53 protein-coding genes, 2 pseudogenes and 1 riboswitch (1 of these 56 cut by a window edge) are annotated in these 56,812 nt (G+C 70.4%); of the genes and pseudogenes, 14 read left to right on the top strand and 41 right to left on the bottom strand.

Annotated elements, in window-relative coordinates; genetic code table 11:
- Positions 1–451, top strand: the 3' portion of a protein-coding gene (locus CG719_RS18040; protein ID WP_100569692.1) for a VOC family protein. 29 nt of this gene lie to the left of the window's left edge; the window shows 451 of its 480 coding nt (coding positions 30–480); its start codon lies off the left edge, out of view; it ends in the stop codon at positions 449–451.
- A gap of 9 nt (positions 452–460) precedes the next feature.
- Here CG719_RS18040 and CG719_RS18035 read toward each other — a convergent pair whose 3' ends face one another.
- Positions 461–1,819, bottom strand: a complete 1,359-nt coding sequence (locus CG719_RS18035; RefSeq protein ID WP_100569691.1) for a hypothetical protein — start codon at positions 1,817–1,819, stop codon at positions 461–463.
- 178 nt (positions 1,820–1,997) lie between these two features.
- On the opposite strand from CG719_RS18035, the gene CG719_RS18030 reads away from it, so the two are divergent.
- Entirely contained in the window at positions 1,998–2,561 is a 564-nt protein-coding gene (locus tag CG719_RS18030; protein ID WP_100569690.1) for a DUF6668 family protein, read from the top strand.
- On the opposite strand, the gene CG719_RS18025 is transcribed toward CG719_RS18030, so the two are convergent.
- The 4 genes from CG719_RS18025 to CG719_RS18010 all read right to left on the bottom strand — a co-directional run bounded on the left by CG719_RS18025 (position 2,551) and on the right by CG719_RS18010 (position 6,930).
- A complete protein-coding gene (locus CG719_RS18025) occupies positions 2,551–3,453 on the bottom strand; it encodes an ABC transporter permease (protein WP_100569689.1) in 903 nt (300 codons plus the stop codon). The genes CG719_RS18030 and CG719_RS18025 overlap by 11 nt on opposite strands.
- Positions 3,440–4,384 (bottom strand): ABC transporter ATP-binding protein, encoded by a 945-nt coding sequence (locus tag CG719_RS18020; RefSeq protein WP_100569688.1) that lies wholly within the window; start codon positions 4,382–4,384, stop codon positions 3,440–3,442. Before CG719_RS18020 ends, CG719_RS18025 begins: the two co-directional genes overlap by 14 nt.
- A 34-nt stretch (positions 4,385–4,418) precedes the next feature.
- Positions 4,419–5,633 carry a LolA family protein gene (locus CG719_RS18015; RefSeq protein WP_100569687.1) on the bottom strand — a complete coding sequence of 405 codons (1,215 nt, stop codon included), beginning with the start codon at positions 5,631–5,633 and terminating at the stop codon, positions 4,419–4,421.
- Positions 5,634–5,919: 286 nt separating this feature from the next.
- The gene (locus CG719_RS18010; protein WP_100569686.1) at positions 5,920–6,930 is read right to left on the bottom strand and encodes a polyprenyl synthetase family protein; all 1,011 of its coding nucleotides are present in this window, start codon (positions 6,928–6,930) and stop codon (positions 5,920–5,922) included.
- Between the two features lie 481 nt (positions 6,931–7,411).
- Positions 7,412–7,599: riboswitch (cyclic di-AMP (ydaO/yuaA leader) on the top strand.
- 5 nt (positions 7,600–7,604) lie between these two features.
- Between CG719_RS18010 and CG719_RS18005 the strand changes: the two genes are divergently transcribed.
- Positions 7,605–8,090, top strand: a complete 486-nt coding sequence (locus CG719_RS18005) for a transglycosylase SLT domain-containing protein (RefSeq protein ID WP_100569685.1) — start codon at positions 7,605–7,607, stop codon at positions 8,088–8,090.
- A gap of 39 nt (positions 8,091–8,129) precedes the next feature.
- Here CG719_RS18005 and CG719_RS18000 read toward each other — a convergent pair whose 3' ends face one another.
- Both CG719_RS18000 and CG719_RS17995 read right to left on the bottom strand, forming a co-directional pair.
- On the bottom strand, positions 8,130–8,936 hold the full coding sequence (locus CG719_RS18000) for an HAD family hydrolase (RefSeq protein ID WP_401743695.1): 807 nt from the start codon (positions 8,934–8,936) through the stop codon (positions 8,130–8,132).
- A gap of 191 nt (positions 8,937–9,127) precedes the next feature.
- On the bottom strand, positions 9,128–10,366 hold the full coding sequence (locus CG719_RS17995) for a carboxylate--amine ligase (protein WP_100569683.1): 1,239 nt from the start codon (positions 10,364–10,366) through the stop codon (positions 9,128–9,130).
- 213 nt (positions 10,367–10,579) lie between these two features.
- Here CG719_RS17995 and fahA point away from each other — a divergent pair, with 213 nt between their 5' ends.
- The gene (gene fahA / locus CG719_RS17990; protein ID WP_100569682.1) at positions 10,580–11,791 is read left to right on the top strand and encodes a fumarylacetoacetase; all 1,212 of its coding nucleotides are present in this window, start codon (positions 10,580–10,582) and stop codon (positions 11,789–11,791) included.
- Positions 11,792–12,014: 223 nt separating this feature from the next.
- A complete protein-coding gene (locus CG719_RS17985; RefSeq protein WP_100569681.1) occupies positions 12,015–12,953 on the top strand; it encodes a M56 family metallopeptidase in 939 nt (312 codons plus the stop codon).
- A gap of 44 nt (positions 12,954–12,997) precedes the next feature.
- Here CG719_RS17985 and recQ read toward each other — a convergent pair whose 3' ends face one another.
- The 15 genes from recQ to CG719_RS17910 form a co-directional block, all read right to left on the bottom strand.
- Positions 12,998–15,001 (bottom strand): DNA helicase RecQ, encoded by a 2,004-nt coding sequence (gene recQ, locus CG719_RS17980; protein WP_100569680.1) that lies wholly within the window; start codon positions 14,999–15,001, stop codon positions 12,998–13,000.
- Positions 15,002–15,173: 172 nt separating this feature from the next.
- Positions 15,174–16,823 (bottom strand): NADH-quinone oxidoreductase subunit NuoN, encoded by a 1,650-nt coding sequence (gene nuoN, locus CG719_RS17975; RefSeq protein ID WP_100569679.1) that lies wholly within the window; start codon positions 16,821–16,823, stop codon positions 15,174–15,176.
- Complete coding sequence (locus CG719_RS17970) at positions 16,820–18,391, bottom strand: NADH-quinone oxidoreductase subunit M (protein ID WP_100569678.1); 1,572 nt, start codon at positions 18,389–18,391, stop codon at positions 16,820–16,822. Before CG719_RS17970 ends, nuoN begins: the two co-directional genes overlap by 4 nt.
- A gap of 5 nt (positions 18,392–18,396) precedes the next feature.
- Positions 18,397–20,310, bottom strand: a complete 1,914-nt coding sequence (gene nuoL, locus CG719_RS17965) for an NADH-quinone oxidoreductase subunit L (RefSeq protein ID WP_100569677.1) — start codon at positions 20,308–20,310, stop codon at positions 18,397–18,399.
- A gap of 15 nt (positions 20,311–20,325) precedes the next feature.
- Positions 20,326–20,625, bottom strand: a complete 300-nt coding sequence (gene nuoK, locus CG719_RS17960) for an NADH-quinone oxidoreductase subunit NuoK (RefSeq protein WP_100569676.1) — start codon at positions 20,623–20,625, stop codon at positions 20,326–20,328.
- Positions 20,622–21,464 (bottom strand): NADH-quinone oxidoreductase subunit J, encoded by an 843-nt coding sequence (locus CG719_RS17955; protein ID WP_100569675.1) that lies wholly within the window; start codon positions 21,462–21,464, stop codon positions 20,622–20,624. The genes nuoK and CG719_RS17955 overlap by 4 nt, the downstream gene beginning before the upstream one ends.
- Positions 21,461–22,063 carry an NADH-quinone oxidoreductase subunit NuoI gene (gene nuoI, locus CG719_RS17950; RefSeq protein WP_100569674.1) on the bottom strand — a complete coding sequence of 201 codons (603 nt, stop codon included), beginning with the start codon at positions 22,061–22,063 and terminating at the stop codon, positions 21,461–21,463. Before nuoI ends, CG719_RS17955 begins: the two co-directional genes overlap by 4 nt.
- Positions 22,056–23,420, bottom strand: coding sequence for an NADH-quinone oxidoreductase subunit NuoH (gene nuoH / locus CG719_RS17945; RefSeq protein ID WP_100569673.1), 1,365 nt, complete (start codon positions 23,418–23,420; stop codon positions 22,056–22,058). Before nuoH ends, nuoI begins: the two co-directional genes overlap by 8 nt.
- Positions 23,417–25,945, bottom strand: a complete 2,529-nt coding sequence (locus tag CG719_RS17940) for an NADH-quinone oxidoreductase subunit G (RefSeq protein WP_100569672.1) — start codon at positions 25,943–25,945, stop codon at positions 23,417–23,419. The genes nuoH and CG719_RS17940 overlap by 4 nt, the downstream gene beginning before the upstream one ends.
- A complete protein-coding gene (gene nuoF, locus CG719_RS17935) occupies positions 25,942–27,288 on the bottom strand; it encodes an NADH-quinone oxidoreductase subunit NuoF (RefSeq protein ID WP_100569671.1) in 1,347 nt (448 codons plus the stop codon). Before nuoF ends, CG719_RS17940 begins: the two co-directional genes overlap by 4 nt.
- Entirely contained in the window at positions 27,285–28,217 is a 933-nt protein-coding gene (nuoE, locus tag CG719_RS17930) for an NADH-quinone oxidoreductase subunit NuoE (protein WP_100569670.1), read from the bottom strand. The genes nuoF and nuoE overlap by 4 nt, the downstream gene beginning before the upstream one ends.
- A complete protein-coding gene (locus tag CG719_RS17925) occupies positions 28,214–29,545 on the bottom strand; it encodes an NADH-quinone oxidoreductase subunit D (RefSeq protein ID WP_100569669.1) in 1,332 nt (443 codons plus the stop codon). The genes nuoE and CG719_RS17925 overlap by 4 nt, the downstream gene beginning before the upstream one ends.
- Positions 29,542–30,321, bottom strand: coding sequence for an NADH-quinone oxidoreductase subunit C (locus CG719_RS17920; protein ID WP_100569668.1), 780 nt, complete (start codon positions 30,319–30,321; stop codon positions 29,542–29,544). The genes CG719_RS17925 and CG719_RS17920 overlap by 4 nt, the downstream gene beginning before the upstream one ends.
- Positions 30,318–30,872 carry a NuoB/complex I 20 kDa subunit family protein gene (locus CG719_RS17915; protein WP_006382209.1) on the bottom strand — a complete coding sequence of 185 codons (555 nt, stop codon included), beginning with the start codon at positions 30,870–30,872 and terminating at the stop codon, positions 30,318–30,320. Before CG719_RS17915 ends, CG719_RS17920 begins: the two co-directional genes overlap by 4 nt.
- Before the next feature lie 15 nt (positions 30,873–30,887).
- Entirely contained in the window at positions 30,888–31,247 is a 360-nt protein-coding gene (locus tag CG719_RS17910; RefSeq protein WP_100569667.1) for an NADH-quinone oxidoreductase subunit A, read from the bottom strand.
- An 803-nt stretch (positions 31,248–32,050) separates the two neighbouring features.
- Between CG719_RS17910 and CG719_RS17905 the strand changes: the two genes are divergently transcribed.
- Positions 32,051–32,884: a C40 family peptidase gene (locus CG719_RS17905; RefSeq protein ID WP_100569666.1), complete on the top strand. Its 834-nt coding sequence runs from the start codon at positions 32,051–32,053 to the stop codon at positions 32,882–32,884.
- A gap of 152 nt (positions 32,885–33,036) precedes the next feature.
- On the opposite strand, the gene CG719_RS17900 is transcribed toward CG719_RS17905, so the two are convergent.
- Positions 33,037–34,326, bottom strand: a complete 1,290-nt coding sequence (locus CG719_RS17900; RefSeq protein ID WP_100569665.1) for a geranylgeranyl reductase family protein — start codon at positions 34,324–34,326, stop codon at positions 33,037–33,039.
- A gap of 99 nt (positions 34,327–34,425) precedes the next feature.
- On the opposite strand from CG719_RS17900, the gene CG719_RS17895 reads away from it, so the two are divergent.
- Together CG719_RS17895 and CG719_RS17890 are read left to right on the top strand one after the other, a co-directional pair.
- On the top strand, positions 34,426–34,932 hold the full coding sequence (locus CG719_RS17895) for a GNAT family N-acetyltransferase (RefSeq protein ID WP_100569979.1): 507 nt from the start codon (positions 34,426–34,428) through the stop codon (positions 34,930–34,932).
- A 112-nt stretch (positions 34,933–35,044) separates the two neighbouring features.
- Positions 35,045–35,374 (top strand): PASTA domain-containing protein, encoded by a 330-nt coding sequence (locus CG719_RS17890; RefSeq protein WP_100569978.1) that lies wholly within the window; start codon positions 35,045–35,047, stop codon positions 35,372–35,374.
- Between the two features lie 68 nt (positions 35,375–35,442).
- Here CG719_RS17890 and CG719_RS17885 read toward each other — a convergent pair whose 3' ends face one another.
- The gene (locus CG719_RS17885; protein ID WP_100569664.1) at positions 35,443–36,135 is read right to left on the bottom strand and encodes a demethylmenaquinone methyltransferase; all 693 of its coding nucleotides are present in this window, start codon (positions 36,133–36,135) and stop codon (positions 35,443–35,445) included.
- A 173-nt stretch (positions 36,136–36,308) separates the two neighbouring features.
- Between CG719_RS17885 and CG719_RS17880 the strand changes: the two genes are divergently transcribed.
- Positions 36,309–37,304, top strand: coding sequence for a chitinase (locus tag CG719_RS17880; protein ID WP_100569663.1), 996 nt, complete (start codon positions 36,309–36,311; stop codon positions 37,302–37,304).
- 57 nt (positions 37,305–37,361) lie between these two features.
- Here the strand turns inward: CG719_RS17880 and CG719_RS17875 are convergent, their stop codons facing one another.
- The 4 genes from CG719_RS17875 to CG719_RS17860 all read right to left on the bottom strand — a co-directional run bounded on the left by CG719_RS17875 (position 37,362) and on the right by CG719_RS17860 (position 42,893).
- Positions 37,362–37,808 carry an imidazolonepropionase-like domain-containing protein gene (locus CG719_RS17875; protein WP_100569662.1) on the bottom strand — a complete coding sequence of 149 codons (447 nt, stop codon included), beginning with the start codon at positions 37,806–37,808 and terminating at the stop codon, positions 37,362–37,364.
- A gap of 14 nt (positions 37,809–37,822) precedes the next feature.
- Entirely contained in the window at positions 37,823–39,022 is a 1,200-nt protein-coding gene (gene mqnC, locus CG719_RS17870) for a cyclic dehypoxanthinyl futalosine synthase (RefSeq protein ID WP_100569661.1), read from the bottom strand.
- A gap of 80 nt (positions 39,023–39,102) precedes the next feature.
- On the bottom strand, positions 39,103–39,930 hold the full coding sequence (locus CG719_RS17865) for a prepilin peptidase (RefSeq protein ID WP_100569660.1): 828 nt from the start codon (positions 39,928–39,930) through the stop codon (positions 39,103–39,105).
- Positions 39,927–42,893 carry a bacterial transcriptional activator domain-containing protein gene (locus tag CG719_RS17860; protein ID WP_100569659.1) on the bottom strand — a complete coding sequence of 989 codons (2,967 nt, stop codon included), beginning with the start codon at positions 42,891–42,893 and terminating at the stop codon, positions 39,927–39,929. The genes CG719_RS17865 and CG719_RS17860 overlap by 4 nt, the downstream gene beginning before the upstream one ends.
- 167 nt (positions 42,894–43,060) lie before the next feature.
- Here CG719_RS17860 and CG719_RS17855 point away from each other — a divergent pair.
- Positions 43,061–43,678, top strand: a pseudogene (locus CG719_RS17855) (hypothetical protein); the annotation flags it as partial.
- Here CG719_RS17855 and CG719_RS17850 read toward each other — a convergent pair.
- Positions 43,668–44,567, bottom strand: coding sequence for a hypothetical protein (locus CG719_RS17850; RefSeq protein ID WP_100569658.1), 900 nt, complete (start codon positions 44,565–44,567; stop codon positions 43,668–43,670). The pseudogene CG719_RS17855 and the gene CG719_RS17850 overlap by 11 nt on opposite strands.
- Positions 44,568–44,600: 33 nt before the next feature.
- Positions 44,601–45,008 carry an ATP-binding protein gene (locus CG719_RS17845; RefSeq protein ID WP_100569657.1) on the bottom strand — a complete coding sequence of 136 codons (408 nt, stop codon included), beginning with the start codon at positions 45,006–45,008 and terminating at the stop codon, positions 44,601–44,603.
- Positions 45,009–45,241: 233 nt separating this feature from the next.
- Here CG719_RS17845 and CG719_RS17840 point away from each other — a divergent pair, with 233 nt between their 5' ends.
- A complete protein-coding gene (locus CG719_RS17840; protein WP_100569656.1) occupies positions 45,242–46,093 on the top strand; it encodes a helix-turn-helix domain-containing protein in 852 nt (283 codons plus the stop codon).
- A gap of 8 nt (positions 46,094–46,101) precedes the next feature.
- The gene (locus CG719_RS17835; RefSeq protein ID WP_100569977.1) at positions 46,102–46,299 is read left to right on the top strand and encodes a DUF397 domain-containing protein; all 198 of its coding nucleotides are present in this window, start codon (positions 46,102–46,104) and stop codon (positions 46,297–46,299) included.
- A gap of 17 nt (positions 46,300–46,316) precedes the next feature.
- Here CG719_RS17835 and CG719_RS17830 read toward each other — a convergent pair whose 3' ends face one another.
- From CG719_RS17830 to CG719_RS17780, 11 genes and pseudogenes are all read right to left on the bottom strand, one after another.
- Positions 46,317–46,790, bottom strand: a complete 474-nt coding sequence (locus CG719_RS17830) for a pilus assembly protein TadG-related protein (RefSeq protein ID WP_199836678.1) — start codon at positions 46,788–46,790, stop codon at positions 46,317–46,319.
- 2 nt (positions 46,791–46,792) lie between these two features.
- The gene (locus CG719_RS17825; RefSeq protein ID WP_100569655.1) at positions 46,793–47,221 is read right to left on the bottom strand and encodes a TadE/TadG family type IV pilus assembly protein; all 429 of its coding nucleotides are present in this window, start codon (positions 47,219–47,221) and stop codon (positions 46,793–46,795) included.
- Positions 47,222–47,695 (bottom strand): TadE family protein, encoded by a 474-nt coding sequence (locus CG719_RS17820; protein WP_234375634.1) that lies wholly within the window; start codon positions 47,693–47,695, stop codon positions 47,222–47,224.
- 50 nt (positions 47,696–47,745) lie between these two features.
- Positions 47,746–47,997 carry a hypothetical protein gene (locus CG719_RS17815; RefSeq protein WP_100569654.1) on the bottom strand — a complete coding sequence of 84 codons (252 nt, stop codon included), beginning with the start codon at positions 47,995–47,997 and terminating at the stop codon, positions 47,746–47,748.
- Positions 47,998–48,052: 55 nt separating this feature from the next.
- Positions 48,053–48,976, bottom strand: a complete 924-nt coding sequence (locus tag CG719_RS17810) for a type II secretion system F family protein (protein WP_199836677.1) — start codon at positions 48,974–48,976, stop codon at positions 48,053–48,055.
- Positions 48,973–49,902 carry a type II secretion system F family protein gene (locus CG719_RS17805; protein ID WP_199836690.1) on the bottom strand — a complete coding sequence of 310 codons (930 nt, stop codon included), beginning with the start codon at positions 49,900–49,902 and terminating at the stop codon, positions 48,973–48,975. Before CG719_RS17805 ends, CG719_RS17810 begins: the two co-directional genes overlap by 4 nt.
- Before the next feature lie 35 nt (positions 49,903–49,937).
- Entirely contained in the window at positions 49,938–51,245 is a 1,308-nt protein-coding gene (locus CG719_RS17800; RefSeq protein ID WP_100569652.1) for a CpaF family protein, read from the bottom strand.
- A gap of 128 nt (positions 51,246–51,373) precedes the next feature.
- A pseudogene (locus CG719_RS17795) lies at positions 51,374–52,243 on the bottom strand (hypothetical protein); the annotation flags it as partial.
- 16 nt (positions 52,244–52,259) lie between these two features.
- On the bottom strand, positions 52,260–52,979 hold the full coding sequence (locus CG719_RS17790; RefSeq protein ID WP_100569651.1) for a hypothetical protein: 720 nt from the start codon (positions 52,977–52,979) through the stop codon (positions 52,260–52,262).
- A gap of 425 nt (positions 52,980–53,404) precedes the next feature.
- A complete protein-coding gene (locus CG719_RS17785) occupies positions 53,405–54,094 on the bottom strand; it encodes a hypothetical protein (RefSeq protein WP_100569650.1) in 690 nt (229 codons plus the stop codon).
- A gap of 107 nt (positions 54,095–54,201) precedes the next feature.
- On the bottom strand, positions 54,202–54,900 hold the full coding sequence (locus tag CG719_RS17780) for a hypothetical protein (protein WP_159024890.1): 699 nt from the start codon (positions 54,898–54,900) through the stop codon (positions 54,202–54,204).
- Positions 54,901–55,240: 340 nt separating this feature from the next.
- Here CG719_RS17780 and CG719_RS17775 point away from each other — a divergent pair, with 340 nt between their 5' ends.
- Both CG719_RS17775 and CG719_RS17770 read left to right on the top strand, forming a co-directional pair.
- Positions 55,241–55,978 carry a hypothetical protein gene (locus CG719_RS17775; protein WP_324838209.1) on the top strand — a complete coding sequence of 246 codons (738 nt, stop codon included), beginning with the start codon at positions 55,241–55,243 and terminating at the stop codon, positions 55,976–55,978.
- A 52-nt stretch (positions 55,979–56,030) separates the two neighbouring features.
- Complete coding sequence (locus CG719_RS17770; protein ID WP_234375632.1) at positions 56,031–56,702, top strand: hypothetical protein; 672 nt, start codon at positions 56,031–56,033, stop codon at positions 56,700–56,702.
- Positions 56,703–56,812: the final 110 nt, after the last annotated feature.

Here is a 56,812-nt window from a genome sequence, read left to right as displayed (position 1 = left end):
CGCCCCGCTGCACTGGAAGCTCGTCATCGACGCCACCGACCCGCACGCGCAGGCCGACTTCTGGGCCGCCGCGCTGCACTACGAGGTGGAGGACAACAGCGCACTGGTCGAACGGCTGGTGGAGCTCGGGGCGCTGCCGGGCGGGGCCACCGTCGAGTTCCACGGCCGCCCGGCCTTCCGGGACCTGATCGGCGTACGGCACCCCGACGACCCGTACGACAAGGAACGCGGCACCGGTCTGGGGAGGCGGCTGCTGTTCCAGCGGGTGCCGGAGACCAAGGCCGGAAAGAACCGGCTCCACCTCGACCTGCACCCCGGCGAGGACCGGCGCACGGACGAGGTGGAACGGCTGACGGAGCTCGGCGCTCGCGTGCTGCGGCACGTCCGGGAGCCCGCCGGGGAGTGGGTGGTCATGGAGGATCCGGAGGGCAACGTCTTCTGCGTGGCGTAGGACGCCGGATCAGCCGGTGGACGGCCGGGGCGCGGTGCGGGCCCGTTCGGCCAGGCGGCCCATGCGGGCGCGGGCGGACTCCAGTTGTTCGATGTCGTCGGCGGCGGGGCCGTCCTCGGCGGTGAGTTCGGTCCACAGGCCGATCAGGTCGCGGCCGAGCCGCAGGCCCTGCTCGGGGTCGCGTACCGCGCGCCAGGCGGCGCTCGCGCTCTGCACGTCGCCGTAGGCCGCCTCCGTGTCCCCGGCGTGGTGGCGGATGCGGGCGAGGCCGAGGGAGATGCCGAAGGAGCGGAGCGGGTCGCCCGCCAGGTAGGCGATGTAGGCGGTGAGTTCGCGCAGCCGCAGCACCTCGGGGTGCTCCGGGCCGAGCGTGCCGGACGCCTCCGCGACGGTGCGTCCGGCCAGGGCCGCCGCCTCCTCGATCCGGCCCTCCTTCACGGCCTCGTTGACCCGCGCCAGGGGTTCGGCGAGCAGGACGACGCCCGCCTCACCGGCCGCGGTCCTGGGATCCTCCCCGAGCACCGCCTCGGCCACGGCGTCGAACCCGCGGGCGGGGGTGGGGGTGGGCCCAGGGTCGTCCGGACGAGACTCGGCCGGGTCGGGTTCAGCCGGGTCGGGTTCAGCCGGGTCGGGTTCAGCCGGGTCGGGTTCAGCCGGGTCGGGTTCGGCCGGGTCCGGGGCCGGGTGCTGGTGCTGGCGGCAAGGCGCGGGTGCCCCGGGGGCGGCGGGGGCAAGGGCTTGATCGACAGGCACCGAAGCCCCACCGACGGGCGCAGGCGCGCCGAGGGCGGCGGGGGCCGCCTCGGCGGGTGCCGGAGCCCCGTCGGCGGGCGTGGGCGGTTCCGGTTGTGCGTTCTCGTCGGCCGGGGGCGCGTCCATCACCGGGGGTGGGCCGAACACCCCCGTGGGGACGGCGGCCGTACCGAAGGGCGTGTCACCCGCCGGTTCGTGCAAGGCCCGCAGCACGAACGTGGGTGCCGCGGGTGACTCGGGCACCGCCCGCGGCGGGAGAGCGGGCGCACTCTCACCGGGCGCGTCGGCCGGCGGGTCCGGCGGTGCCGTGTGCTGGGGTTCCGCCGTGAACGTGCTGGAGCCGTCGGGGTGGACCTGGAGGTGAACGACGTAGCCGATGCGCTCGTCGGTGACCGTGGCGAGGACGGCGTGGCCGCGGGCGAGGGCGATGCGGTGGAGGTGGCTCAGGACGGCCCGCTGGATCTCCTCGCCGGGAGCCGGACGGACCGGTACACCGCCTACCGAGGCCCCGGGGCCGTCCGCCGGCACATGGACGGCGACCGGCGTCGCCACGGGAGCCGCCGGCCGCACGGCGCGCTCGTGTTCCCGCTTCTTCCCGCGGCTCAGTCGAGACATCGGTTCCCTCACTCGGATGAGTGCCATCCGGTCGTTCGCTTACGTTCGAGTCTCTCCGCCCGCCCGCCCTGCCCGCGTCACCGCGACGTCACAGACTCGCACCAGGAACCGCACTCCTGTGACGCGGGTAACGTTCCGCGGGCGACGATCGTCGGAACGACACGGAAGAGGGACGGGCATGCGGCCAGGCGTGCGACAGGGGCCGGAGATCTGGATTCGCGGACCGGTGACCGACGCCCCCGCCGAGCCCGGCGGGTGGGAGGGCGGGCCCGAGCGGCCCGTCGGCCGGCCCGTCACGCTCCGCCGCTTCTCCTGGCTGGCCACCCATGGCGGCGCGGGCACGACCACGCTCGCGGCGGTCTACGGCGGTCACGACTGCGGACGCGCCTGGCCGGGGCCGGGGGAACCGGAGTCGGTGCTGCTGGTCGCCAGGACCCACGCGGCCGGACTGGACGCCGTCGTCCGGGCCCTGGAGGTCTTCCGCAGGGGCGAGGCACCCGCCGGGCTCGACCTGGACGCCGTGGTGCTCGTCGCCGACGCGCCGGGACGGCTGCCGCGACGGCTCGCCCAGCGGGTGAAGCCGATCGAGTCCGTGATCGATGTCTACCGCGTCCCGTGGGTGGAGGCCTGGCGGCTGGGCGACCTGGGCGGAGCGCCGCCGCGCGAGAGCGAGCCGCTGGCCCGGCTCACCGGGGCGGGAACCGCGCGGGCGGGGACCGTGGGGGCGGCGGCTACGCCGTGATGTCCTTCGCCGTGAACCGCGCCCAGGCCGCCGAGCCGAACACCGCCGCGTACAGGGCCTGCAACTCCAGGTTCTTCACCAGGCCGTCCCAGTAGACCGGCTCGCGCATGAGGTCGGCGAAGGACAGCCAGTAGTGCGGGAAGAGGTACGGCTGGATCGCGTGCAGCTGGGGTATCTGGTCGAGGATCTGAACGGTGATCAGCAGGCCCACGGTCGTGGCCATCGCCGCGATCCCGCTGTTGGTCAGCGTCGACACGAAGAGCCCGAGGGCGGCCAGCCCGACCAGGGACGCGGCGACGACGAGGGCGATCAGCAGGGCCCGGGCCAGTCCGTCGGCGAAGCTGATCCGCGTGCCGGAGATGGTCGTCAGATCGCCGAGCGGGAACAGCAGCGCGCCCACGAGGAGCGCCGAGACGGCGACCACCAGGGTGGCGACCAGGCAGAAGGTCATCGTGGTGGCGTACTTGGCGAGGAGCAGGCGGGTGCGGCCGGCGGGGGCGACCAGCAGATAGCGCAGCGTGCCCGCGTTCGCCTCCCCGGCGACGGCGTCACCCGCGATCACGCCCACGGCCATCGGCAGGAAGAACGGCAGGGTGGCGGCCAGTGCGGTGAAGACCAGGAACAGTCCGTTGTTGGTGACCTGTGCGATGAACGCGGGCCCCTCGCCGCCCCCACCGCCACCGCCGACGGACCTGCCGTCCCTCGTCTCGATCCTGACGGCCACCCCGACCAGGACCGGCACCCCGGCCAGCACGCCCAGCAGCGCGAGGGTGCGCCAGCGCCGGAAGGTGGTCACCAGCTCGCTGCGCAGCAGCCCGAAGGTCCACAGCGGACCGGAGGTGCGGACGGCCGTGTCCGCGGCCCGTTCCGGTGAGACCTCAGCCCGCGACATCGAAGCCCTCCCCTGTGAGGGCGACGAACGCGTCCTCCAGCGAGGCCCGTTCGACGCCGAAGCCGCGTACGCGCACGCCCGCCGTCACCAGCGCGGCGTTCACGTCGGCGAGGTCCCGCTCCGGCGGGTCGCCGGTCACCCGGTCCTCGCCCACGGTGATGCCGGCGACGCCCTGTTCCTTCAGCACCCGGGCCGCCTCCCCCGTGTCGGGCGTGGTCACCGCCAGCCGGCCGCGTGCTCCGGCGGCCAGTTCCGCCACGGCGCCCTGGGTGATCAGCCGGCCCTGTGCCATGACCGCCGCGTGGGTGCACACCTGCTCGATCTCGTCCAGCAGATGGGAGGAGAGGAAGACGGTCGTGCCGTCGGAGGCCAACTCCCGGACCAGCGAGCGGATCTCGCGCATGCCCTGCGGGTCGAGGCCGTTGGTCGGCTCGTCCAGGACGAGCAGTCTGCGCGGCTGGAGCAGCGCGGCGGCCAGCCCCAGGCGCTGTTTCATGCCCAGGGAGTAGGCCTTGGCCTTCTTGCCCGCCGCGGCCGTCAGGCCCACCCGGTCCAGGGCGGCCGCGACCCGGGCGCGCCGGGTGCGGGGGTCGGCGGCCCGGTCGGCCGCGTCGTAGCGCAGCAGGTTGTCCCGGCCGGAGAGGAAGCCGTACAGGGCGGGGCCCTCGATGAGGGCGCCGACCTGCGGGAGCACGGTGCGCGAGGACCGGGGCATGGGGCGCCCCAGTACCCGCGCCGTGCCGGAGGTGGGCTCGATGAGCCCCATCAGCATGCGAATGGTAGTGGTCTTGCCGGAGCCGTTGGGGCCGAGGAAGCCGAAGACGCTGCCCGCCGGGACGGTCAGGTCGAGACCGTCGACGGCGAGCTGTCCGCCGCGGTAGCGCTTGGTGAGCCCGCGCGTGTGGATGACGCCGTCATCCGCTTCGTCCATCGGCTCCCTCGATCCCTCGTCCCCCGGCGCGTGCTCACTTCCCGGCGCCGGCCGCCTTCACCAGCGTGTCCTTGGTGACCGCGCCGACGTACACCTTGCCGTTGTCCGTGATCAGCGCGTTGACCAGGCGGGTGGAGAAGACCGTGCCCTTGCCGAACGTGCCGCTGACCTGGTCGCCGAGCGAGTCGAGGAAGCCGCCGAGCTCACCCTTGCCGGCGGACGACGGGATGCCGCCCTTGGTGCCGGTGTCGAACACGGCGATGGAGTTCCAGCCCTTGCCGATGATCTCCGGACCCTTCTCGGCCAGGCCCTTCTCCTGGGTGCCGGGCTCGTGGAACTGCCGGCCCGGGCCGGCCTTCCGCTCGGCGCCCTGCCCGGCGTGGGTCGCGGCGTCCTTCTCCTCGGTGACCTTCGCACCCTTGGGCGGGGTGAAGTCGAAGGTCGAGGCGGCGGGCCTGGCGAAGTCGATCCGGGTGAAGCCCGCGTCCACCACGGCGGCGCCGCCGCTCGCCGGGGTGAGCGTGAACTTCAGCGGCAGCCCGGTCTTGGCGTCCACCGCGATGCTGATCGCGCCGACCGTGGTGCCGGAGGCGTGCTTCGGCTCGATGACCAGCCTGTAGGCGTCGCGTCCGGCGACCTGCGCGGTGCCGTCGACCTTCACCGAGGTGGTGTCGTCGACCGACTTCAGGGCCTCGTCGGCGAAGTCCTTGGGCGTGGCGGGGACCTCGTCCCGGTGCTTCCTGCCGCTGTCGGCGGCCGTGCCGTGGAAGACCTCGTTCGACTTGCTGTCGTAGCCCCAGACGTCCTTGCCGTTGTGGATGAGGCTGTACTCGGCGGCGCTCTCGATCAGGGAGACCTTCTGCCGGTCCTCGCCGTCGGCGGCGACGCGCAGGGTGTGGGTGCCGGACGCCAGCTCGGGCAGCTTTGACGCCGGGTCGGCCGACGAACCGTCACCGCCCCCCATGGCGCCGGAGGCCAGGCCGCTCTCCAGGCCGCCGAGGTTCGGCAGACCGAGATCGGTGCTGATCTTGACCGTGCCGGACAGCTGCTCGACGTCCGACTTGGCGATTTTCTCTATGAGTTGCTGTGCGGTGATCTTCGGCAGGTCGGGGTCGCCGGACGCGGCGAGTGCCGGGACGAGCCCGATGGTCGCCGCGGCCACCCCCACCACCGTGACCGGGACGACGTAGCGCGCGGCCTTGCGGCGCCCCGCGCGCAGGTCGTCGGCTTCGGATCCGTTCGGTGCCATGTGTGCCCTACCTCCGTCATCGGCGGCGGCTGTCCTGCTGCGCTCGGGTATCACCCTCAGCCGCCATTCTCACCCAGATCGGTGAGGAGTGGTGTGGTCCGTAGTGTCCATCTGACCAAATCGGCCGGGCGGAAGCGTCAGACCCCGGAGCCAACTCCGTGTACGCCTGCGGTATGACACACAAAGGGCGACGCCTCCCCCACCCCGTAGGGGTAGGCCTGGAGAGCGCCGCTCGGAAGGGGCCGCCCGGCGGGTCGTCCGGGCAGGTCGCGGTACCGGACGGGCGTCAGCCGGCCCGGTGCACCACCGCGTCGCACATCTGCAGCAGCGCGGCCTTCGCCTCGCACTCCCGCAGCGGCGCCAGCGCGGCCCGCGCCTCCTTGGCGTAGCGCACGGTGTCCCGGCGGGCCTGCTCCAGCGCCGGGTGCGCGCGCAGCGCCGCCAGCGCCTCCGCGTGCCGCGCGTCGTCGGTCAGGTCGGAGTCCAGCAGCTCGCACAGCGCGATGTCCTCGGGCAGCCCCAGCCGGGCCGCGCGCTCGCGCAGCCTCAGCACCGGCAGCGTGGCGATGCCCTCGCGCAGATCGGTGCCGGGGGTCTTGCCCGACTCGTGCGAGTCGGAGGCGATGTCCAGGACGTCGTCCGCGAGCTGGAAGGCGACGCCCAGCCGCTCGCCGTACTGCGTCAGCACGTCCACGACGGTCTCGTCGGCGCCGGACATCATCGCGCCGAACCGGCACGACACCGCCACCAGCGACCCGGTCTTGCCGCCCAGCACGTCCAGGTAGTGGTCGACCGGGTCCCGGCCGTCCTGCGGCCCCGCCGTCTCCAGGATCTGACCGGTGACCAGCCGTTCGAACGCCAAGGCCTGCACCCGCACGGCCTCCGGGCCGAGGTCGGCGAGGATCTGCGAGGCCCGGGCGAACAGGAAGTCGCCGGTCAGGACCGCGACCGAGTTGCCCCAGCGGGTGTTGGCGCTGGCCACCCCGCGGCGCACGGCGGCCTCGTCCATCACGTCGTCGTGGTACAGCGTGGCCAGATGGGTCAGCTCCACCACCACGGCCGACGGCACGACCCCCGGCGCGTACGGGTCACCGAACTGGGACGCGAGCATCACGAGCAGCGGCCGGAACCGCTTCCCGCCCGCCCTGACGAGGTGCTGCGCGGCCCCCGTGATGAACGGGACCTCGCTCTTGGTGGCTTCGAGCAGCCCTTCCTCGACAGCCGCCAATCCGGCCTGGACATCGGCTTCGAGAGCCTGGTCCCGCACGCTCAGCCCGAATGGCCCGACGACGGTCACGAGGGGTCTCCTGTCTGCTGGTGTCTGCTGGGATTTACACGGTTTGTCGATAGGTCGCTGCCCTCACTCAAGTCAGCGTATCCGGTCACGTTTCGATCACCGATATCGCCCACCTATACGGGCCAGGCCACATCACCCGACGTGACCACCGTCACGCGTCGGCCACATGGCCCATCCACACTCACACCCGAAGTCCGATTCACCCCTATTGGGGTTTCAATTCTCTTTAGTGGTAATTGCCCTTCGGGCATCCAAACCGTGAGTTGGGTCACTCCGTCCCCCTTCGCGCCATCTCGCGCACTCCTTCACATTCCCTTTACGGCCAACGGAGTTGACCCGTGGCGGACGCAAAGGATCAAGCACCACATACGCCCCGACCAAGGTCAAATAGGACGATGTGTGATTCCGCCACTTGTTCGGGACATGTGCCCTCGCATACGTTCCCGGCCATCGGGCGGACGCCGAATCCTGCCACCGCCCGTAATCCCAACGACCGAATGAACCACGGCAGGAGCGGGGGACCCAGGTAAGCCGCCGGACCGGACTCGTACGTCCTACGTCGTACACAGCGCCGGAACGGCTCGGGGTGAAGCCGTGCCCTTCGGGGCGCGGCCGGGCACCTCCCCGCCCGAACCCGACAGCTCACCTCGCAGGCGACGGAGAGGAATTCCCCCATGCCTGCAAACGGTCAGCGCCGCTCTTCCCGCACCGCCCGCCTCGTCCGCACCCTCGCCGTCACCAGCACGGGCGCAGCCGTCCTCGCCGTGCCGCTGCTCGGCGCGACGACCGCGTCCGCGGCGACCCCGGCCAGGGTCCACACGGCCTCGAGCTTCGGCTACCCGAACAACCTCGACGGCTGGATCCGGGCCTCCCTGGCGGTCATGGCGCAGAAGGGCATCCCGGGCTCCTACAACGGGATCCACCGCAACATCATCCGCGAGTCCTCCGGCAACCCGCGCGCCATCAACCTCTGGGACTCCAACGCCAAGAAGGGCATACCCTCCAAGGGCCTGCTCCAGGTCATCGACCCGACCTTCCGGGCCTACCACGTGAACGGGACGTCCTGGGACATCTACGACCCGATCGCCAACATCACGGCCGCCTGCAACTACGCGGCCAAGCGGTACGGCACCATCGACAACGTTCACGGCGCCTACTGACCGGACCACGGCCGGCCCACACCGGCTGGTGCCCCGGCACTAGACAAACAGTCGTTCGAGGACGACGGCGATGCCGTCGTCCTCGTTCGACGTCGTGACCTCGTCGGCCACCGCCTTCAGCTCGGGGTGGGCGTTGGCCATGGCGACCCCCCGGGCGGCCCACTGGAACATAGGGATGTCGTTGGGCATGTCGCCGAAGGCGAGGGCGCGCTCGCGGCCGAGGCCCAGGTGTTCGGCGGCGAGTGCCAGTCCGGTCGCCTTGGTGATGCCGCACGGCTGGAGCTCCACGGTCCCGGGGCCCGACATGGTGACCGTGGCGAGGGACCCCACTACACCGCGGGCCGCCGCCGCCAGCTCGTCGTCGGACAGCACCGGGTGACGCAGCAGCACCTTGCTGATGGGCGCGTGCCACAGCTCGTCGCGCCGTTCGACCCGTACGGCGGGCAGCGCCGGGTGCGGCATGCGATACCCCGGCTCGATGAGCGTGAGCCCCTCGGTCCCGTCCTGGTCGACCGCGGCGTACACCTCCCCCACCTCGGCCTCGATCTTGCCGAGCGCGGTCTCGGCCAGCTCCCGGTCCAGGGTGACCGACCACAGCAGACGGTCGCCGCCGGCGTCGTAGAGCTGGGCGCCCTGACCGCACACCGCGAGCCCCTTGGTGCCGAGGACGCCGAGCAGTTCCCGCACCCTCGGCGCCGGCCGTCCGGTCACCACGAGGTGCCGGGCACCGGCGGCCGCCGCCCTCGCGAGCGCGGCGAGGGACCGTTCGGACACGGTGTCGTCGCCGCGCAGCAGCGTTCCGTCCAGGTCGGTGGCGATGAGGGTGTATGCGAGGGCGGCCATGATCAGAGAATACGGATGTCACGACCCGCCGACTCGACCGGAGCCGGACGACTGCGCTCCGAGCCGTCGTTCCCCCCAACTGCGCTGCGAGTGAAAGCCCTTGGGTGCCGCGCGAGAGGGTGCTCAACCGTGCGCCACCGCGAGGTGGCCGGCCGGCCGCGGAACGGGCCGCCCGCATACCGTCGTTGACTGCCTCAACCGGTCGTGCCACCCCGGCGGTTGGTCCGCCACAGCTGATAGAGGTGCCGGGCACCCGGCCGCACGAAGCGCGCGAGCATCGTCACGAACGGCAGCGGATCGTCACCCGCGAGCCAGGCCAGCTCCGTACCGCTCGCCCTCGCCGGCGCGTGCGGTGTGGTGTAGCCGCTGCGGCGGTAGGCGAGGAGGGCGGGCAGGTCGATGTTCTCCACGACGTAGCGGTGGCCGGTGCGCTGCTCGCCCTCCGGGACGGGGCGCCCGGTCAGGTCGAGGTGCATGGCACGGACGACGTCCACACCCGAATCGCTCTCGAAGAGCCGGAACTGCGCGCCCATGCGCGGATTGAAGTCGAGGAGCTTGTACTGCCCGTCGCGCCGGTCGAAACGCAGGTCGAGGTCGACGATGCCGGTGAAGCCGATCTGCTTGATGAACCGGGCGGCGAGGTCGGCGAGTTCCGGGTTGTCGACGACGTACGCGTTCGCCGTCATGCCCGCGTGCGGCGGCCAGGAGCGGACCTTGACGCCGGTGAACATCGCGAGCGGGGTCGAGCTCCGGTCGAAGTAGGCGTGCACGATCCAGTCCTCGGCCTCCTCCCGCGGCAGGTACTCCTGGAGGATCACGCCGGGCCGCTCGCCCCAGTCGCGGGCCAGGGCCAGCAGGCCCTCCCGGCTGTTGATCCTGGTGGTGCCGTTCACCGCGGGGCTGCTGCGCCGCACGAACGCCTCGCGGTTCTTGGCCACCACCGGGAAGCGGGTCTTCTCGGCGAACGCCACGATGTCCTCGTACGACTCCGGGAACGCGGCCCTGGGGCTCGGGATGCCGTGTTCCACGCACAGTTCGTGCAGGCCCTGCTTGCTGGCCAGGCGACGCGGCAGGCCGGCGGCGACGGGCGGGAAGAGGAAGGGGCCCTTGAGTTCCTCCTGGTGCTCGGCGATCAGGACCGCCGCCTCCTCGTCGGTGGGCACCAGGACGGCGGGCCGGCCGATGCGGCGGCCGATCCGCAGCAGACCCTCCACCAGACGGTCCGCGCCCTCCGTGCCCCTGGTCGGCCAGACGAACGCGCGTTTGAGATAACGGGAGGACGCCGCCGGCGTGTAGGCGTCCTCGGTGATCGCGTACATGGGCACACCCAGACGGCCCAGGCTGCGGATCGCGCCCACCCCGCCGTGGTGCAGCGGGTAGTCGCCGAACTTCACGATCAGGCCCGGCACCTCGCGGTCGGCCCGGAAAGGCACACTGACGGCATTCCTGGCCACGGGTCCCCCCACGTGTCCCCCATTGAGCGGACCCACCCCGTCCGCGTCCCCAGAGGACGCTAAGCCGGAATTGCCCCCTCCCACAAGGCCAATTCGGACATTGCAAACTCTTTAGGCACTGCCCAAGACATGCGATGCCCCCGTAACGTGTGGCCCGACCACATGGCATTCCGGAAAGGAAGGCAGCACCCCATGCCCCCCTTCGAGGTCCCCGAGGGCGACCCCTTCGGTCCGCACAACCTTCCCTACGGCGTCTTCTCCCGCGCCGGGTCGCCGGAGAGGACCGTGGGCGTCCGGCTCGGCGACCACGTGCTCGACGCGGGGGCGGCGGCGCGGGCGCTCGGTTCGCCGTACGCCGACCTGCTCGCGCGGCCGAGCCTCAACCCGCTGCTGGCCGCGGGCCGCACCGCGTGGTCCGACGTGCGGCGCGCGCTGACGTCGTGGGTGACCGTGCCGGCCCACCGGGAGACCGTCGCGCCCTTCCTGCACCCGCTGTCCTCGGTGACCCTGCACCTCCCCTTCGAGGTGGCGGACTACGTCGACTTCTACGCCTCGGAGAACCACGCCCGGAACGTGGGGCAGATCTTCCGCCCGGACGCCGAGGACTCGCTGACCCCCAACTGGAAGCACCTGCCCATCGGTTACCACGGCCGCTCCGGCACGGTGGTGGTCTCCGGCACGGACGTGGTGCGCCCGTCGGGCCAGCGGAAGGCGCCCACGGACCCCGCGCCGGTGTTCGGCCCCTCGGTCCGGCTGGACATCGAGGCGGAGGTCGGCTTCGTGGTGGGCGCTCCCTCGCGGATGGGGCAGCCGGTCGCGCTCGGCGACTTCCACGAGCACGTCTTCGGGCTGTGCCTGCTGAACGACTGGTCGGCGCGCGACGTCCAGGCCTGGGAGTACGTCCCGCTCGGGCCCTTCCTCGGCAAGTCCTTCGCCACGTCGGTGTCGGCGTGGATCACTCCGCTGGACGCGCTGCAGGAGGCACGGGTGGCCCCGCCGCGGCGGACGCACCCGCTGCTGCCCTACCTCGACGACTCGGCGGAGGAGCCCGGCGGTTTCGACCTGCGGATCTCCGTCGCGATCAACGGCCACGTGGTGTCCGAGCCGCCCTTCTCCACCATGTACTGGACGGCCGCGCAGCAGCTCGCCCACATGACGGTCAACGGCGCCTCCCTGCGCACGGGCGACCTGTACGGCTCGGGCACGGTGAGCGGACCGTCCGAGCGCGAGCGCGGCTCGCTCCTCGAACTGACCTGGAACGGCCGCGAGCCGCTGGAGCTCCCGGACGGCAAGCGGGCGTTCCTGGAGGACGGCGACGTGGTGACGCTCTCGGCCTGGGCGCCGGGCGCGGACGGCGCACGGGTGGGGCTCGGAGAGGTGACGGGCCGGATCGTATCGGGCTGAACCAGGGCCCTGCGGCCCCAGGGCCTCTCGTTTGCATCATTCCGGGCTCGCGGGCCCTGGCCCCGCGGGGATTTGATGGTCGCGGACCCCTGACTCCCGGTACCCGCGGCCGTCATACTGGCGGCAGGCCGCGCGCGCCCGGCGCGCCGGCCGGCCGCACAGCACGCTTCACCGCACGACCCCGACACCCGCCCACCTCCCACGAGGATCCGGAGTCCGAGGCATGACCGCCTGCCTGCTCCTGCTGAGCGCCGTCGCCTTGACGCTCGCCGTGCCGGTCCCCCGCACACTGGCCCGGGCGGGATGGCCCGAACGGGAGCCCGTCGTCGCGCTGTGGGTGTGGCAGTGCCTGGTCGCCACCGTCCTGCTCTGCTGCCTCGCGGGGCTGGTGCTGGGCACAGCGGCCGTCTTCGGCACCGTTCACGACCAGGTCTTCGCCCCCGCGCCGCCCGCCGTGACCGCCGCCTACGACCTGTCGGTGGCGCCCGTCTGGGCCGCCGGCCTCACCCTGCTGCTGGCAGGCGGCGCCGCCTGGACCACCGCGATGCTCGCCCGCGAGTTCGTCGAGGCCCGCCGCCGGCGCGGCCTGGCCCGCGCGCACCTGCGCGAACGCGCCCCCGATCTGCCCGCGGGCCTCCCGGCGGCCCGCGGACCGCTGCTGGTGCTGGAGGACGAGTACCCCGACGCCTGGTGGATGCCCGGTCACCCGCCCCAGCTCGTCGTCACCACCGGCGCCCTGCACCGGCTCACCGGCCACCAGCTCGACGCCGTCCTCGCCCATGAGCGGGGCCATGCCCGCGCCCACCACGACTGGCTGCTGCATCTGTCGACCGCGCTGGCGGCCGGCTTCCCGCACATCCCGCTGTTCACGCACTTCTGCGAGCAGAACCACCGCCTGGTCGAACTGGCCGCCGACGACACGGCCTCCCGCCGCCACGGCCACCTCACCACGGCCCTCGCGCTGATCGAGCTCAACCAGCACCGTGGAGTGCTGTCCTGCGCGTCCAGCAACCGGCTGCTGAGCGAGCGGGTGGACCGCCTGCTGCAGCCTCCGCCGCGGCTGGACCGCAGGCGCCGGGCGCTGACCACGGCGGTGGCGGCCCTGGTGCCCCTGCTCCCGCTCCTGATCACGTTCGCCCCGGGCCTGACGGCACTGGGCTGAGCAGCGGGCCCGCCGCCGTGTCCGGCGCGGCGGTCTCCAGCCGGCTACATCCAGTCGTCCGGTTCCGGCTCGGGCTGGTCCTCCCACGGTTCCGGCTCACCCGTGCCGGCCGTCCCTGATCCGGCCGTTGCTGATCCGGCCGTCCCCGTCCCGGCCGTCGAGTCGCCGGACGGGCCGGCCAGCGACTCCAGTACGGCGAGCACGCCTTCCCCGTACGTCGCCAGTTTCTTCTCGCCGACGCCGCCGACCGTGCCGAGCTGTGCCACGGATGCCGGCCGGAGCGCGACGATCTCCCGGAGGGTGGCGTCGTGGAAGATGACGTACGCCGGGACACCCTGCTCACGGGCCTGTTCGGCGCGCCAGGCGCGCAGGGCCTCGAAGGCGGGCAGCAGTTCCTCGGGCAGCTCGGCCGCCGCCGCCCTGGGCTTGCGGTCGTCCCGGGCACCCGAACCCCGCGAGGCGACGGCCGGCTTCTTCGGCTCCTTGCGCAGCGGCACCTCCCGCTCGCCGCGCAGCACCGACGCGCTGGGGTCGGTCAGCACCAGCGTGCCGTACTCGCCCTCGACCGCGAGCAGCCCCTGCGCCAGCAACTGCCGTACGACACCACGCCATTCGCCCTCGGAAAGGTCGTCACCGATGCCGAACACGGACAGCTGGTCGTGGTCGAACTGGATCACCTTGCCGGTGCGCTTGCCGAGCAGGATGTCGATGATCTGGCCCGCGCCGAACTTCTGTCCCCGCTCCCGCTTCAACCGCACCACCGTCGACAGCACCTTCTGGGCCGCGACCGTGCCGTCCCAGGTCTCGGGCGGGGTCAGGCAGGTGTCGCAGTTGCCGCAGCCGGCCTGGCCCGGCTCCTGGCCGAAGTAGGCGAGGAGCTGGCCGCGGCGGCACCGGGCCGTCTCGCACAGGGCGAGCATCGCGTCCAGGTGGGACTGGGAGCGGCGGCGGAACGCCTCGTCGCCCTCACCGGACTGGATGAGCTTGCGCTGCTGTACGACGTCGTTCAGTCCGTAGGCCATCCAGGCCGTCGACGGCTGGCCGTCCCGGCCCGCGCGGCCCGTCTCCTGGTAGTAGCCCTCCACCGACTTGGGCAGGTCCAGGTGGGCGACGAACCGGACGTCGGGCTTGTCGATGCCCATGCCGAAGGCGATGGTGGCGACCACGACCAGGCCGTCGTCACGCAGGAAGCGGGACTGGTGTGCCGCGCGGGTGCCCGCGTCCAGGCCCGCGTGGTACGGCACCGCCTCGACGCCGTTGCGGGTGAGGAACTCGGCCGTCTTCTCCACCGAGTTGCGCGACAGGCAGTACACGATGCCCGCATCGCCCGGGTGCTCCTGGCGCAGGAAGGCCAGCAGCTGCTTCTTGGCGTCGGCCTTGGGCACGATCCGGTACTGGATGTTGGGCCGGTCGAAGCTCGCTACGAAGTGGCGGGCCTGCGGCATGTTCAGCCGCTGGGTGATCTCCTGGTGCGTGGCGTGGGTGGCCGTCGCGGTGAGCGCGATCCGCGGCACGTCGGGCCAGCGCTCGCCCAGCAGGGACAGCGCGAGGTAGTCGGGGCGGAAGTCGTGGCCCCACTGGGACACGCAGTGCGCCTCGTCGATGGCGAAGACGGAGATCTTGCCGCGGGAGAGCAGGTCGAGCGTGACGTCCAGGCGCAGCCGCTCCGGTGCCAGGTAGAGCAGGTCGAGCTCGCCGGCCAGGAACTCCGCCTCGACCATCCGGCGCTCGTCGAAGTCCTGCGTGGAGTTCATGAACCCGGCACGCACGCCCAGCGCCCGCAGCGCGTCCACCTGGTCCTGCATCAGCGCGATGAGCGGCGACACCACGACGCCCGTACCGGGTCTGACCAGGGACGGAAGCTGGTAGCACAGCGACTTGCCGCCACCGGTGGGCATGAGCACGACGGCGTCACCGCCCGCCACCACATGCTCGACGACCGCTTCCTGCTCACCCCTGAAGTCCTCGTACCCGAAGACCCGGCGCAGCGTCGCCAGCGCCTCGCTCTCCGTCACCGACACCTCTGTGACACCACCCGTCCCACCCATCGCTCCGCCCCCCGCACACCGTCCTTCAACCACTGCCTCCACGATAGGGCCCCGAACCGACAGCCCCGGAGTTGTCCACAGACCGGCGACTCCACAGGCGGGCGACTCGCACACGCCGCTGCCCGGCGCCTCGCGCGGAGGGGCCGGGCAGCGGGGTGTGGTGCGGAGGGGCTCAGCGTGCGAACACTCCCGCCTGGTTCGCCAGGTCCAGGAAGTACTGGGGGGCCACGCCCAGGACCACCGTGACCGCCACGCCCACGCCGATCGCGGTCATCGTGAGCGGGGACGGGACCGCCACCGTCGGGCCCTCCGGGTGGGGGTCGCTGAAGAACATGAGCACGATGACGCGGATGTAGAAGAAGGCCGCGATCGCCGACGAGATCACACCGATCACGACCAGCGGCACCGCGCCGCCCTCGGCCGCCGCCTTGAACACCGCGAACTTCCCGGCGAAGCCGGAGGTCAGCGGAATGCCCGCGAAGGCCAGCAGGAACACCGCGAACACGGCCGCCACCAGCGGGGAACGCCGTCCGAGACCCGCCCACTTGGACAGGTGGGTCGCCTCGCCGCCCGCGTCGCGCACCAGCGTGACCACGGCGAACGCGCCGATCGTCACGAAGGAGTAGGCGGCCAGGTAGAAGAGGACGGACGAGACGCCGTCCTTCGAGGTCGCGATGACACCGGCGAGGATGAAGCCCGCGTGGGCGATCGACGAGTACGCGAGCAGCCGCTTGATGTCGGTCTGCGTGATCGCGACGATCGCACCGCCCAGCATGGTGATGATCGCGACCCCCCACATGACCGGCCGCCAGTCCCAGCGCATCCCCGGCAGGACGACGTACAGCAGCCGCAGCAGCGCGCCGAAGGCCGCCACCTTGGTCGCCGCCGCCATGAACCCGGTGACCGGGGTCGGAGCGCCCTGGTAGACGTCCGGCGTCCACATGTGGAACGGGACGGCGCCCACCTTGAACAGCAGGCCCATCACGACCATCGCGGCGCCGATGAGCAGCAGCACGTCGTTGCCCATGGTGCCCGCGAGCGCCGGGTCGAGGTTCGGCACGTTGCCCTCGACGACCTGCGCGATGTTGGCGTAGGACACCGAGCCCGCGTACCCGTACAGCAGCGCGATGCCGAACAGGGTGAACGCGGAGGCGAAGGCGCCCAGCAGGAAGTACTTGACCGCGGCCTCCTGCGACATGAGCCGCTTGCGGCGGGCCAGCGCGCACAGGAGGTACAGCGGCAGGGAGAAGACCTCCAGGGCCACGAACAGGGTCAGCAGGTCGTTGGCCGAGGGGAACACCAGCATGCCGGCGACCGCGAAGAGCAGCAGCGGGAAGACCTCGGTGGTGGTGAACCCGGCCTTGACCGCGGCCTTCTCGCTCTCGCCGCCCGGTACGGCCGACGCCTGCGCGGCGAAGGAGTCGACGCGGTTGCCGTGCGCCTCCGGGTCCAGTCGCCGTTCGGCGAAGGTGAACAGGGCGACCAGGCTCGCCAGCAGGATCGTGCCCTGGAGGAAGAGCGAGGGTCCGTCGACGGCGATGGCCCCCATGGCCGCGATGTGCGACTTGGTGGTGCCGTACCCGTCCGCCGCGAGCGCGACGACCGCGGCGAACGCCGCGGCGAGCGCGACGACGGAGACGAACACCTGCGCGTAGTAGCGCGACTTGCGCGGGACGAACGCCTCGACGAGCATTCCGACGATCGCCGCGCCCACGACGATCAGGGTGGGCGACAACTGCCCGTATTCGATCTTCGGCGCCTCGATCTTCGAGATCGGGTCGGCCGCGGTTGTCCACAGGCTGTGGACGGCTGCTCCGCTCACTTGGCCGCCTCCACTGCGGGCTTCGGGTCGGTCTTGTGTACGTCGGACATGGTCTGCTTGACCGCCGGGTTGACGATGTCCGTGACGGGCTTCGGATAGACGCCCAGGAAGATCAGCAGCACCACCAGCGGGGCCACGACCACCAGTTCCCGCACCCGCAGGTCCGGCATCGCCGAGACCTCCGGCTTCACGGGACCGGTCATCGTCCGCTGGTACAGGACGAGCGTGTACAGCGCGGCCAGCACGATGCCGAGGGTGGCGACGATGCCGATCGCCGGGTAGCGCGTGAACGTGCCGACCAGGACGAGGAACTCACTCACGAAGGGCGCGAGTCCCGGCAGGGACAGGGTGGCGAGGCCACCGATCAGGAACGTGCCTGCGAGCACCGGGGCGACCTTCTGCACACCGCCGTAGTCGGAGATGAGCCGGGAGCCGCGCCGGGAGATCAGGAAGCCGGCGATCAGCATCAGCACGGCCGTCGACAGGCCGTGGTTGACCATGTAGAGCGTCGCTCCGGACTGGCCCTGGCTGGTCATCGCGAAGATGCCCATGATGATGAAGCCGAAGTGCGAGATCGACGCGTACGCGATCAGGCGCTTGATGTCCCGCTGGCCCACCGCGAGCAGTGCCCCGTAGATGATGCTGATCAGGGCGAGGACGAGGATGGCCGGCGTGGCCCACTTGCTCGCCTCCGGGAAGAGCTGGAGGCAGAAGCGGAGCATCGCGAAGGTGCCCACCTTGTCGACGACCGCGGTGATGAGGACGGCGACCGGCGCGGTGGACTCCTGCATCGCGTTGGGCAGCCAGGTGTGCAGCGGCCACAGCGGCGCCTTCACCGCGAAGGCGAAGAAGAAGCCGAGGAACAGCCACCGCTCGGTGCTCGTCGCCATGTGCAGCGAGCCGCCGGCGCGCGCCTGCGCGATCTCGGAGAGCGAGAAGCTCCCGGCGACCGCGTACAGCCCGATCACCGCGGCCAGCATGATCAGACCGCCGGTGAGGTTGTAGAGGAGGAACTTCACCGCCGCGTACGACCGCTGGGTCGACGCCGTCTCCTCACCGTGCTCGTGGGCACGGTCCCCGAAGCCGCCGATGAGGAAGTACATCGGGATCAGCATGGCTTCGAAGAAGATGTAGAAGAGGAAGACGTCGGTGGCCTCGAAGGAGATGATCACCATCGCCTCGACGGCCAGGATCAGCGCGAAGAAGCCCTGGGTCGGCCGCCAGCGGCGGCTTCCTGTCTCCAGCGGGTCGGCGTCGTGCCAGCCGGCCAGGATCACGAACGGGATGAGCAGGGCGGTCAGCCCGACCAGGGCCACCCCGATGCCGTCCACGCCCAGTTCGTACCTGACGCCGAACGACGCGATCCAGGAGTGGGACTCGGTGAGCTGGTAACGGGCGCCGCCGGGGTCGAAGCGGACCAGGACGGTGGCGGCCAGCGCGAGCGTGGCCAGCGAGGCGACCAGCGCGAGCCACTTCGCGGCGGTGCGCCGGGCGGCCGGCACGGCGGCCGTGGCGATGGCCCCGAGGGCCGGGAGCACCGCCGTCGCTGTCAGCAGAGGAAAGGACATCGGTATCAGACCGCCCTCATCAGCAGGGTCGCGGCGACCAGGAGTGCCGCACCGCCGAACATCGAGACCGCGTAGGAGCGCGCGAAGCCGTTCTGGAGGCGGCGCATCCTCCCGGACAGGCCGCCGACCGAGGCCGCCGTGCCGTTGACGACTCCGTCGACCAGGGTGTGGTCGACGTAGACCAGGGACCGCGTGAGGTGCTCGCCGCCGCGGACCAGGACGACGTGGTTGAAGTCGTCCTGGAGCAGGTCCCGCCGGGCGGCCCGGGTGAGCAGCGATCCGCGCGGGGCGACGACCGGGACCGGCTTGCGGCCGTACTGGGCCCAGGCGATGGCCACGCCGATGACCAGGCACACCATCGTCGCGCCGGTGACGGTCCACGCGCTGAGCGGAGAGTTGCCCTCGCTGTGCCCGGTGACCGGCTCCAGCCAGTGCAGGAAGCGGTCGCCGATGCTGAAGAACGCGCCGCCCAGGACCGACCCGACGGCCAGCACGATCATCGGGATCGTCATGGCCTTCGGCGACTCGTGCGGGTGCGGCTCGTTGCCGTTCTCGTCGGGCTGCCAGCGCTTCTCGCCGAAGAACGTCATCAGCATCACGCGCGTCATGTAGAACGCCGTGATGGCCGCGCCCAGCAGGGCCGCGCCGCCGAGGATCCAGCCCTCGGTGCCGCCCTTGGCGAAGGCCGCCTCGATGATCTTGTCCTTGGAGAAGAAGCCGGACAGGCCCGGGAAGCCGATGATGGCGAGGTAGCCGAGGCCGAAGGTGATGAAGGTGACCGGCATGTACGAGCGCAGACCGCCGTACTTGCGCATGTCCACCTCGTCGTTCATGCCGTGCATGACCGAACCGGCGCCGAGGAACAGCCCGGCCTTGAAGAAGCCGTGCGTCACCAGGTGCATGATCGCGAAGACGTAGCCGATGGGGCCGAGGCCCGCGGCCAGCACCATGTAGCCGATCTGCGACATGGTCGAGCCGGCCAGCGCCTTCTTGATGTCGTCCTTCGCGCAACCGACGATCGCACCGAACAGCAGCGTGACCGCGCCGACGACGGTGACCACGAGCTGCGCGTTCGGCGCCGCGTTGAAGATCGCGGCGGAGCGGACGATGAGGTAGACGCCCGCCGTCACCATCGTCGCGGCGTGGATGAGGGCCGAGACCGGGGTCGGGCCCTCCATCGCGTCCCCGAGCCAGGACTGCAGCGGCACCTGGGCGGACTTGCCGCAGGCGGCGAGCAGCAGCATCAGGGCGATGGCGGTGAGCTTGCCCTCGGTGGCGCCGCCCACGAGACCGGGTTCGGCGTGGGTGCCGAGCAGAGGGCCGAAGGCGAAGGTGCCGAACGTCGCGAACATCAGCATGATCGCGATGGACAGGCCCATGTCGCCGACCCGGTTGACCAGGAAGGCCTTCTTCGCCGCGGTCGCCGCGCTGGGCTTGTGCTGCCAGAAACCGATCAGCAGGTAGGAGGCGAGACCGACGCCCTCCCAGCCGACGTACAGCAGCAGGTAGTTGTCGGCGAGGACGAGCACCAGCATCGCCGCGAGGAACAGGTTGAGGTAGCCGAAGAAGCGGCGGCGCCGCTCGTCGTGCTCCATGTACGCGACCGAGTACAGGTGGATCAGCGAGCCGACGCCGGTGATCAGCAGGACGAACGTCATCGACAGCTGGTCGAGCCGGAACGTGATGTCCGCCTGGAAGCCGGACACCGGGATCCAGCTGAACAGGTGCTGGGTCAGGGTCCGCTGGTCCGTGCTCCGGCCGAGCAGGTCGGCGAAGAGGACCAGGCCGATCACGAAGGAGACGGCCGCGAGCAGGGTGCCGAGCCAGTGGCCGACGGCGTCGAGCCGCCGGCCGCCGACCAGGAGGACGGCCGCTCCGAGCAGGGGCGCCGCGATCAGCAGCGCAATCAGGTTCTCCACGATTACTCCGACCCCTTACAGCTTCATCAGGCTGGCGTCGTCGACCGAGGCCGAGTGGCGGGAACGGAACACCGACACGATGATCGCGAGCCCGACCACGACCTCCGCTGCGGCGACGACCATCGTGAAGAACGCGATGATCTGACCGTCGAGGTTGCCGTGCATCCGGGAGAAGGTGACGAGCGCGAGGTTGCAGGCGTTCAGCATCAACTCGATGCACATGAAGACCACGATGGCGTTGCGCCGGATCAGCACACCGGTGGCGCCGATCGTGAACAGCAGGGCGGCGAGGTAGAGGTAGTTCACAGGGTTCACTTCGACGCCTCCTCGGGCCGCTTGAAGGCCGTCGGCTCGATCTCGGTACGCTCCAGGCGTTCCGCGGCGCGCTGCTCAAGGGCCTTGAGGTCGTTGAGCGCCTCGGCCGATACGTCGCGGATCTGCCCGCGCTCGCGCAGCGTCTTGCTGACGGTGAGCTCGGACGGGGTGCCGTCGGGCAGCAGCCCGGCGATGTCCACGGCGTTGTGCCGGGCGTACACGCCGGGCGCCGGCAGCGGCGGTACGTGCCGTCCCTCGCGCACGCGCTGCTCGGCCAGCTCACGCTGGGTCCTGGCCCGCTCGGTGCGCTCCCGGTGGGTGAGCACCATGGCGCCGACCGTGGCCGTGATCAGCAGGGCGCCGGTGAGTTCGAAGGCGAAGACGTAGCGGGTGAAGAGGAGGGAGGCCAGGCCCTCCACGTTGCCGCCCGCGTTGGCGTGGCCGGTGCCGTTGAACTCCTTCAGGGAGGCGTTGGAGATGCCCGCGATCAGCAGGATGCCGAAGCCGAGCCCGCACAACAGGGCCAGCCAGCGCTGGCCCCTGATGGTCTCCTTCAGGGAGTCCGCGGCGGTCACGCCGACGAGCATCACCACGAACAGGAACAGCATCATGATCGCGCCGGTGTAGACGACGATCTGCACGATGCCCAGGAAGTAGGCACCGTTGGTGAGGTAGAAAATCGCAAGGACGATCATGGTGGCGGCCAGGCACAGCGCGCTGTGCACGGCCCTCTTCATGAAGACGGTGCACAGGGCGCCGATCACCGCGACGGTGCCGAGCACCCAGAACTGGAAGGCCTCTCCGGTGGAGGTGGAGTAGGCGGCGAGCTGCGCGCTCATGCGTCAGCCCCCTGCTCCTCTGGCTTCTCGCCCTTGGAGACGGCGACCTGACGCACCGTGCCCGGCGCGGCCTCCGTCACCAGGCCCCGGTAGTAGTCCTGCTCGTCCGTGCCCGGGTAGATGGCGTGCGGTGTGTCGACCATGCCCTCTTCGAGACCGGCGAGCAGTTGCTCCTTGGTGTAGATGAGGTTGGCGCGGCTGGAGTCGGCCAGTTCGAACTCGTTGGTCATCGTCAGCGCGCGCGTGGGGCACGCCTCGATGCACAGGCCGCACAGGATGCAGCGGGCGTAGTTGATCTGGTACACGCGCCCGTACCGCTCGCCCGGCGAGTAGCGCTCCTCGTCGGTGTTGTCGGCGCCCTCCACGTAGATGGCGTCGGCGGGGCAGGCCCAGGCGCACAGCTCGCAGCCGACGCACTTCTCCAGGCCGTCCGGATGGCGGTTGAGCTGGTGCCGTCCGTGGAAGCGCGGAGCCGTGGTCTTCTGCTGCTCCGGGTACTGCTCGGTCAGCCGCTTCTTGAACATGGCCTTGAAGGTCACGCCGAAGCCGGCCACGGGGTTCAGGAAACCGGGTTTGGTCTCCTTGGGCTCCTCAGCCATCGGACGCCTCCTTTCCATCCAGAGGTCCGTCACTGGCAGTGTCCGACCCGCCACTGACAATCAACTCCCGCTCGCGGCGCGAGCGGCGCCGCGGCACCGGCGGCAGCTCCTGCCCCGGCAGCGGCGGTACGGGGAATCCACCGGCCATCGCGTCGAAGGCGGCCGGCCCGGCCTCGGGCTTCTCCTCGGTCTTCGTGCGCTCGCGGAACATGTCGACGACGAACGACAGGACCAGCACCGTCAGCACGGCACCGGCGACGTAGAGGGCGATGTCGGCGAAGCCGTAGTTCTCGTTGCGCAGGACCCTGACGGTCGCGACGAGCATCAGCCAGACCACGGAGACCGGGATGAGGACCTTCCAGCCGAGCTTCATCAGCTGGTCGTAGCGGACCCGCGGGAGCGTGCCGCGCAGCCAGATGAAGCCGAACAACAGCAGCTGGACCTTGATCACGAACCAGAGCAGCGGCCACCAGCCGTGGTTGGCGCCCTCCCAGAAGGTGCTGATCGGCCAGGGGGCCCGCCAGCCGCCGAGGAAGAGCGTGGTCGCCACCGCGGAGACCGTCACCATGTTCACGTACTCGGCGAGCATGAACATCGCGAACTTGATCGACGAGTACTCGGTGTTGAAGCCGCCGACCAGGTCGCCCTCGGACTCCGGCATGTCGAACGGCGCGCGGTTGGTCTCCCCGACCATCGTGACGATGTAGAGGAGGAAGGAGACCGGCAGCAGCAGGATGTACCAGCGGTCGTGCTGCTGCTCGACGATCGTCGACGTGGACATCGAGCCCGAGTACAGGAAGACCGAGGCGAACGCGGCGCCCATGGCGATCTCGTAGGAGATCATCTGCGCGCAGGACCGCAGGCCGCCCAGGAGCGGGTAGGTCGATCCGGAGCTCCAGCCCGCCAGCACGATGCCGTAGATGCCGACGGAGGCGACCGCGAGGATGTAGAGCATCGCGATCGGCAGGTCGGTCAGCTGCATCGCGGTGCGGTGACCGAAGATCGAGACCTCGTTGTTCGCCGGTCCGAAGGGGATCACGGCGATCGCCATGAAGGCCGGGATGGCCGCGACGATCGGCGCGAGGACGTAGACCACCTTGTCCGCGCGCTTGACGACGACGTCTTCCTTGAGCATCAGCTTGATGCCGTCGGCGAGCGACTGGAGCATGCCCCAGGGCCCGTGCCGGTTGGGGCCGATGCGCAGCTGCATCCAGGCGACGACCTTGCGCTCCCAGACGATGGAGAACAGCACCGTCACCATCAGGAAGGCGAAGCAGAACACCGCCTTGACGACGACCAGCCACCAGGGATCGGTGCCGAACATCGACAGGTTCTCAGCGGCGAGGTACGGGCTCATGCCTCCACCTCCTTGGGGGCCTCGGTCGAGGACGTCGCCGGGCCGATGCGGACGAGGGAGCCGGGCAGCGCCCCCGTGTCGGAGGCGACGCCCCCGCCGACGGAGTTCAGCGGGAGCCACACCACCCGGTCGGGCATCTCGGTGATCTCCAGCGGGAGTTCGACCGTTCCGGCGGGACCGGTCACGGCCAGCACGGCGGAGTCCGCGACGCCCGCCTCGGCGGCCGTGGCGGCCGACACGCGTGCGCGTGCGGCGTGCCGGGTGCCGGCGAGCGCGTCGTCGCCCTCCTGGAGGAGACCCTGGTCGAGCAGCAGCCGGTGCCCCGCGAGCAGGGCCTCCCCGGCGGCCGGGCGCGGTGCCGTGTCCGCGCTGTGTGCCGGGTCCGCGGCGCGCGGTCCGGTCCAGGCGCCCAGCCGGTCCAGCTCCGCGCGCACGGTCCGCAGGTCCGGCAGACCCAGGTGGACGTCCATGGCGTCGGCCAGCATCTGCAGCACGCGCGCGTCGGTGGGCGACAGGGTGCGGGTCATCTGCTCCGGCTTGAGCGCGGCCTCGAAGAGGCGGACCCTGCCCTCCCAGTTGAGGAAGGTGCCGGCCTTCTCGGCGACGGCGGCGACGGGCAGGACCACGTCCGCGTGTTCGGTGACCTCGCTGGGCCGCAGTTCGACCGACACCACGAAACCCGCCTCGGACAGGGCCGCACGCGCGCGTGCCGGATCGGGCAGGTCGGCGACCTCCACTCCGGCGACGAGCAGGGCCTGCAGCCGGCCCGAGGCCGCGGCCTCGACGATCTGCCCGGTGTCGCGGCCGTAGCGGTGCGGGAGTTCGGCGACGCCCCAGAGCGCCGCTACCTCCTCCCGCGCGCGCGGGTCGGTGGCCGGGCGTCCGCCCGGCAGCAGCGACGGCAGCGCGCCGGCCTCGACCGCGCCGCGCTCGCCGGCCCGGCGCGGGATCCACACCAGCCGTGCGCCGGTCGCGGCGGAGGCCCGTACGGCGGCGGTCAGGCCGCCGGCGACCGACGCGAGCCGCTCGCCCACGACGATGACCGAGCCCTCGGCCCGCAGGGCCTCGGCGGCCCGGGTGCCGTCGTCCTGAAGTCCGACGCCGCCCGCCAGCGCGTCCAGCCACTCGTGCTCGGTGCCGGGCGCGGCGGGCAGCAGGGTGCCGCCCGCCTTCTCCAGGCCCCGCGTGGCGTGCGTGGCCAGCGCGAACACCTTCTGCCCGTGCTTGCGCCAGGCCTTGCGCAGCCGGAGGAAGACGCCGGGCGCCTCCTCCTCGGACTCGAACCCGACGAGCAGCACGGCGGGCGCCTTCTCCAGCGCGGTGTACGTGACACCGGTGCCGTCGAGGTCGCGTCCGCGTCCGGCGATCCGGGCGGCGAGGAAGTCGGCCTCCTCACCGCTGTGCACGCGCGCGCGGAAGTCGATGTCGTTGGTGTCGAGCGCCACGCGCGCGAACTTGCTGTAGGCATAGGCGTCCTCGACGGTGAGCCGGCCGCCGGTGAGGACACCGGTCCGCCCGCGCGAGGCGAGCAGGCCCTGGGCGGCGATCTCCAGCGCCTCCGTCCAGGACGCCGGCACCAGCTCGCCCTCGGGGTTGCGCACCAGGGGCGTGGTGAGCCGGTCCTTCTGCTGTGCGTACCGGAACGCGAAGCGCCCCTTGTCGCACATCCACTCCTCGTTGACCTCGGGGTCGTTGGCGGCGAGCCGCCGCATGACCTTGCCGCGCCGGTGGTCGGTGCGGGTGGCGCAGCCGCCCGAGCAGTGCTCGCACACCGACGGCGAGGAGACCAGGTCGAAAGGACGGGAGCGGAAGCGGTACGCCGCCGAGGTGAGCGCCCCGACCGGGCAGATCTGGATGGTGTTGCCGGAGAAGTACGACTCGAAGGGGTCGCCCTCGCCGGTGCCGACCTGCTGGAGCGCGCCCCGTTCGATCAGCTCGATCATCGGGTCGCCGGCGACCTGGTTGGAGAACCGGGTGCAGCGGGCGCACAGCACGCACCGCTCCCGGTCGAGCAGCACCTGCGTGGAGATCGGCACGGGCTTCTCGTAGGTCCGCTTCTTCCCTTCGAAGCGGGACTCGGCGTTGCCGTGCGACATGGCCTGGTTCTGCAGCGGGCACTCACCGCCCTTGTCGCAGACCGGACAGTCCAGCGGGTGGTTGATGAGCAGCAGCTCCATCACACCGTGCTGGGCCTTCTCGGCGACGGGCGAGGTGAGCTGGGTCCGGACGACCATCCCGTCCGTGCAGGTGATCGTGCAGGAGGCCATCGGCTTGCGCTGGCCCTCGACCTCGACGATGCACTGGCGGCAGGCGCCGACCGGGTCGAGCAGGGGGTGGTCGCAGAACCGGGGGATCTCGATGCCGAGCTGTTCGGCGGCCCGGATGACCAGGGTGCCCTTGGGCACGCTGATCTCGGCCCCGTCGATCGTCAGCGTCACGAGATCTTCCGGCGGGACCGCCGCCTCTCCCCCGCCCGCGGGGCGTTGGCCCGCGGCGGAGCCGCCGACAGACTGCTGAACGGTCATGGGTTCACCTCCGTGCGATCGGCCCAGGCCGTGGACTTGGCCGGGTCGAAGGGGCAGCCCCGGCCCGTGATGTGCTGCTCGTACTCCTCGCGGAAGAACTTCAGGGAGGAGAAGATCGGGGAGGCGGCGCCGTCACCGAGGGCGCAGAAGGACTTGCCGTTGATGTTGTCGGCGATGTCGTTCAGCTTGTCGAGGTCGGACATCGCGCCCTTGCCGGCCTCGATGTCCCGCAGCAACTGCACCAGCCAGTACGTTCCTTCGCGGCACGGTGTGCACTTGCCGCAGGACTCGTGGGCGTAGAACTCGGTCCACCGGGTCACGGCCCGCACCACGCAGGTGGTCTCGTCGAAACACTGGAGGGCCTTGGTGCCGAGCATCGAGCCCGCGGCGCCCACTCCCTCGTAGTCGAGCGGGACGTCGAGGTGCTCGTCGGTGAACATCGGCGTCGAGGAGCCGCCCGGCGTCCAGAACTTCAGCCGGTGCCCGGGGCGCATTCCGCCGCTCATGTCGAGCAGCTGACGCAGTGTGATGCCGAGCGGGGCCTCGTACTGGCCGGGGCTGGCGACATGGCCGCTGAGGGAGTAGAGCGTGAAGCCCGGGGACTTCTCGCTGCCCATGGACCTGAACCAGTCCTTGCCGTTGTTCAGGATCGCGGGAACCGACGCGATGGACTCGACGTTGTTCACCACAGTGGGGCACGCGTAGAGGCCCGCGACGGCAGGGAAGGGAGGACGCAGCCGCGGTTGGCCGCGGCGGCCTTCGAGCGAGTCCAGCAGTGCGGTCTCCTCACCGCAGATGTACGCGCCGGCGCCGGCGTGCACGGTGAGTTCGAGGTCGAGGCCGCTGCCCAGGATGTTCTCGCCGAGATAGCCGGCCGCGTGGGCCTCGCGCACGGCCTCGTGCAACCGCCGCAGTACGGGGACGACTTCGCCCCGCAGATAGATGAAGGCATGCGACGACCTGATGGCGTAGCACGCGATGACGATGCCCTCGATGAGGCTGTGCGGGTTCGCGAAGAGGAGCGGGATGTCCTTGCAGGTCCCGGGCTCCGATTCGTCGGCGTTGACAACAAGATAGTGCGGCTTGCCATCGCCCTGGGGAATGAACTGCCACTTCATTCCGGTCGGGAATCCGGCGCCGCCGCGGCCGCGCAGACCGGAGTCCTTGACGTACGCGATCACGTCGTCCGGCGACATGGCGAGCGCCTTGCGCAGTCCTTCGTACCCGTCGTGCCTTCGGTACACGTCCATCGTCCAGGACCTGTCCTCGTCCCAGAAGGCGGACAGCACGGGTACGAGCAGCTTCTCCGGGCTGCTCTCGTCGATCTCCGGTGCCAAGGTCATCCCTCCCCCTCCTCTCCGACGTCTCCGACAGGTCCCGCCGCATCAGAGGTGCGGGGCGTAGCCCCTCCGTCACGGGTGGTGGGCGACGGGTCGGGCGGGTCGGATGCCGATGTGTCCTGCGGCGCGTCGTGCGAGCTCAGGTGCTCGGTCGGCGACGGCTGGTGCACGGCGTCGTGCGGGCCGGCGTCCTGCGGTCCGCCGTCGCGCGGGTGGACCACGCGCGCGGGTGCGGCCTCTCCCTTGGCCAGGCGGAGGCCCACCAGCGAGGCGGGTCCCGCGCTGCCGCCGGACTCCGTCGCCCCTTCGCGCTCGTCGGGGAAGCCGGCCAGGATCCGGGCGGTCTCCTTGAACGTGCACAGGGGCGCGCCGCGCGTGGGTGTCACCGGCCGGCCCGCGCGCAGGTCGTCGACCAGGCGCTTGATGCTCGCCGGGGTCTGATTGTCGAAGAACTCCCAGTTGACCATCACGACCGGCGCGTAGTCGCAGGCCGCGTTGCACTCGATGTGCTCCAGGGTGACCTTGCCGTCGTCGGTGGTCTCGCCGTTGCCGACGCCGAGGTGCTCCTGGAGGGCCTCGAAGATGGCGTCGCCGCCCATCACGGCGCACAGGGTGTTGGTGCAGACGCCCACCTGGTAGTCGCCGGACGGCTTGCGCCGGTACATCGTGTAGAAGGTGGCGACCGCGGTGACCTCGGCCGTGGTCAGGCCGAGCACGTCCGCGCAGAACCGCATCCCGGTGCGCGTGACGTGCCCCTCCTCCGACTGCACCAGGTGCAGCAGCGGCAGGAGGGCGGACCGGGAGTCCGGGTAGCGGGCGATGATCTCGCGCGCGTCCCGCTCGAGCCGGGTACGGACGTCGTCCGGGTAGTCGGGCGCGGGCAGTTCGGGCATGCCCAGGCTGACGCCCTGCTCCGAAGAACTGGTGGTCACCGGTCGACGCCTCCCATCACGGGATCGATGGACGCGACGGCGACGATGACGTCGGCGACCTGGCCGCCCTCGCACATCGCCGCCATCGCCTGAAGGTTGGTGAAGGACGGGTCCCGGAAGTGGACCCGGTAGGGGCGGGTGCCTCCGTCGGAGACGACGTGCACCCCGAGTTCGCCCTTGGGCGACTCGACCGCCGCGTACGCCTGTCCCGGCGGGACGCGGAAGCCCTCGGTGACCAGCTTGAAGTGGTGGATCAGGGCCTCCATGGAGGTGCCCATGATCTTCTTGATGTGGTCCAGGGAGTTGCCGAGTCCGTCCGGTCCCAGGGCGAGCTGGGCGGGCCAGGCGATCTTCTTGTCGGCGACCATGACCGGGCCCGGCTCCAGCCGGTCCAGGCACTGCTCGACGATCCTGAGCGACTGGCGCATCTCCTCCAGGCGGATCAGGAAGCGGCCGTAGGAGTCGCAGGTGTCGGCGGTCGGGATGTCGAAGTCGTACGTCTCGTAGCCGCAGTAGGGCTGGGTCTTGCGCAGGTCATGCGGCAGGCCGGTGGAGCGCAGGATCGGGCCGGTGGCGCCGAGGGCCATGCAGCCGGCCAGGTCGAGGTAGCCGACGTCCTGCATACGGGCCTTGAAGATGGGGTTCCCGGTGGCGAGCTTGTCGTACTCCGGGAGGTTCTTCGTCATCTTCTTCACGAACTCGCGGATCTGGTCCACCGCGCCGGGCGGCAGGTCCTGGGCGAGTCCGCCGGGCCGGATGTACGCGTGGTTCATCCGCAGGCCGGTGATGAGCTCGTAGAGGTCGAGAATCATTTCACGATCACGGAATCCGTAGATCATGATCGTGGTCGCGCCGAGTTCCATGCCGCCGGTGGCGATGCACACCAGGTGGGAGGAGAGCCGGTTCAGCTCCATCAGGAGCACCCGGATGATCTTGGCGCGTTCGGTGATCTGGTCCTCGATGCCGAGGAGTTTCTCGACGGCGAGGCAGTAGGCGGTCTCGTTGAAGAAGGACGTCAGGTAGTCCATGCGCGTGACGAAGGTGGTGCCCTGCGTCCACGTGCGGAACTCGATGTTCTTCTCGATACCGGTGTGCAGATAGCCGATGCCGCAGCGGGCCTCGGTGACCGTCTCGCCGTCGATCTCCAGGATCAGCCGGAGCACGCCGTGGGTCGAGGGGTGCTGGGGACCCATGTTGACGACGATGCGCTCGTCGTCCGCGCGGGCCGCGGACCGGGCGACCTCGTCCCAGTCGCCACCGGTGACCGTGTAGACCGTGCCCTCGGTCGTCTCGCGCGCGGAGGACGACGACGGGGTGTGCGTGCTCATGAGTACGACCTCCGCTGGTCCGGAGCCGGGATCTGGGCGCCCTTGTACTCGACGGGGATGCCGCCGAGGGGGTAGTCCTTGCGCTGCGGATGGCCCTGCCAGTCGTCCGGCATCATGATCCGTGTCAGGGCCGGGTGGCCGTCGAAGACGATTCCGAAGAAGTCGTAGGTCTCGCGCTCGTGCCAGTCGTTGGTCGGGTAGACGGGGACCAGCGACGGGATGTGCGGGTCGGCGTCGGGGGCGCTGACCTCCAGCCGGACCAGCCGGTTGTGGGTGATCGAGCGCAGGTGGTACACGGCGTGCAGTTCGCGGCCCTTGTCCTGCGGGTAGTGGACGCCGCTGACGCCGGTGCACAGCTCGAAGCGCAGGGCGGGGTCGTCGCGCAGGGTGCGGGCGACGCGCACCAGGTGCTCGCGCTCGATGTGGAGGGTCAGTTCGCCGCGGTCGACGACCGTCTTCTCGATCGCGTTCTCCGGGAGGAGTCCCTGTTCCTCCAGCGCGCCCTCGAGTTCGTCGGCGATCTCGTCGAAGGCTCCGCCGGGGCCGCCGTAGGGGCGGCTCGCCGGACCCGGGAGCCGGACCGAGCGGACCAGCCCGCCGTAGCCGGAGGTGTCGCCGCCGTTGTTGGCGCCGAACATGCCGCGCTGGACGCGGATCTCCTCACCGCCCTGGCCCCGCCGGCCGGGAAGGTTGCCGGCGGACAGGTCCTTCTCAGGGTTCACCCCGTTCGCCCCGTTCGCGGACCCGTTGACGTCCTTGCCGTGTCCGTCGCTCATCGCAGCAGCCCCTTCATCTCGATCGTGGGCAGGGCCTTGAGCGCGGCCTCCTCCGCCTCGCGGGCGGCCTCCTCGGCGTTCACGCCGAGCTTGGAGGACTGGATCTTCTGGTGCAGCTTGAGGATCGCGTCGATCAGCATCTCGGGCCGCGGCGGACAGCCCGGCAGGTAGATGTCGACCGGGACGATGTGGTCGACGCCCTGGACGATCGCGTAGTTGTTGAACATGCCGCCCGAGGAGGCGCACACGCCCATCGAGATCACCCACTTGGGGTTGGGCATCTGGTCGTAGACCTGCCTGAGGACCGGCGCCATCTTCTGGCTGACCCGGCCGGCCACGATCATCAGGTCCGCCTGGCGGGGCGAACCCCGGAAGACCTCCATGCCGAAGCGCGCCAGGTCGTAGCGCCCGGCGCCCGTGGTCATCATCTCGATCGCGCAGCAGGCGAGGCCGAAGGTGGCCGGGAAGACGGACGCCTTGCGCACCCAGCCCGCGGCCTGCTCGACGGTGGTCAGCAGGAAGCCGCTCGGCAGCTTTTCTTCGAGTCCCATGTCGTTAAAGGCCCCTCAGTCCCATTCCAGGCCGCCGCGCCGCCATACGTACGCGTACGCGACGAAGACCGTGAGCACGAAGAGCAGCATCTCCACGAGCCCGAATACACCCAGGGCGTCGAAGCTGACGGCCCATGGGTAGAGGAAGACGATCTCGATGTCGAAGACGATGAAGAGCATCGCCGTCAGGTAGTACTTGATGGGGAAGCGCCCACCGCCGGCCGGCGTGGGGGTCGGCTCGATTCCGCACTCGTAGGCCTCGAGTTTGGCGCGGTTGTACCGCTTCGGTCCGATCAGCGTGGCCATGACCACGGAGAAGATCGCAAAGCCTGCCCCGAGGGCTCCCAGTACGAGGATGGGCGCATACGCGTTCACCGCTCCTCGCTCCTCTCAGTCGGCACTGACTGCTGGCGGTCAGTGGGCCGCTGCTGCCCCACGCGGCCCCCGTTTCCCGGCTCGTCCAGCCAAGATCGAGAACATGTGAAGCAGGTCACAAGCCCAACTGCCTCGCATCTTATGCCCGACGCTCTGTGATCTGCGACACGGGGTATTGCATGAGCTTTGTGATCTCCACCACCTGACGAACGATCATCAAGTCGGATGAGCGGTGATCTTCGCACGCGAAGCACCTGTGTGATCACTACTGGTCACATTTTACCTCGTATTTGCAGGTCGGAGGGGGTGTGCACTATCAGATGCCCGGCGCCCGGCGCAAAGTGGCGAACTGTGTCAAGCCTTTGATATGGGCCTGCTTTTCACACATCAGGGGGACGGCGACGCGAGATGTGGACACGTTCACCCGTTCACAAGCGGGCGGCGTGAATCAGGAGGCCGCTCGGGCGCGGTTTCATCAATGGGACTCAAGTGACAAATGGGACCGGTGAGTCAGTTCGTGCGCGGACCCCGCCGGAGGGTGATCACTCCGTGACCTCCGTCACGTTCATGAGAGGAGTCTGAGAGCGGGGCTTGGCCAACGATCCACACGGATGGTAAGTCGAGAGCAATTCGGGCGTAACAGCGAAAGACCATGATCAAAGGCATGATCACGTCCGCCCGCAATGTCCGTTACGGCGTCAATAAGGAACCTCGGACATGGGATTTGGCGGCCTCATTGAGCAAATGTGGCGCAGCACACGTTTCTTGAAGATATGAAGGAGCCCCTGGTACCGGTTGTTCCCATGTCCCACACCGCTCACATACGCAGCCACCGGAAGCCCCGCCGTAGCGCGTCGAGAGTCACGATGCGGGCCGGAGTTGCCGGCGGCGTCCTCGGCACCCTGGCAGTGGCCGGCACGTCCGCCTCGTCGGCGAACGCCGCCGAGCCGGTGACCCAGACCCTCGAACTGCCCACCCTGACCTCCGACCTGGCCGCCCAGGTGGCCCAGTCGGCGGACGCGACGGAACAGGCAGCCGCCAACTACCGCCTGAGCGCCGAGCGCGACGCGGCCGCCGCAAACGCCGCGAAGCAGGCCAAGGCGGACCTTGCCGACGCCAAGAAGAAGGCGGAGGCCCGCAAGAAGGCCGAGACCGCCCGCAAGAAGGCCGCCGAGGCCGCCCGCCAGGCCGCCGCCGACCGTGCCTCCCGCACGACCGAGCGGCCGACTCTCAGCGCCACGGCGAGCGTCGGCTCCACCTCCGCGAGCGTGTCCACGGCGACCGGTTCGGCCGCGGCGGTGGTCTCGTTCGTCAAGGCCCAGGTCGGCAAGGCCTACGTCTCCGGCGCCACCGGCCCGTCCGCCTTCGACTGCTCCGGCCTGGTGCAGACCGCCTTCAAGCAGGTCGGCATCAGCCTGCCGCGGGTCTCCCAGGACCAGTCGACCGCCGGCACCCAGGTGTCGCTGTCCAACCTCCAGCCGGGCGACATCCTCTACTGGGGCGGCGCGGGCAGCGCGTACCACGTGGGTGTCTACGTCGGTAACGGTATGTTCGTCGGTGCGCAGAACCCGTCAACGGGCGTCGTCGAGCGTCCGCTGTCCTACGACCCGCCGTCCGGCGCGGTCCGGGTGCTCTGAGGACGCCCGCGCGCAGCCGTATGGACTGAAGGGCCGCAGCCGCTCGGGGGCAGCGGCCCTTCCGGCTTTCCCGTTTCGCCCGCTTCAACCCCCTGTGGCATGGCTGGGGCCGGCTCGTGACCGAGCCGGCCCCGCTGTCGTCCCGCGTCCGCTCAGGCCTTCGGAGCCACCTTGCTCAGGCCGTTGATGATGCGGTCCATCGCGTCGCCGCCCGTCGGGTCGGTGAGGTTGGCCAGGAGCTTGAGGGTGAACTTCATCAGCACCGGGTGGGTCAGCCCGCGCTGGGCGGCGATCTGCATGACCTTCGGGTTGCCGATGAGCTTCACGAAGGCGCGGCCCAGCGTGTAGTAACCGCCGTAGGTGTCCTTCAGGACGCGCGGGTAGCGCCGCAGGGCGAGTTCGCGCTGCGCCGGGGTGGCCCGGGAGTGGGCCTGGACGATGACGTCGGCGGCGAGCTGACCGGACTCCATCGCATAGGCGATGCCCTCGCCGTTGAAGGGGTTGACCAGGCCGCCGGCGTCGCCGACGAGCAGCAGGCCCCGCGTGTAGTGCGGCTGTCGGTTGAAGGCCATGGGCAGGGCCGCGCCGCGGATCGGGCCGGTCATGTTGTCCGGGGTGTAGCCCCAGTCCTCGGGCATCGACGCGCACCAGGCCTTGAGCACCTCGCGCCAGTCCAGCTCCTTGAAGGACTCGGAGGTGTTGAGCACGCCCAGGCCGACGTTGGAGGTGCCGTCGCCCATGCCGAAGATCCAGCCGTAGCCGGGCAGCAGCCGGTCCTGGGGGCCGCGCCGGTCCCACAGCTCCAGCCAGGACTCCAGGTAGTCGTCGTCGTGGCGCGGGCTGGTGAAGTAGGTGCGCACCGCGACGCCCATCGGGCGGTCCTCACGGCGGTGCAGGCCCATCGCCAGGGACAGCCGGGTGGAGTTGCCGTCGGCGGCGACGACGAGCGGCGCGTGGAAGGTGACCTCGCGCTTCTCCTCGCCCAGCTTGGCCCTGACCCCGGTGATACGGCCGGTGCGGTCGTCCACGAGGGGCGCGGACACGTTGCAGCGCTCGAACAGCCGGGCGCCCGCCTTCTGCGCCTGCCGGGCGAGCTGCTCGTCGAAGTCGTCGCGCTTGCGCACGAGTCCGTAGTCGGGGAAGGAGGCGAGGTCGGGCCAGTCGAGCTGGAGGCGGACGCCTCCGCCGACGATCCGCAGGCCCTTGTTGCGCAGCCAGCCGGCCTCCTCGGAGATGTCGATGCCCATCGCCACGAGCTGTTTGACGGCGCGTGGGGTGAGGCCGTCGCCGCAGACCTTCTCCCGCGGGAACTCGGTCTTCTCCAGCAGGAGTACGTCGAGTCCGGCCCGGGCGAGGTGATATGCGGTGGTGGACCCGGCCGGCCCCGCGCCCACGACGATCACATCTGCGGTGTTCTCGGAGAGGGGCTCAGTCACGGTCACAGCGGGATCTCCCCAAGGTTCGGAATTCTGCGTGCCGACCGGCACTGGACATGGGCAGTCTATGCAGCAGAATTGATCACCCGGCTGAAGGGCTGCCCCGTGAACCGAGCTCTCCCCGTCGTACGCCTGCGCGTCCCCACCGATGAGGACGCCGTCGCCTGGCACCAGATCTTCGCCGACCCGGACGTCATGGAGTTCCACGGCGGCAGACCGGCGGAGCTGTCCGTCTACGAGGAACTCACCGCCCGTCAGCGGCGGCACGACGCCGAGCGCGGCTTCTGCCTGTGGACGATGCTCGACGAGACCGGCCGGGTCATCGGCTTCACCGGCGCCCAGCCGTGGGAGCGGGACTGGGGCCCCACGGGCGAGATCGAGATCGGCTGGCGGCTCTCCCGCGAGCACTGGGGCCGCGGATACGTCACGGCGGCCGCCCAAATGACTTTGGAGCGGCTGCGGGGGGCCGGCCTGACGAGCGTGGTGGCGATGGTCGACTCGCGCAACAAGCGGTCCATCGCGGTCACCGAGCGCCTCGGCATGAGTCTGGCGCAGACCTTCGTGACGCCGGTGTCGGAGCGGCAGGGGCAATGCTATCGGCTGGAGCTCTGATCGCTACCGACTACCGTTCGTAATCGACTGTCACAGAAAGATACTTGACGCTTCCGGGTGACACCCCTGGCCGGTTACCCTGCCAGTACCGCTGGGGGTGACGTCTGTGTACATGACACCCAAGACACCCGAAGTGCGCGTGCCGCGCCTGGTCGGACTGATGGCCGTGGACGCACGCGAGACCGCCCGGGCCCAGGGCCTGTTCCTCAACGCGCCGGACCGCCCGGATTTCCATCTCACGGCCGTCGACCACGTCGTCCGCCAGTACCCGCAGCCCGGTGCCGAGGTGCCGCGGGACTCCATGGTGTACGTGTGGTTCGACTTCGGCGCGGGTGAGGGAGGCGGTGGCGTCCGCGAGCCGCGCGTCCCGCGGCCGCCCACGGGCGGCCTTCAGCGCGAACTCGACGAACCAGGTGATCCGTACGCGGCCAGCCCCGTGTGACGGTCCCAGCAGTCGTCGGTCCTTGGCCCCCGGTCGCGGCCGTCAGTCCTTGAACCCCGGTCCCGGAGTCAGTCCTTGAACCCCCGGTGCAGGGACACGATCCCGCCGCTGAGGTTGCGCCAGGCCACCTTCGACCAGCCCGCCGTGCGCAGCAGCCCGGCCAGCCCGGGCTGGTCGGGCCAGGCCCGGATGGACTCGGCGAGGTACACGTACGCGTCCGGGTTGGAGGACACCGCGCGCGCCACGGGCGGCAGGGCCCGCATCAGGTACTCGGTGTAGACCGTGCGGAACGGCGCCCAGGTGGGGTGGGAGAACTCGCAGATGACCACCCGGCCGCCGGGCCGGGTCACCCGGTACATCTCCCGCAGGGCCGTCTCGGTGTCCTGCACGTTGCGCAGCCCGAAGGAGATGGTGACGGCGTCGAAGGTGTCGTCCTTGAACGGCAGTCGCGTCGCGTCGCCCGCGGTGAACGGCAGCCAGGCGTGCCGCCGCTTGCCGACCCGCAGCATCCCGAGCGAGAAGTCGCAGGGGACGACGTAGGCGCCGGCGCGGGTGAAGGGCAGCGAGGAGGTGGCCGTCCCGGCGGCGAGGTCGAGGATCTTCTGCGCCGGACGGGCGTCGACCGCCCTGGCGACCTCCTTCCGCCACCGCCGGTCCTGCCCCAGGGACAGCACGTCGTTGGTCAGGTCGTACCGTTCCGCCACGTCGTCGAACATCGAGGCGACGTCGTGCGGCTGCTTCTCCAGGGATGCGCGGGTCACCGGCCCATTGTGGCAGGCGGGGGTGGCGCTTGTCGGAAGTGCCCCGGCGGCACGGCTTTCAATGGCAGGCTCGGAAGGCGGTTCCCGGTCCGGAGACAGGCTCTCTCCGGACCGGGACCTCGTCGCTGTGCTGGGATCCATGGACGGACATCACGAGAGCTGGTGCATGCGCAATGAGGAGTTTCCTGACGCCGGTGGCCGGGCTCGCCTGCCTGGTCGCCCTGGCCGCCACGGGCTGCTCCCCGATGTCCGACGGCACCTCCGACGCGGCCCACAAGGCGGGCCGGCCCGGCACCTCGTACGCCCCTTACGTGAGCGCCACTACGGCATCGGGCACCGACTCGGCGGGCTCGCCCGCGACGTACAACCTCGCCTTCGTCATCTCCGGCGGCAGCGGCTGCGCTCCGGAGTGGGACGGCATGATGGGGCTGGACGACGCCGAGGTGACGTCCCGGATCGGGAAACTGAGGAAGTCGGGCGCCACGGTGCGCGTCTCCTTCGGCGGGGCCCACGGCAAGGAGTTGGCGACGACCTGTGAGAACGCGCCCGCGCTCGCGGACGCGTACGGGAAGGCTCTGGACGCGGCGGGTTCGACCCGGGCCGACTTCGACGTCGAGGGCCGTACGCTGACCGACTCCGCCTCCGTCGACCTGCGTTCCCGGGCGATCGCCCTGCTGCAGAAGCGGCGGCCCGGTCTGGAGGTGTCCTTCACGCTGCCCGTCATGCCGTCCGGGCTGGGCGCCCACGGCCTGGCCCTGCTGGAGTCCGCGAACGAGCACGACGTCCAGGTCTCGACCGTCAACCTCATGACGATGAACTACGCCGAGTCCTACACCGGCGACATGGGTGCCTACGCCCTCGCCGCCGCGAAGGCCACCCACACCCAGTTGAAGAAGGTCTTCGGCCTCTCGGACGCCGACGCCTGGGAGGGCATGGCGCTCACCCCGATGATCGGCGCCAACGACATCGCGGGCGAGACGTTCACCCTCGCGGACGCGGCCCGGGTGCGCTCCTTCGCGGAGGAGAAGCGGATCGCCTGGGTCTCGATGTGGTCCACCTTCCGCGACCGCCAGTGCGAGAAGGACGTCCCGTCCCGCGACGACGCGGCGACGGATTGCAGCGGGGTGAAGCAGAAGCCGGGGGCGTTCGCCCGGGTGTTGGGTGGGTGAGGGGGGCTGGGGGCCTGGGGGAGCCGAGGTCCCGAGGACCCGGGGATCCCGGAGATTTCAGCGTCTGCGGTGCACCAGGCGGCCCGCGCACACCGTGGCGAGGCAGGCGCCGGAGTCGTCGAAGACGGCGAGGTCGGCCCGGCCGCCCTCCACCACCGCCGCGGGCCGGGGCCCGGCAAGGACGGCGACGTCGTTCCGGGCGGCCGCCTCCCGCAGTCCGGGCGCGTCCGCGTGCCCGGCGAGCACGGCCGTCGCGCCGAGCTTGAGGACCGCGTGGACCCGCTCACGCGGACTCGGCGCGTCGGGCAGCGGCCCCTCGTGCACGCGCCCCGGCCCGAGCACGCCCGGCCAGCGCCGCACGCGCGCGTGCGGGAACCGCCGCTCCAGCTCGGCGAGCGTCCCCACGGCCGCGACCCGGGCACCCTCGACGGCGACGGCACCGCCCTCGACCGGTTCCGCGTCCCGGCCGACGCGCACCGCGTCCGCCGCGTGAATCGTCAGCACCCTTACCTCGTACGTCAGTTGGAGGTGAGCAGCTTCAGCTCGGGGTGGGCCGTCCCGCCCGCGATCGCCGTCGACGAGATGTGGGACATCACGCGGTCGTCGACCGGGTCGTTCGCCGGGTCGTCGTGGACGACGAGGTGCTCGTACGTCGTCGCCCGCTGCGCCGGAACCCGTCCCGCCTTCCGGATGAGCTCGATGATCTCCATCCGGTTGGACCGGTGCTTGGCGCCGGCCGACGACACGACGTTCTCCTCGAGCATGATCGAGCCCAGGTCGTCGGCGCCGTAGTGCAGGGTGAGCTGGCCGACCTCCTTGCCCGTGGTCAGCCAGGAGCCCTGGATGTGCATCACGTTGTCGAGGAAGAGGCGCGCGATCGCGATCATCCGCAGGTACTCGAAGAGAGTGGCCTGCGTACGGCCCTTCAGGTGGTTGTTCTCCGGCTGGTAGGTGTAGGGGATGAACGCCCGGAAGCCGCCGGTGCGGTCCTGCACGTCGCGGATCATCCGCAGGTGCTCGATCCGCTCGGCGTTCGTCTCACCGGTGCCCATGAGCATCGTGGAGGTGGACTCCACGCCCAGCCGGTGCGCGGTCTCCATGATCTCCAGCCAGCGCTCCCCGGACTCCTTCAGCGGGGCAATGGCCTTGCGCGGCCGCTCCGGCAGCAGTTCGGCGCCGGCGCCGGCGAAGGAGTCCAGGCCGGCCTCGTGGATGCGCGTGATGGCCTCCTCCACCGAGACGCCCGAGATCCGCGCCATGTGCTCCACCTCGGAGGCGCCCAGCGAGTGGATCACGAGCTGCGGGAAGGCCTTCTTGATGGCGCTGAAGTGCTTCTCGTAGTACTCGACGCCGTAGTCCGGGTGGTGGCCGCCCTGGAACATGATCTGCGTGCCGCCGAGTTCGACGGTCTCGGCGCAGCGCCGCAGGATGTCGTCGAGGTCGCGGGTCCACCCCTTGTCGGTGTCCTTGGGGGCGGCGTAGAAGGCGCAGAACCTGCACGCGGTGACGCACACGTTCGTGTAGTTGATGTTGCGCTCGATGATGTACGTCGCGATGTGCTCGGTGCCCGCGTACTTGCGGCGGCGCACGGCGTCGGCGGCGGCGCCCAGCGCGTGCAGCGGCGCGTGGCGGTAGAGGTCGAGCGCTTCCTCGGGGGTGATCCGTCCGCCCGCGGCGGCACGGTCGAGCACGGACTGAAGGTCGGCCTTCTCGGTCACCGGGCGTCCCTTTCGCAAGGTTCGTAAGGGGTTGTGGACAGACCGAACCAGCCTACGTCAGCCGTTTCGCGGTACCGACTTCAGGCTGCGTACGCGCCGATCAGCGCGCCCACGAACGCCCCCGCGACCAGGAACGGCCCGAACGCGATGGCCGTCTTGCGGCCGGCCCGTCGTACGGCGACGAGCGCGCCGCCGTACAGGGCACCGAACAGGAAACCGGCGAAGGTGCCCAGCAGGACGACGGGCCAGCCGTACCAGCCGAGGACGGCGCCCGCTCCGAGGGCCAGTTTCACGTCCCCGAACCCCATACCGGCGGGGTTGACGAGGAACAGCACGAAGTAGCCGCCGCCGAGCGCGAGAGCGCCGTACAGCGCGGTCGGCCAGTGGCCGGCGTGCCCGGGAACCAGGGCGGCCGGGCCGAGGAGCGCGAGGGCGGCGCCCGCGAGGGGCAGGGTCAGCACGTCGGGCAGCCGCCGCACCCGGAAGTCGACCACCGCGAGCAGCACACCGACGGGCGCGAGCAGCAGCCAGACGACGAGTTCGGGCCGGACACCGGTGGCAGCGGCGAGCGCGCCGCAGACGAGGGCGGTGACGAGGGACATCGGCAGGGTGCGGGGGCCGTAGGAGATGACGGCGGAAGTGACGGCCCGGTCGCCCGCGGAGGCGGCGGCCGGGCCGTCAACGGCGGCAGCCGCGGCGCCGGCCGGAGTGGCCGCGGCGCACTGCTCGCACCGCCCGCGTCCGATCCAGCCCCGTACCGAATGCCCGGCCGGGCAGCGGTCCCGCCATGTCTCCCCCGACGGCACGGAGAAGCGGTACGCGGCCCGCGGGAGCGACGCGCCCGCCGCCGCGCCCCAGAGTACGGCGGCGGCGACCAGCGGCAGAGCGGCCGACGGCACGGCGGTCATCCCGCCGCGGCGACGGCGGTGCGCCAGGCCGGCAGCAGTTCGTCGAGCAGGGCCTCGGTGCGCGGCGGCAGGCCGCGGGCGCCGCCGCGGCCGACGAGGTCGGCGGCGAGCGCCTGGAGGCGGGCGGTGTCGCCGGTGGCGTGCGTGGCGCGCAGCAGCTCGTTCCACAGTCGCTCGTCGGCCGGGGCGGTGCGCAGCGCGGCGTCCAGCGCCTCGATCGCCTTGTCCGCGCGGTCCTTCTCCAGGTGGAAGGAGGACAGTGCGAGCCCGATGTCCGCGACGATGAGGGGCAGTTGGGCATCGACGATCTCGTGGGTGAGCCAGCGGTAGCGGCCCTCGGGCCGGTCGGCGAGCAGCGGTCCGCGCACCACCACCAGCGCGTCGGTGAGCAGCCGGCCGCGCACCGCCCGGCTGTCCGCGCCCTTGCCCTGTGTGGCCTCGTGGTACAGCGAGCGCAGTACATCGAGGTCGGAGACGACGGACTTGGCGAGGGTGAGCCGCCCGGTGTCGTCCGTACGGAGCCGGGGCGTGCCGTCGGGATCGGTGCCGAGCCAGGAGCGCAGCCGCTCGACGAGCGCGTCCCGCACGTCGTCGGTGACCCCGCGCGGCCACAGCGCGGAGGACAGCACCCGCGGGTGCACGCCCTCCCGGTGCAGGAGCAGCAGCGCCAGCGCCTCGTGCAGCAGCGCGCTGCGCTCGTCGTCCGGGGTGTCGAGACCGATGATCTCGTACGGGCCCACGAGCCGCGCGTACACCGCCGGCCGCCCCTGCTCGCTGATGTCGACGAGGAACGGCGGGGTGGGCGCCGGTCCGTCGGGCCCGTTCTCCGGGTCGGCCTCGACGAACAGCTCGACCACCGCCTGCTGTTCGGCCGACGGCAGCATCTGCGCGTCGAGTTCGAGCCCGAGGAGCGGGGCGAGCAGCCTGCCCTCGCCGGTGATCTCCATCTCCCAGGCGGCGCCGGGCAGTTCGGCGGCATCGGTGCCGACGAGGTAGCCGATGCCCAACCGGCTTGCACCCGAAGCCAGTTCGGCGAGCCTGCGGGCGTCCTCTGCCGAGGGCTCGGCGGCCAGCAGCACCAGATGCGGCGCCCAACGGGTGTGCTGGGCGGGCCCGGTGCGCCCGGTGAGCACGGAGTCGTGCCCGGCGGCACCCAGCGCGCCGCGCCGCTGCCGCGTCTCGGCCTCCATGGTCTCCAGGAGCGCCTCGATGCCGTCGAGGTGGCGAAGGCGGTTGGGCGCGAGCGGGGTGAGGTCCTGACCGAAGCCGACGAGGGTGACGGTCATACGGTCCGACCAGCCGTTGGTGGCGAGTTCGGCGGCGACGGACGCGAACACGGCGGCCCGGTCGGCGGCGCGGCCGCTCAGCGAGACGATGCCGGGCACGGCCTCCAGGTTGAGCAGCAGACGTGAGTCGTCCATGGTGCCGAGGCTGACGAGCCCGGGGAACGGGGCGGCGGTGTCGGCGTCCTCGTACCGCTCGGCGTCGGCACGCCCCAGCATCCAGAACGTCTCGTCCTGCCCGGTCCGCCAGGGCGCGGGCGGCTTGCCGGCGGGCTGTGCGAGCTGGAGGTGCAGATCGCCCCCGGTGAGCCAGGCGGCGTAGACGACGGGCAGCGGCCGGGACTCGGCGGCGAGGGCGGCGGCGAGCCCGCGCAGGGACCGGTCGAGGCGCCGTACGCCCTCGGGGTCGGCGCCCACCAGCAGCGCGTCCTGCACGTCCAGCGCGTCCCCGGTCGGCGTCGGCGGCTCCATGCCGCGCCGTCCGCCGACGGCACCGAGCGCAGACTGCCACAGCGCCTGCCGGCGGCGGTGGCCGAGTGCGCCGAGGAGACCGGCGGCGAGGAGCGGGGCACCGAGGAGGGCTTCGGGCAGCCCGAAGGAACGCCCGGAGGAGGCGGGGACGGCGGCGGTGTCGCCACCGTGGTCCTGATGCTGCCGCTGGGCGGGGACGGAGGCGTGGAAGCCACCGTCCTGCTGGTGGCCACCGGCCTGCTGCTGGCCGCCGCCCTGGGCGTGGTCGCTCCCGCCCTGGGCGTGGTCGCCGGTCTTGGCGTAGTCGTGGATCTGCTGCCGCACCTGCTCGGAGACGTCCGCCGCGCCGTCGGGCATCTCGACGAGTTCGCCGCCGTGCGCGTCCGCGGGCATCTCCATGATCCAGCCGGGCCGGATGAGGCTGGCCTCGGACAGCCGGGAGCCGTCGGGCTGGACCCGGTCCTTGTTGAGCGCGTAGATCTCCTTGTACCGGCGCCCGTCGCCGAGGTGCCGCTGGGCGATCTCCCAGAGCGAGTCGTGGTGGCGTCCCTCGGGCGGCTGGATGCGGTAGTACTTCGTGTCGCCCTGCTTGGCCTCTGCCTGCGCGGCGGCGCTCGCGGCCTGCTCGGCGACGGCGGCCGCGGTGTCGGCGGCCTGCTCCCGCTGCTGCCCGAACAGCCCGCCCGGCGTCTGCTGCGCGACGGCGACGGTCCCCTTCTGGTTTCCCTCCAGGCCGTGCCCGAGCTGCGACAGTCCGGGCGTGAAGCTGGCGGCCGCGGCTCCGACGAGCAGCAGCGCGGCGACGAGTTGCCGCGCGAGGAGCTGACTGGGTCCGGCCCCGGGCACCCGCCCCGGCACCCCGACCCCGGACAGCGCGGCCTTCATCTCCACGAGCACACAGGCGGTGAACTGCGCCCAGGCGAGCCAGACCACGACCGACAGGATGTTCAGGAAGGTCTGGACGGTGATCTCCTGCTGGAGCCAGTCCAGACTCGGCACGCCGTGCGGCAGCGGCCACCCGAACTGCGTGGCCAGCGCCAGTGGTACGCCGACGAGCAGGACGAGCAGGGCCAGGAAGGCGAGGAACGCCTTGGCGAAGTCCCCGACCGTACGCCGCCGCACCCGCACCGGCTGCGGCGTCCGGTTCCTCGGGGCCGTCGAGCCTCCCGTCGGGCTTCCCGTCGAGCTTGAACTACGGCGTCGCGGCATGGCGGGTGTCCTGATGGTGTGTGAAGTGGGTGCGGTAAATGGGACGTACTGAGCCTACAGAGATCCTATGGACGGGGTCGACACAGCTTCCGCCCGCCAACTTCGAACGCCCCCAAGCCATTCACACCAGCTACGCCGTATCTCTGGGGTTCCCCCACACCCCCCAGGACGGCAAGCCCGAGAACAACTTCGACGACGAGCACAGCACCGCCGAGGGGTACTGGGACTGCGGCAGGATCATGTTCTGGCAGGACGCCGGACAGGTCCCGAAAATTGCGCACGCCCCGACGCCCGAGATGCTGGCCGACTACGCGTACAACCAGGTCAAGGTCCCCGACACCGAGATCGATTTGAAGCCGGCCACCAAGTCCACGGTGAACCTGCCGACTTGGGTCTGGCTGGACAAGAGCATCTTCACGGAGATCAAGGTCCGCGCGGAACTCCCCCGCACGAACCTGTGGGCGGAGACGACAGCCAAGCCTGTCGCCCTCCATCTGAACCCCGGCACCGAGGACGCCGAGACCTACCCGTCCTCCGGCGACTGCACCATCAACGAAGACGGTTCAATCGGCACCCCGTACGCCAAGGGCAACGCGGACAAGGCCCCGCCATGCGGCATCAGATACCTCCGCGCCACGAACGGCCGGCCATACCGCCTCAAGGCGTCCATCACCTGGCAGATCACCTGGCACGGCTCCGACGGTAGCGGCGGCGACCTCCCCGACGGCACCTTCGAGACGACTCAGGACATGAACGTCCAGGAGATCCAGTCGGTCAACCGCTGACCACGAACAGTTCCTCCGCGCTCGTGGCGTGGACGGCCCGCTGGGCCCAGACCTCCAGCTGGTCCAGGTCGGAGCAGGACTTCACCCGATCGCGTGCGGAGTCCGGTACAGGGATGCCACGCCAGTCGAGGATCCGGAGGACCATCGACGCACGCTCCTTCTCGACACCTTCCTCGATACCCTCTTCGCGGGCCTGTTCCCGTACCTTCTCGGCGACCTCGTGCCGGAAGAAGTAGTTGACCGGCATCATCAGCTCCTTCCAGATCTGCTTTGCCTGGGCATCGACCAGGCACGACTCGACGAACTGCGCGAGCATTCCCGCACTGTCGGTGTCGGTGGCCGCCAGGGCTGCCGCCAGCGGTTTCAGTATGGCAGCGGCACCCTGGCCCTTACCATGCGTCATCGCCGAGAACGCCGCGAGAAAGACATCCCGCTGAGCCTCGACCTCGTCGACGATGAGAGGCACGTTCTCCGGACTCAGCACCAGCGGCCGCACGGTGAGCGAGTGCCAGCCAGGCAGACCCAGGCGGATCGGCCGCGTCGCCCAGCGTGCCGTGGACCTGCTCTGAGTCAGGACGATCAGAACCGGCTCCCAGCGGTACTTCGCGTACAAGTAACTGAGGTAGTAGGCCCAGCTTCCGCGTTTGTCCTCGTCCCGCTTGCCCTGGGACTCGACGACCAGAAGGTACGTCCCCTCGTCCGTCTCCGCACGCAGCAGCGTATCCACGCGTCGCTCTACCGGCTCGATTTCCGTCAGGTCCGCGTTGAGGACAGCGAAATCGCGCGGCTCGGGAATCGGGATGTGCAACACACGCTGAAGTGTGCGCGTGAAACCCGCAGGGTCCTTCTGACAGACCTGATGCAGACCTTCGTGCGGCGAGCTGACCATCCGCTCTCCTTTCCATCCGATGTGATCAACGAGCTACGCCGCGACCAGGTCACACCACACGTACTTGCCCCGGTTGCCCTCCCTGGACAGCGGCTGCCAGCCCCACAGGTCGGCGCAGGCCCGGACCAGGGCGAGTCCACGTCCCTCCTCCAGGTCGACGACCTGCTCCAGCGGGGCCGACGACTCGGGCGGTGCGGGATCGGTGTCCCACGCTCCGATCCGGAGTACGCCCGCCGACCAACGCACGCGCAGGCCGGCGGGCCCCTTGGTGTGCCGTACGGCGTTGGAGACCAGTTCCGTCGCCAGCAGTTCGGCCGTGTCGACAAGGCGGAGAAGTCCGTGCATCGTGAGGATCAGCCGGAGAGTCCGGCGGGAGATGGTGACCGCACGGGGGCCGTTCGGGATGTACAGGGTGTACTCCCACGGCTCGTTTTCGGGCATGGGTCACTCCAGTGACGTGAGACGGGTTGAGGCGACGCCGCGGTGGCGGGCGGTGGCCTTGCCGCAGCCGTCGTGGCAGGACGGAGCGATGCGCTTCCGGGACCCCGGATAACCGCAGCGTGTTCATCGCGTCACCGACGGTAGACCTTAGATTTAACCTGAGGCAAGCCGATCGCGTAACCTGACGCCCGAACGAGTCGCACTTCCAGACGCGTTGGCCGAAGGAGCAACCGATGGGGACCAGGCGCGAGCCGACAGCACGACAGATGCGTCTGGCCGTAGAACTGCGCAGGCTCCGGGACGCAGCAGGCCTCAGCGCACGCGAGGCGGCCGCGCTGCTCGGAGTGAACTCCGTCCAGATCAGCCAGATCGAGTCCGCCATGTCCGGCGTAAGCGAGCAGCGGCTACGCCGACTCGTCACCTATTACGCCTGCACGGACGAGGAGTTGACCGACGCGCTCGCGGTCATCGCAACCGACCGCACACGCGGCTGGTGGGAGGCGTTCCGAGGTGCCCTCCCCACCTCGTTCCTGGACCTCTCGGAGCTTGAGCACCATGCCACCTTCCGGTGGGACGTGGACTTCCTGCACGTCCCGGGTCTTCTCCAGACCGAGGACTACGCACGGGCTCTCTTCTCTCGCCGAGTCCCCGAAATCCCGGACGCCGCAGTTCAGTTGCGCGTCGACCATCGGATGCGACGGCGGAGCGTCATCACAGGCAACCAGCCGATCCCCTACGAGGCACTGGTCCATGAAGCCGCGCTTCGCATCAAGGTCGGCGGGCGCACCTCGTGCCGGGCGCAGCTCAACCGCATCCTGGAACTCTCCGAAGCTGACCACGTCACGGTGCGTGTCATCCCCTTCGTACTGGACGACTTCGCCGACATCACGGCCGCCATGGTGTACGCCGGCGGCAGCGTGCCGAGGCTGGACACAGTTGTACGCGACGGCCCACATGGCACGGTCTTCGTCGACTCCGAAGCACAGCTCGGCGTATTCCGAACTCTCTTCCGTAGGGTGGAGGCGGTGTCACTCGAACCCGAACGTTCGCGTGACTTCATCCACAGGCTGACCAAGGAACTGTGAGGCACCCGGTGACCACTCGCGAGTCGTGGCGGAAGTCGTCCTACTCCGGCAGCGGCGACGGCAACGCCTGCATAGAGATCGCCCACCGCCCCACCCACATAGCCGTCCGCGACTCAAAGGCCCCGGCCCGGGCCACCCTCTCCTTCCCGGCCGCAGCCTTCGCCGCCTTCCTCGACTCCCTCAAAGGGCTGAAAGGGGAGAGCTGAGGGCAGGTTCGGACCCGTCACCCCACCTCGTTCTGGGCCACGGCCCGGCCGTGGACGGTCACGTTGCCGCCGTAGAACATGCCGGTGAAGACGGGCGAGTAGGTCAGCTGGATCTCGACCTGGACCTGGTCGGCGTCGGCTGCCACGCAGTGGCTCGCGGCGATGTCGGCGCCCGTCATGCTCATCTCGCGGGCGAAGGCCTTCACACGGGCGTCGCAGTTCTCGTAGTTGATCGGGGCGGGGCCGCCCTCGTTGTCGTAGAGGGCCTCGCGGTCGATGTCCTGGGCGGCGTAGCGGGCCGCCTGTTCCGCTATGTCCGCAGCCCGTTCGCGCTTGGAGATGGACAGGCCGCCGTCGATGACGAAGGCGGAGAGGGCGAGGAACACCAGCGCGAAGATGATGACCGCGCCGGCACCCGAACCGCGGTCGTCCAGTGCCGTTCCTCGGGTGGACCACCAGGTGCGCGCGCGGTCCGCGGCAGAGGCGCTCACGCTCACGCCGACCTCCGGAAGGGATCCAGCGGCGAGCTGAAGCTCGCGGACAGCCTCGTCGGGATGTTCAGGCCCAGCGACGCCAGGCCGCGCACCTGGCAGCTGACCTCGACCGTGAACAGGGTGTCGGGGGCGAAGCCCGCACTCGTCTGCACCACGGAGACCGGCCCCGAGCAGACGTCGGCCAGGTCCGCCTCCGCCGCCCTGCGCGCCTCGGACATGGCCGTCGCGTGGTCCTTCTGGATGGACCCCGCGCGTGCCGCGTCCCGTGCCGCGCCGTCGACCGCGCCGCGGCCCTCGACGAGTTGGCCGAAGGCCACCAGCACCAGGATGAACAGAATCATCACCGGGGCGAGGATCACGACCTCCACGGTCGACAGACCGCTGTCGTCACGGGCGGACGGAAGAGACCTCCGAACAGAGCGGTTCATCTAGTTCCCGCCATCCCGCACGAACCTCTCCACCGGACCCGACGACTGCGCGTGCACCGTCAGATTCAGGCCCGGGAACACCGTCGGGATCCGCGCCGAGATCTCCACGCCCACGGTGTTCTGTTCCGGTTGCAGCATCCTCACGTCCGGCGACAGCACCAACTGCGGGCCCAGTTGGCGGATGTAGGCGTCGACGACGTCGCGGGCCTCGCCCCGCCAGGCGCCGGGCCGCTCGTCGGCCGTGGCACGGGCCTTGCGGGCGCCGGCCTGGGCCGCCGCCTGGGCGACGTGGTCGGCGAAGAAGTACAGCGCGAACTGCACCGTCGCGAAGATCATGAAGAACAGTACGGGGGTGAGCAGCACGAACTCGATCGCGGTCATCCCGGAGTCGCCGCGGGTCGCCGCCGCCTCACGCGCGGCCCGCACCCTGCGGCCCACCGCGCGTCGCACCCGTCCGCCCACGTCCGCCAGCATCCCCGTCCACCCCGTTGTACTTCTCCGTCGTACGCTCGTCGTACGTGCGATCAGCAGGTCTTGCCCGCGTCCGCGCCCTTGATGCAGTTGCCCACCTTGTTGGCGCCCTCGCTCAGCGCGGAGTTGATGATGGCGGCCACCACGCCGACGATCGCCACGACGACCGCGGAGATGATGACCCACTCGACCGCGGAGGCACCGCGGTCCAGTTCGCCGGAGCGGGCACGCTGCACACGGCCGCCCAGGAAGGTGACCAGGAAGTCCACGGCCGGGATCCCGGTGTGGAAGTCTCGTCCGTTCATGACAGTGGTTTCCTCTCGAAGTCAGGACAGTTGGCAGGTTCGGCGGGGACGGCGCTCACACCTGGAACACCCGCATCGCCGCCGGATAGATCAGGAACACCAGGAAGCCCGCGCACAGCAGCAGCTGGGCCACGAGCATCGACTGGGACTTCTCGCCCGCGCTGCCCTCGATATCGGCCAGTTCGCGGTGGCGCATGGTCTCGGCGCGCGAGGCGAGCGACTCGCGCACCTTCGCGCCGTCGTCGGCGACCAGGGCCAGGGAAGCCGAAAGGTCCTTCAGCTCCTCCACACCCAGCTCCTCGCCGAGCTGCCCGAGCGCCTGCCACTGGCTGATACCGGTGATACGGGCGTCGGCCAGGGCGTTGCGGATCCGCCGGTTCGCCCAGCCGTCGGACACCTCGGCCGCCGCCATCAGCGCCTCCGGCAGACCGCGGCCCCCGGCCAGGCTCATGGACACCAGGTCCAGATACGCGCCGATGACCCGGCGCAGGTCACGGCGCTTGTCGGCCGCGTCGCGCCGGATCTCCAGATCGGGCAGGAAGAAGAACAGCACCGCGCACAGCAGCGCCATCCAGACGGGGATGACCGGGCTGCGCCCGAGGCCCATCGTGTAGACCACGGCGAACAGCAGGGGCCCGAAGAACAGCCCTGCCACCGACAGCAGCACCTTCGTCGCCAGGAACCTCTCCCAGCTGCGCTCCAGCACGGCGAGATCGGCCCGCAGCGAGCGCTGCTCCCAGCCCTGCTGGAGGTAGAACTCCGCGATGCGCGCACCGACTTGGGCGCGGAACGCACCGAGGCGCCCCGTTTCCTCCCGCGCCTGGTGCCGCGTCGCGTACGCCGCTCCCCGCGCCCGCATCGCGTCGATCCGCGCGACCTGCGCGACCGCGCTCCGCCTGGACGGCATCAGGGCGCGTACGAGGGCGTAGACGCCGAGGCCGAGGACCGCGCCGACCACGACCGGCATCGTCAGGTTCACCGGCGTACCCCTTCCTCCTGCTGGGCAGGCGTGCGCGGCCGGACGAACTGCACCGCCGCCTCGTCCCGCACCAGGAAGCGTTCGGGCGTCTCGATCGTGGACAGCTTGCGCAGCCACCAGAAGCCGAGCGCGAACAGACCGCAGACCAGCGCAAGGACGAGCTGGCCGATCGGTGTGCCGTACGGCGACACGAACTCACGGTTGAAGATGGACAGTCCGAGCACGAAGGCCACGGAGACGGCGACGACGATCTGCACCGAGCGCCGGGTGGAAGCCCGTTGAGCCATCACACGCTGGCGCATGTCGACCTCCTCGCGCGCCGACTTGGCCAGCGCGCCGAGGACCTGGCGCAGACCGGGGCCGCGCAGCCGGGCGTTGAGGATGAGCGCGGCGACGATGATGTCGGCGGAGGCGTCGTCGATCTCGTCGGCGAGCAGTTGCAGCGCGTCGGGCAGCGGAGTGCGGGCGCGCAACCGGTCGACCAGGGCGTCCAGATGGGGGCGCAGGACGGGGGCGGCGGCGCGCGCCGAGGCCGGGATGGCCTGCTCCAGGCCGACCGCGCCGGCGATCGTGTCGCGCAGCGACTCCGTCCAGGAGGCCAGGGCCTCCACCCGGCGCATGGCGGCCCGCTCCTCCGCCGCACCGCCGAAGAGGCGGTCCCAGAAGAAGACGAGGACACCGGCCGCGATACCGGCGACCGCCCAACGGGTGAGCACGAGGACCGCGAGGCCGACGAGAGCGGCGAGGGAGCCGCGCCGCCCGGCGAAGCGGAGCAGTTCGCTCGCCCGCCGGCTCGCCCGCTGCTTCTCGTGCTCGGGCTTGGCCGGCAGTCCGCGTACGGCGACGATCAGCAGCGCGAGACCGCCGCCGACGGCGACGCCGGAGACGATCGAGTACAGGACCGTGGCGGAGAACAGGCCCCCCATGGAGCCGAGCGGGGCCAGTGCGGCAAGCGTCATGGTCACCCCCAGTTTCCGTGGGGCTGGTAACCGTGCGCCATGAGATCCTCCAGGCAGGCTATGGGCGCGTGCGGCACGACCCGGCCGTCGGGCGTCTCGGCGAACACCTCGCTGGACAGCACGCGGCCGTCGACGCCGTTGACCTCGCGGACCGAGGTCACACTGCGCTGAAGCCGGCCGCCGGTCTGGAAGTTGTTGCGCCGCTGGATGAAGACGACGAAGTTCACCGCGCCCGCGATCAGCATCTGGCTGGCCTCGATGGGCAGCCGCTCGGTCGCCTGCAACGCGTAGGTGGAGATGCGGTTGAAGACCTCGCTGGAGCTGTTGGCGTGGATCGTGGACAGCGACCCGTCGTTACCCTGCGACATCGCGTTCAGCATGGTCACGATCTCGTCGCCGAGCACCTCGCCGACGATGACGCGGGAGGGGTTCATACGGAGGGACCGGCGCACCAGCTCGGCCATGGAAATGGTCCCTTGGCCCTCCGAGTTGGGCAGCCGCTCCTCGAACGCCACGACGTTCGGGTGCAGTTCGGGGAACGTGTCGAGACCGAGCTCCAGTGCCCGCTCGACCGTGATGAGCCGTTCGTGCGGCGGGATCTCGTTGGCGAGGGCACGCAGCAGCGTCGTCTTCCCGGCGTTCGTCGCGCCCGCGATCATGATGTTTTTGCGGGCGCGGACCGCGCAGGCGAGAAAGTGCCCCAGCTCCGGGGCGAGCGTGCCGTTGCCGACCAGGTCGGAGATGAACACCTTGCCCATCCGGGCCCGGCGGATGGACAGCGCGGGCCGGCGGGTCACGTCCATGACGGCCGACAGCCGCGAACCGTCCGGCAGCCGCAGGTCGAGCTGCGGGTTGGCGGAGTCGAAGGGGCGCGACGACAGACCCGAGTAGGCGCCGAGCACCTGGATGAGCTCGATCAGCTCCTCGTCGGTCTCGGCGACCGGCTCGCCCGTGACCTCGCGCCCGTCGGCGTATCCGACGAACACCTGGTCGCAGCCGTTGATGTCGATGTTCTCGACCTGCGGGTCGTCGAGCAGCGGCTGGAGCCGGCCGACGCCGAACAGCGCCGCGTGCACGGCGGCCGCGTACTGCTCCTCGGTCTCGGCGTCCAGCGGCGTACGGCCCGCGTTGATCTCGGCGCGGGCGTACTCCTCCAGTATCTGCGCTATGACCGCGCGGGCGTACTGCCGCTCGTCCTCGCCGGACATCGGCGTGACGCCGTTGACCTGGTCGAGGCGGCGCTGCTCGGCGATGCGGTCACCGGCGTCCTGCCTGAACCGCTTGACCAGTTGGTGGTCGACAGCGGTCATCGCCCGGCTCCTGGCTGACCGTTCGCGTGGGGGTGGTGGGGCTGCTGGGGCTGGGGCATTTGCTGGGCTTGGGGCCCTGGCTGGGCTTGGGGCCCTGGCTGGGCTTGGGGCGCCTGCTGCCCATGGTGCGCTTGCTGAGCCTGGTGTGCTTGGTGAGCCTGCTGGATCTGGTGGGCTTGCTGCGCCTGTGCGGATACGGCCCAGGCGGCGCCGTACTGCTGATACAGGTCCGCGGTAACCTTGCGGGCCGAGCGGATCAGCAGGGACTTGTCGAGGCGGCCGCGCCTGCGCCCGGCCAACTGCCCCGCACCCGCAGGGTCGTCGGCGATGGTGCCGACGACGCGGGCACCGGTCTGGGCGTGCACCAGCATGTCGTTGACCTGGCCGGAGACCTTGCCCGCGGTGCCCGGGTCGGCGACCAGGACGACGCCGATCACCGGAGTGGCCAGGCTCGCGGCACCGCGCGGGCCGCCGTGCAGCTTGGCGGACAGCGCGGCGGCGCGGTCGCGGACGCGGGCGATGGCCTCCGGCTCGGTGCGCGAGATCAGCAGAACGAGGGAGGCGTGCGGGAAAAGCTCCACGGCGGGGGTGTCGCCGCTGATCCGGCCGCAGTCGGCGATGACGTCGGCAGGCGAGTTCGGGGAGTCCGCGAGCGAGGCGAAGGCATGACCCAGGGTGGGCCACAGCCCGGCGAGACCGGCGGCCTGCTCGGAGATGCCGAGTCCGACAAGAACCTCCAGGCCGCCGCTCAACGGCTGTGCATGATCCCAGAGTTGGTCGGGCACCAGCCCACGGCGCGCGGTCGCGGCGATGGACAGCATGCCGACGTTCGGGTTGAGCGGCCCGCCGTGCGCGGCGGAGCTGCGGTAGACGAGGTCGCCGCCCGCCGGGTCCGTCTCGGCGAGCAGCACGCGCCGCGGCCAGACGGCGGCCAGTGCGACGGCGGCGGTGGTGACGCCGGGCGACCCCTTGTCGGCGGCCAGTGCGATGAGGGCCATGGGTACGCGGCCGCCCTCAGTTGCCGGGAACGACGACGACGGCGACGGAATTCGCGGACGCGGCCTGGGCCACGGCGGCGGCGTCGGACTGGTCGACGAGGAGGGTGAGCGACATGTTGCCGGTGCTCATGGCGGCGTCGCTGTTGTCGCTCCTGGAGCTGACACGCGCCTTGTCCACGATGAGGTTGCCACCGTTAGCGGAAGAACCCGTCGCGCCGCCAGTGGAGTTGGAGCTCGACGCGTGGTCACCGACGCGGTAGACGGCGACGATGTCGCCGTTCTTGATGCCGGTCGGGTACTGGCCCTCCTTGAGGGCGACACCGACGAGGGCCTTGCCGTCCGGCAGGCTGCTCTTCGCGCCGAACATCTCCCCCACCACGACCGTGCCCTTGTAGATGGTGGTCCTGGCCTTGAGGGTCTTCAGGGTGCCCAGTTGGGACCACCGGACGTAATTGATGGAGTCGTCGGCGGCCACCATCACCGAGGTCACGTCATTGGAGGTGACGGACTCTCCGGCCGGGATGTCCTGCGTCACCTTGACGACCTCGATACGGTGCCCGACCTGCAGCACGAGCATCGTGGCACCCAGGGCGCCCACCAGGATGAGCAGCACCGCCAGGGCAGCCAGGGCCGGTTTGCGCTCGCGAGGCGCCATGGGAAGCCGGTCACCGACCATCGGCTGAGCCGGAGCCGCGGCACGTCCCGCGCCCACCCCCGTACGCTCCTGGATCTTCACGCAACAGCTCCCCGTACACCCAAGATGTCGTCTGCCAAGCTCTTCGCCTGGGCTGCAAACCCGGACACTTCACCAGCGATCCGGGCGATGTCGCGGCTATCCGGCGCGGGGGCGAGTGTCAAGCCATCGCACGGTATCAGCAGCACATAAGCCCCTCAAGACGAGCCAGGCCCCATGCGTCGCAACCGACTTGCCGTTGCGTGTCTGCAACGCTGCCTCGAAGCACCCTGATTGAACAGGGGCCAATCATCCCTTCCGGAGTGCGCGGCAGCAAATCCTCACCGCTAAGGGGTGGACAACCGGAAGGCCGCCGCCCCGTCAACCATCAGGCACCCACGACCCCTGCACGAATTGCTCACGAAGTCGCAGACCGGTCAGGCTGCTCGTGCCTGCTGGTCACCGGGAACGTCGCGACAGCACGGTGGTCATCGGTCCCCGAGGAGCGCGAAGGCGAAGGCGAGCCGGCGGTCGACCCAACCTTTCCGCACCGTCACCTTGTCACTGCCCTCCGAGACCATGACGACCTTGTTCTCCGCACGCCACTCCAGGGACCGCGGTTTGGAAGGTCTGTCGCTGCCCTCTCCCCCGGAGAGGGCGTTGTCGACGACCTCTTCGAGGATCTTCGCGGCAAATCGGCCCGCGATCTCCTTGGCGTCGCCGCTCGCCCATTCGTTGCGGCCCACGATTTCCGGGTGCCCCGGCTGCTCGATACGCCATGTGTGCTTGAACGGCCGGCGCTTGCGGGGAACGCGGACGACGGTTCCGATGCACTCGCCTCGGCCGTCCCGTACGACGTGCCGCAGTTCCCCGGCGCTGTCCACCGCCGGTTCCACGTAGCACAGCAGCCCCCGTGTCTCGGTCTCGTACAGGGTGTGGTGGGGCCGGGAGGGAAGACCCGGCTGCTGCGTATCGGTGGTTCCGAGAAAGGCGCACGGGGCGAGGATCCGAAGGTCCCGCGATCCCCTGGCCACGCGTACCGCGGGCTTCCCCCGCACAGCATGCTTGCGTTTGACGGTCACCGGGCGCTCCACGGAGGACACGACGAACGTCTGGACATCGGCCCAGCCCACCGTCTCCATCGGCGGTTCCTCCACCCGCCGTCTGCCGAACGCCACTTACGCCTCCTGCGCCGTGCATGGAAAACCGACCGCTCGACCCTACCCGCGTGCGAGAACGTCCGCCGAGCCGGCTGTGGGCGTGCCCGAGCGTGCCCGGCCGCCAGTCAGCGGTCGCGCACGAGCGCGTACGCGAAGACCAGTCTCCGGTCGAGCCAGGACGCCCGGACCAGGAACCTTTCGCGCCCGTCGGACGCCAGCACCGGCTCACCGTCGGCCGTCCACTGAAGGACGCGCGACGCATCGCTCGCCTGGTCGCCGCCGTCCGCGCCGAGGTCGGCGACTCCCTGGAAGATGCCCTGCACCAGCTTGCCGGCGCCTCGCTGGAACATCTCCTTCGGGCCGCCCTTGGCCCACTCCCCGCTGCTGACGATTTCTTCGTGTCCTGGCTGATCGATACGCCAGACCGGTGTCAGTGCGTGCTTGAGCGGAGCGATGCGCCGGATTGTGCCGATGGCCCGCCCTTGACCGTCACGCACCGAGAAGTGGCGTTCGCCTCCCGCCTTCACGGGTTCGTCGACGGAGCAGAGAAGCGTGCGGCCGTCCACGTCCTCGTACAGACAGAGTTCGGGGCTCCCCGGCGACGACGGTTGCTGGGGAAAGAAGGCGCAGGGTGCGTTGACGCACTGCTCGCCTCTGCGCTGCGGAACCCGGAAGGCACGTGGCCCGAGCGCAGCACGCTTTCGCCGCCCGGCCGCGGGCCGCTCCACTTCGCCGACGACGAACTCCCAGGCGTCGGCCCACGACACGACAGGGGCGGCAGGTTCGTCGACGTCCCTGCGCTTACCGAACACCCGCTTCTCCAAGGTCGATTCGCAGCTGGCTCGTCGGAGCGGATGTCGATGTTACGGGTGAGGGATCCCTCGCCCGTACTCCCACTCCGCCCTTCGCATACCGTTACGGCCCATGTGGCCAGGAGAGCAGTCGACAGGGGGCGGGCAGAACCCGCAACAGCCTTTGCCCGGTGGGCAGTCGAACCCGTACCAGCAGCCCGGGTACCACCAGCCGAACCCCTACCAGCAGCAGTCCCAGCACCCCCAACCGTGGAACGCGCCGACCCTGCCGTCCGGCGCGGCGGCACCGCGCCCTCCGGGGGACGGCCCGAACCGCACGAAGCTCATCGCCGTCATGGCGGCGGGAGCCGTCGTGATCGCCGCGGGCGTGACCGGTTACGTTCTGCTGGGCGGCGACAGGGACGACACCGTTGCACCCGACCCGACCACGTCCCCGTCTCCGCACAGCGACGACGCCACCGTCAAGGGCTGGAAGGTCGTGGTGAACCCAGCCGCCGGGATCAAGTTCGACGTTCCGCCTGAGTGGGCACTCCAGTCCGCCGACTGGGTCACCTACGTCTCCGACGACAACGACCCGAACGACGAGCCTCTGGTCGCGATGCGCGCCCCCGCCTTCCTGAAGGAGCGGTGGTGCTCCTCGGACGACGACAAGGACGGCAGACTGGAGCACACGCCGCTGGCAGCGGCCGGATCCAGGGTCAACAACGGTGCCAAGAGCACAGAGGAGATAGCCGGCGCCGATCCGAAGTCCTGGGTGTACGGGCAGTACACCCAGCCCGACAAGACCAAGGTGAGGCCAGGCACCGTCGAGCCGTTCACCACGAACTCGGGCCTCAAGGGCAGCCTGGGCACTGCTTGGTCCGCAGGCGTGGAGAAATCGAAGAAGTGCACCACGGACGGCAAGGCATGGACGTTCGCCTTCAAGAACGCCCAGGGAGACCTGGCCTCCTGGTCGTTCCTCGGCGCGAAAGGCGTATCGGAGGAGATACCCGACACGACGATACGTAAAATCGCGGCAAGTGTACGGACCTATGAAGTTGCACAGGACTCTGGCAGGGGTTCGGGCGTGCCGCCCGCAGAGCCCAGTTGAGCTTGGCGTTCCACAGGAGGCACCGATAGCGTCACTGTTCTCTGCTGTCTCCATGTCTGACGGGGAGCTGACTGTGAAGCGCCGTTCCTTGCCCGTTGCTGCCGCACTCGTCGCAACTGCAGCCTTGCTGACAACGGCTTGCGGTGGAGGAAGCGGCGGCTCCAAGGGCAACGACGGGATCGTCGGTGCTGATACCGGCGACACGGCGGCGTCGGCTTCACCGAGCGATGGCAATGCAACAGACAGGCCCGAGATCTCACTCCCGAACGACCTCACGGACACCTTCGAGGGATGGAAGACGGGCGACGCCGTTCGCGACGCGATTCTCGGCGATGTCGCGCGGAGGGTCGACGTGACCAACTACGCCATCACCCAGGGCGATGCCGGACTTCCGGCGCTCAGCTTCTACTACGCCGGTGGCGCGTTGGCCGACGCCAAGGACTGGGTCGAGTCCGTCGTGAAGGATGGCTACACCATCACCGGCACGAACCGGTACTACAACGCCAAGGTCGATGTCTTCGACTCCTCCTCAGCGGGCGTTGTCTACTGCGAGGACCAGGGTCGGGCCTTCGCCAAGGACCGCAAGTCCAACAAGGTCTACAGAACCGAAGTCACCGAAAAGTCGTACGTGCTCTACACCACACGCCTCGAAAAGAACAAACAGGGCGTTTGGCAGACGACGAAGCTGACATCACAGCGGGGCCACAAGTCGTGCACGCCATGACTTTTCAAAGCAGGCTCGTCCTGTCCGGTGTGCTTGCCGGGGCGCTTGCCGGTCATGCCCCCTGTAGTGGTGTAACCGCGTTGGGAGGATCTTCGGTCGTGGGGTAGATC

Source organism: Streptomyces sp. CB01373, assembly GCF_002803075.1.
Taxonomy (GTDB): domain Bacteria; phylum Actinomycetota; class Actinomycetes; order Streptomycetales; family Streptomycetaceae; genus Streptomyces.
Note: the sequence above shows the minus strand (reverse complement) of the source record. Positions and strands in the feature narration are given on the sequence as shown.

Excerpts from the sequence above, each read along its gene's own strand:
- CG719_RS17845 (WP_100569657.1), bottom strand. The coding sequence starts at position 45,008 with ATGCCCGAAAACGAGCCGTGGGAGTACACCCTGTACATCCCGAACGGC.
- nuoF (WP_100569671.1), bottom strand. The coding sequence starts at position 27,288 with ATGACCTTGGCACCGGAGATCGACGAGAGCAGCCCGGAGAAGCTGCTC.
- CG719_RS17815 (WP_100569654.1), bottom strand. The coding sequence starts at position 47,997 with ATGAACGGACGAGACTTCCACACCGGGATCCCGGCCGTGGACTTCCTG.
- CG719_RS18020 (WP_100569688.1), bottom strand. The coding sequence starts at position 4,384 with ATGGACGAAGCGGATGACGGCGTCATCCACACGCGCGGGCTCACCAAG.
- CG719_RS17970 (WP_100569678.1), bottom strand. The coding sequence starts at position 18,391 with ATGTCCTTTCCTCTGCTGACAGCGACGGCGGTGCTCCCGGCCCTCGGG.
- CG719_RS17925 (WP_100569669.1), bottom strand. The coding sequence starts at position 29,545 with ATGAGCACGCACACCCCGTCGTCGTCCTCCGCGCGCGAGACGACCGAG.
- CG719_RS17800 (WP_100569652.1), bottom strand. The coding sequence starts at position 51,245 with ATGACCGCTGTCGACCACCAACTGGTCAAGCGGTTCAGGCAGGACGCC.
- CG719_RS17890 (WP_100569978.1), top strand. The coding sequence starts at position 35,045 with ATGACACCCAAGACACCCGAAGTGCGCGTGCCGCGCCTGGTCGGACTG.
- CG719_RS17940 (WP_100569672.1), bottom strand. The coding sequence starts at position 25,945 with ATGACCGTTCAGCAGTCTGTCGGCGGCTCCGCCGCGGGCCAACGCCCC.
- CG719_RS18035 (WP_100569691.1), bottom strand. The coding sequence starts at position 1,819 with ATGTCTCGACTGAGCCGCGGGAAGAAGCGGGAACACGAGCGCGCCGTG.
- CG719_RS17915 (WP_006382209.1), bottom strand. The coding sequence starts at position 30,872 with ATGGGACTCGAAGAAAAGCTGCCGAGCGGCTTCCTGCTGACCACCGTC.
- CG719_RS17880 (WP_100569663.1), top strand. The coding sequence starts at position 36,309 with ATGAGGAGTTTCCTGACGCCGGTGGCCGGGCTCGCCTGCCTGGTCGCC.
- CG719_RS17825 (WP_100569655.1), bottom strand. The coding sequence starts at position 47,221 with ATGAACCGCTCTGTTCGGAGGTCTCTTCCGTCCGCCCGTGACGACAGC.
- CG719_RS17805 (WP_199836690.1), bottom strand. The coding sequence starts at position 49,902 with ATGGGGGGCCTGTTCTCCGCCACGGTCCTGTACTCGATCGTCTCCGGC.
- nuoH (WP_100569673.1), bottom strand. The coding sequence starts at position 23,420 with ATGAGCCCGTACCTCGCCGCTGAGAACCTGTCGATGTTCGGCACCGAT.
- CG719_RS17860 (WP_100569659.1), bottom strand. The coding sequence starts at position 42,893 with ATGCCGCGACGCCGTAGTTCAAGCTCGACGGGAAGCCCGACGGGAGGC.
- nuoI (WP_100569674.1), bottom strand. The coding sequence starts at position 22,063 with ATGGCTGAGGAGCCCAAGGAGACCAAACCCGGTTTCCTGAACCCCGTG.
- CG719_RS17955 (WP_100569675.1), bottom strand. The coding sequence starts at position 21,464 with ATGAGCGCGCAGCTCGCCGCCTACTCCACCTCCACCGGAGAGGCCTTC.
- CG719_RS17920 (WP_100569668.1), bottom strand. The coding sequence starts at position 30,321 with ATGAGCGACGGACACGGCAAGGACGTCAACGGGTCCGCGAACGGGGCG.
- CG719_RS18025 (WP_100569689.1), bottom strand. The coding sequence starts at position 3,453 with ATGTCGCGGGCTGAGGTCTCACCGGAACGGGCCGCGGACACGGCCGTC.
- CG719_RS18005 (WP_100569685.1), top strand. The coding sequence starts at position 7,605 with ATGCCTGCAAACGGTCAGCGCCGCTCTTCCCGCACCGCCCGCCTCGTC.
- CG719_RS17840 (WP_100569656.1), top strand. The coding sequence starts at position 45,242 with ATGGGGACCAGGCGCGAGCCGACAGCACGACAGATGCGTCTGGCCGTA.
- CG719_RS17770 (WP_234375632.1), top strand. The coding sequence starts at position 56,031 with ATGTCTGACGGGGAGCTGACTGTGAAGCGCCGTTCCTTGCCCGTTGCT.
- CG719_RS17820 (WP_234375634.1), bottom strand. The coding sequence starts at position 47,695 with ATGCTGGCGGACGTGGGCGGACGGGTGCGACGCGCGGTGGGCCGCAGG.
- CG719_RS18030 (WP_100569690.1), top strand. The coding sequence starts at position 1,998 with ATGCGGCCAGGCGTGCGACAGGGGCCGGAGATCTGGATTCGCGGACCG.
- CG719_RS17985 (WP_100569681.1), top strand. The coding sequence starts at position 12,015 with ATGACCGCCTGCCTGCTCCTGCTGAGCGCCGTCGCCTTGACGCTCGCC.
- recQ (WP_100569680.1), bottom strand. The coding sequence starts at position 15,001 with ATGGGTGGGACGGGTGGTGTCACAGAGGTGTCGGTGACGGAGAGCGAG.
- fahA (WP_100569682.1), top strand. The coding sequence starts at position 10,580 with ATGCCCCCCTTCGAGGTCCCCGAGGGCGACCCCTTCGGTCCGCACAAC.
- CG719_RS17850 (WP_100569658.1), bottom strand. The coding sequence starts at position 44,567 with ATGGTCAGCTCGCCGCACGAAGGTCTGCATCAGGTCTGTCAGAAGGAC.
- CG719_RS17865 (WP_100569660.1), bottom strand. The coding sequence starts at position 39,930 with ATGACCGCCGTGCCGTCGGCCGCTCTGCCGCTGGTCGCCGCCGCCGTA.
- CG719_RS18015 (WP_100569687.1), bottom strand. The coding sequence starts at position 5,633 with ATGGCACCGAACGGATCCGAAGCCGACGACCTGCGCGCGGGGCGCCGC.
- CG719_RS17905 (WP_100569666.1), top strand. The coding sequence starts at position 32,051 with ATGTCCCACACCGCTCACATACGCAGCCACCGGAAGCCCCGCCGTAGC.